The 57,671-nt window shown below is 38.1% G+C and carries 54 protein-coding genes and 1 tRNA gene (2 of these 55 only partly in view); 25 read left to right on the forward strand and 30 right to left on the reverse strand.

All coding sequences use genetic code 11. The features are described from left to right. Positions 1 to 135: the end of a prolipoprotein diacylglyceryl transferase gene (gene lgt / locus AABB81_RS01585; protein ID WP_342158143.1), read on the forward strand. It extends 684 nt beyond the left edge of the window; only the last 135 of its 819 coding nucleotides appear in the window; its start codon lies beyond the left edge, outside the window; the stop codon is at positions 133 to 135. Here lgt and ppk2 (AABB81_RS01590) read toward each other — a convergent pair. From ppk2 (AABB81_RS01590) to AABB81_RS01630, 9 genes are all read right to left on the reverse strand, one after another. After that, positions 132 to 914, reverse strand: coding sequence for a polyphosphate kinase 2 (gene ppk2, locus AABB81_RS01590; protein WP_342158144.1), 783 nt, complete (start codon positions 912 to 914; stop codon positions 132 to 134). The two genes, lgt and ppk2 (AABB81_RS01590), sit on opposite strands and share 4 nt — an antisense overlap. 6 nt (positions 915 to 920) lie before the next feature. Continuing rightward, the gene (ppk2, locus tag AABB81_RS01595; RefSeq protein ID WP_342158145.1) at positions 921 to 1,784 is read right to left on the reverse strand and encodes a polyphosphate kinase 2; all 864 of its coding nucleotides are present in this window, start codon (positions 1,782 to 1,784) and stop codon (positions 921 to 923) included. A gap of 3 nt (positions 1,785 to 1,787) precedes the next feature. Continuing rightward, on the reverse strand, positions 1,788 to 2,522 hold the full coding sequence (locus AABB81_RS01600) for a sulfite exporter TauE/SafE family protein (protein ID WP_342159625.1): 735 nt from the start codon (positions 2,520 to 2,522) through the stop codon (positions 1,788 to 1,790). Then, complete coding sequence (locus AABB81_RS01605; protein ID WP_342158146.1) at positions 2,510 to 2,962, reverse strand: FixH family protein; 453 nt, start codon at positions 2,960 to 2,962, stop codon at positions 2,510 to 2,512. The genes AABB81_RS01600 and AABB81_RS01605 overlap by 13 nt, the downstream gene beginning before the upstream one ends. 25 nt (positions 2,963 to 2,987) lie before the next feature. Then, the gene (ccoG, locus tag AABB81_RS01610) at positions 2,988 to 4,394 is read right to left on the reverse strand and encodes a cytochrome c oxidase accessory protein CcoG (protein ID WP_342158147.1); all 1,407 of its coding nucleotides are present in this window, start codon (positions 4,392 to 4,394) and stop codon (positions 2,988 to 2,990) included. Between the two features lie 118 nt (positions 4,395 to 4,512). Continuing rightward, positions 4,513 to 5,151, reverse strand: a complete 639-nt coding sequence (locus AABB81_RS01615) for a cbb3-type cytochrome c oxidase N-terminal domain-containing protein (protein ID WP_342158148.1) — start codon at positions 5,149 to 5,151, stop codon at positions 4,513 to 4,515. Positions 5,152 to 5,345: 194 nt separating this feature from the next. Further along, positions 5,346 to 7,490, reverse strand: coding sequence for a cytochrome-c oxidase, cbb3-type subunit I (gene ccoN / locus AABB81_RS01620; RefSeq protein WP_342158149.1), 2,145 nt, complete (start codon positions 7,488 to 7,490; stop codon positions 5,346 to 5,348). 20 nt (positions 7,491 to 7,510) lie between these two features. After that, positions 7,511 to 7,702, reverse strand: a complete 192-nt coding sequence (ccoS, locus tag AABB81_RS01625; protein WP_342158151.1) for a cbb3-type cytochrome oxidase assembly protein CcoS — start codon at positions 7,700 to 7,702, stop codon at positions 7,511 to 7,513. 96 nt (positions 7,703 to 7,798) lie between these two features. Continuing rightward, the gene (locus tag AABB81_RS01630; RefSeq protein ID WP_342158153.1) at positions 7,799 to 10,174 is read right to left on the reverse strand and encodes a heavy metal translocating P-type ATPase; all 2,376 of its coding nucleotides are present in this window, start codon (positions 10,172 to 10,174) and stop codon (positions 7,799 to 7,801) included. A gap of 100 nt (positions 10,175 to 10,274) precedes the next feature. Here AABB81_RS01630 and AABB81_RS01635 point away from each other — a divergent pair, with 100 nt between their 5' ends. After that, positions 10,275 to 10,964 (forward strand): Crp/Fnr family transcriptional regulator, encoded by a 690-nt coding sequence (locus tag AABB81_RS01635; protein WP_342158154.1) that lies wholly within the window; start codon positions 10,275 to 10,277, stop codon positions 10,962 to 10,964. Positions 10,965 to 11,056: 92 nt separating this feature from the next. Here the strand turns inward: AABB81_RS01635 and rocD are convergent, their stop codons facing one another. Then, positions 11,057 to 12,337 carry an ornithine--oxo-acid transaminase gene (gene rocD, locus AABB81_RS01640; RefSeq protein ID WP_342158155.1) on the reverse strand — a complete coding sequence of 427 codons (1,281 nt, stop codon included), beginning with the start codon at positions 12,335 to 12,337 and terminating at the stop codon, positions 11,057 to 11,059. 192 nt (positions 12,338 to 12,529) lie between these two features. After that, positions 12,530 to 15,415, reverse strand: a complete 2,886-nt coding sequence (locus AABB81_RS01645; RefSeq protein WP_342158156.1) for a TonB-dependent receptor — start codon at positions 15,413 to 15,415, stop codon at positions 12,530 to 12,532. A gap of 157 nt (positions 15,416 to 15,572) precedes the next feature. On the opposite strand from AABB81_RS01645, the gene AABB81_RS01650 reads away from it, so the two are divergent. The 6 genes from AABB81_RS01650 (at position 15,573) to AABB81_RS01675 (ending at position 20,867) form a co-directional block, all read left to right on the forward strand. Then, a complete protein-coding gene (locus AABB81_RS01650) occupies positions 15,573 to 16,196 on the forward strand; it encodes an acyl carrier protein phosphodiesterase (RefSeq protein ID WP_342158157.1) in 624 nt (207 codons plus the stop codon). Positions 16,197 to 16,213: 17 nt separating this feature from the next. Further along, positions 16,214 to 17,905, forward strand: coding sequence for a gamma-glutamyltransferase (ggt, locus tag AABB81_RS01655; RefSeq protein ID WP_342158158.1), 1,692 nt, complete (start codon positions 16,214 to 16,216; stop codon positions 17,903 to 17,905). Between the two features lie 36 nt (positions 17,906 to 17,941). Then, complete coding sequence (locus AABB81_RS01660; protein ID WP_342158159.1) at positions 17,942 to 19,090, forward strand: trans-sulfuration enzyme family protein; 1,149 nt, start codon at positions 17,942 to 17,944, stop codon at positions 19,088 to 19,090. After that, the gene (gene bshB1, locus AABB81_RS01665) at positions 19,090 to 19,806 is read left to right on the forward strand and encodes a bacillithiol biosynthesis deacetylase BshB1 (RefSeq protein WP_342159627.1); all 717 of its coding nucleotides are present in this window, start codon (positions 19,090 to 19,092) and stop codon (positions 19,804 to 19,806) included. The genes AABB81_RS01660 and bshB1 overlap by 1 nt, the downstream gene beginning before the upstream one ends. A gap of 183 nt (positions 19,807 to 19,989) precedes the next feature. Then, a tRNA-His gene (locus AABB81_RS01670) sits at positions 19,990 to 20,065 on the forward strand. Between the two features lie 124 nt (positions 20,066 to 20,189). Beyond that, positions 20,190 to 20,867: a tetratricopeptide repeat protein gene (locus tag AABB81_RS01675; RefSeq protein WP_342158160.1), complete on the forward strand. Its 678-nt coding sequence runs from the start codon at positions 20,190 to 20,192 to the stop codon at positions 20,865 to 20,867. Positions 20,868 to 20,875: 8 nt separating this feature from the next. On the opposite strand, the gene uvrA is transcribed toward AABB81_RS01675, so the two are convergent. Continuing rightward, on the reverse strand, positions 20,876 to 23,650 hold the full coding sequence (uvrA, locus tag AABB81_RS01680) for an excinuclease ABC subunit UvrA (RefSeq protein WP_342158161.1): 2,775 nt from the start codon (positions 23,648 to 23,650) through the stop codon (positions 20,876 to 20,878). A 282-nt stretch (positions 23,651 to 23,932) separates the two neighbouring features. Here uvrA and AABB81_RS01685 point away from each other — a divergent pair, with 282 nt between their 5' ends. Then, positions 23,933 to 24,517, forward strand: coding sequence for an RNA polymerase sigma factor (locus AABB81_RS01685; protein WP_342158162.1), 585 nt, complete (start codon positions 23,933 to 23,935; stop codon positions 24,515 to 24,517). Positions 24,518 to 24,782: 265 nt separating this feature from the next. Here the strand turns inward: AABB81_RS01685 and AABB81_RS01690 are convergent, their stop codons facing one another. Continuing rightward, positions 24,783 to 25,415, reverse strand: a complete 633-nt coding sequence (locus tag AABB81_RS01690) for an endonuclease III domain-containing protein (protein WP_342158164.1) — start codon at positions 25,413 to 25,415, stop codon at positions 24,783 to 24,785. Positions 25,416 to 25,446: 31 nt separating this feature from the next. On the opposite strand from AABB81_RS01690, the gene bcp reads away from it, so the two are divergent. Then, positions 25,447 to 25,896 carry a thioredoxin-dependent thiol peroxidase gene (bcp, locus tag AABB81_RS01695; protein WP_342158165.1) on the forward strand — a complete coding sequence of 150 codons (450 nt, stop codon included), beginning with the start codon at positions 25,447 to 25,449 and terminating at the stop codon, positions 25,894 to 25,896. Positions 25,897 to 25,941: 45 nt separating this feature from the next. Here the strand turns inward: bcp and AABB81_RS01700 are convergent, their stop codons facing one another. The 4 genes from AABB81_RS01700 to AABB81_RS01715 form a co-directional block, all read right to left on the reverse strand. After that, a complete protein-coding gene (locus AABB81_RS01700) occupies positions 25,942 to 27,402 on the reverse strand; it encodes a TonB-dependent receptor (protein ID WP_342158166.1) in 1,461 nt (486 codons plus the stop codon). Between the two features lie 101 nt (positions 27,403 to 27,503). Next, the gene (locus tag AABB81_RS01705) at positions 27,504 to 28,898 is read right to left on the reverse strand and encodes an NAD(P)(+) transhydrogenase (Re/Si-specific) subunit beta (RefSeq protein ID WP_342158167.1); all 1,395 of its coding nucleotides are present in this window, start codon (positions 28,896 to 28,898) and stop codon (positions 27,504 to 27,506) included. Continuing rightward, positions 28,898 to 29,206 (reverse strand): NAD(P) transhydrogenase subunit alpha part 2, encoded by a 309-nt coding sequence (locus AABB81_RS01710; protein ID WP_342158168.1) that lies wholly within the window; start codon positions 29,204 to 29,206, stop codon positions 28,898 to 28,900. Before AABB81_RS01710 ends, AABB81_RS01705 begins: the two co-directional genes overlap by 1 nt. A 12-nt stretch (positions 29,207 to 29,218) precedes the next feature. Next, positions 29,219 to 30,319, reverse strand: a complete 1,101-nt coding sequence (locus tag AABB81_RS01715; protein ID WP_342158169.1) for a Re/Si-specific NAD(P)(+) transhydrogenase subunit alpha — start codon at positions 30,317 to 30,319, stop codon at positions 29,219 to 29,221. Positions 30,320 to 30,532: 213 nt separating this feature from the next. Between AABB81_RS01715 and AABB81_RS01720 the strand changes: the two genes are divergently transcribed. Then, on the forward strand, positions 30,533 to 31,294 hold the full coding sequence (locus AABB81_RS01720; protein WP_342158170.1) for an MBL fold metallo-hydrolase: 762 nt from the start codon (positions 30,533 to 30,535) through the stop codon (positions 31,292 to 31,294). Positions 31,295 to 31,300: 6 nt separating this feature from the next. On the opposite strand, the gene fdhF is transcribed toward AABB81_RS01720, so the two are convergent. From fdhF to AABB81_RS01755, 7 genes are all read right to left on the reverse strand, one after another. Beyond that, positions 31,301 to 34,012, reverse strand: a complete 2,712-nt coding sequence (gene fdhF, locus AABB81_RS01725) for a formate dehydrogenase subunit alpha (protein WP_342158171.1) — start codon at positions 34,010 to 34,012, stop codon at positions 31,301 to 31,303. Positions 34,013 to 34,022: 10 nt separating this feature from the next. Then, a complete protein-coding gene (locus AABB81_RS01730; RefSeq protein WP_342158173.1) occupies positions 34,023 to 35,654 on the reverse strand; it encodes an NADH-ubiquinone oxidoreductase-F iron-sulfur binding region domain-containing protein in 1,632 nt (543 codons plus the stop codon). 66 nt (positions 35,655 to 35,720) lie between these two features. Then, positions 35,721 to 36,896, reverse strand: coding sequence for a THUMP-like domain-containing protein (locus AABB81_RS01735; protein ID WP_342158174.1), 1,176 nt, complete (start codon positions 36,894 to 36,896; stop codon positions 35,721 to 35,723). Between the two features lies 1 nt (position 36,897). After that, on the reverse strand, positions 36,898 to 37,983 hold the full coding sequence (locus AABB81_RS01740) for an AI-2E family transporter (RefSeq protein WP_342158176.1): 1,086 nt from the start codon (positions 37,981 to 37,983) through the stop codon (positions 36,898 to 36,900). 75 nt (positions 37,984 to 38,058) lie between these two features. After that, positions 38,059 to 38,544 (reverse strand): META domain-containing protein, encoded by a 486-nt coding sequence (locus AABB81_RS01745; protein WP_342158178.1) that lies wholly within the window; start codon positions 38,542 to 38,544, stop codon positions 38,059 to 38,061. 209 nt (positions 38,545 to 38,753) lie between these two features. Next, complete coding sequence (locus AABB81_RS01750) at positions 38,754 to 40,343, reverse strand: peptide chain release factor 3 (RefSeq protein ID WP_342158179.1); 1,590 nt, start codon at positions 40,341 to 40,343, stop codon at positions 38,754 to 38,756. Positions 40,344 to 40,463: 120 nt separating this feature from the next. After that, a complete protein-coding gene (locus tag AABB81_RS01755) occupies positions 40,464 to 41,216 on the reverse strand; it encodes a peptidylprolyl isomerase (RefSeq protein ID WP_342158180.1) in 753 nt (250 codons plus the stop codon). A 148-nt stretch (positions 41,217 to 41,364) separates the two neighbouring features. On the opposite strand from AABB81_RS01755, the gene idi reads away from it, so the two are divergent. From idi to AABB81_RS01770, 3 genes are read left to right on the forward strand one after another with little or no spacing between them, the layout of a single operon-like run. Beyond that, positions 41,365 to 41,880 (forward strand): isopentenyl-diphosphate Delta-isomerase, encoded by a 516-nt coding sequence (gene idi / locus AABB81_RS01760; protein WP_342159629.1) that lies wholly within the window; start codon positions 41,365 to 41,367, stop codon positions 41,878 to 41,880. A 1-nt stretch (position 41,881) separates the two neighbouring features. Further along, positions 41,882 to 42,292 (forward strand): 6-pyruvoyl trahydropterin synthase family protein, encoded by a 411-nt coding sequence (locus tag AABB81_RS01765; protein ID WP_342158181.1) that lies wholly within the window; start codon positions 41,882 to 41,884, stop codon positions 42,290 to 42,292. Continuing rightward, a complete protein-coding gene (locus AABB81_RS01770; protein ID WP_342158182.1) occupies positions 42,292 to 42,837 on the forward strand; it encodes a peroxiredoxin in 546 nt (181 codons plus the stop codon). The genes AABB81_RS01765 and AABB81_RS01770 overlap by 1 nt, the downstream gene beginning before the upstream one ends. A 3-nt stretch (positions 42,838 to 42,840) precedes the next feature. Here AABB81_RS01770 and AABB81_RS01775 read toward each other — a convergent pair whose 3' ends face one another. Next, the gene (locus tag AABB81_RS01775) at positions 42,841 to 43,848 is read right to left on the reverse strand and encodes an adenosine deaminase (RefSeq protein WP_342158183.1); all 1,008 of its coding nucleotides are present in this window, start codon (positions 43,846 to 43,848) and stop codon (positions 42,841 to 42,843) included. A 224-nt stretch (positions 43,849 to 44,072) separates the two neighbouring features. Between AABB81_RS01775 and AABB81_RS01780 the strand changes: the two genes are divergently transcribed. The 5 genes from AABB81_RS01780 to AABB81_RS01800 all read left to right on the forward strand — a co-directional run bounded on the left by AABB81_RS01780 (position 44,073) and on the right by AABB81_RS01800 (position 47,738). Continuing rightward, complete coding sequence (locus tag AABB81_RS01780; protein ID WP_342158184.1) at positions 44,073 to 45,266, forward strand: DegT/DnrJ/EryC1/StrS family aminotransferase; 1,194 nt, start codon at positions 44,073 to 44,075, stop codon at positions 45,264 to 45,266. A 6-nt stretch (positions 45,267 to 45,272) separates the two neighbouring features. Then, positions 45,273 to 46,004 carry a 3-deoxy-manno-octulosonate cytidylyltransferase gene (kdsB, locus tag AABB81_RS01785; protein WP_342158185.1) on the forward strand — a complete coding sequence of 244 codons (732 nt, stop codon included), beginning with the start codon at positions 45,273 to 45,275 and terminating at the stop codon, positions 46,002 to 46,004. 22 nt (positions 46,005 to 46,026) lie between these two features. Next, the gene (locus AABB81_RS01790) at positions 46,027 to 47,109 is read left to right on the forward strand and encodes an iron-containing alcohol dehydrogenase family protein (RefSeq protein WP_342158186.1); all 1,083 of its coding nucleotides are present in this window, start codon (positions 46,027 to 46,029) and stop codon (positions 47,107 to 47,109) included. 56 nt (positions 47,110 to 47,165) lie between these two features. Beyond that, positions 47,166 to 47,438 (forward strand): hypothetical protein, encoded by a 273-nt coding sequence (locus AABB81_RS01795; protein WP_342158187.1) that lies wholly within the window; start codon positions 47,166 to 47,168, stop codon positions 47,436 to 47,438. 102 nt (positions 47,439 to 47,540) lie between these two features. Beyond that, on the forward strand, positions 47,541 to 47,738 hold the full coding sequence (locus AABB81_RS01800) for a hypothetical protein (protein WP_342158188.1): 198 nt from the start codon (positions 47,541 to 47,543) through the stop codon (positions 47,736 to 47,738). Positions 47,739 to 47,747: 9 nt separating this feature from the next. On the opposite strand, the gene AABB81_RS01805 is transcribed toward AABB81_RS01800, so the two are convergent. Next, positions 47,748 to 48,701 carry a LysR family transcriptional regulator gene (locus AABB81_RS01805; RefSeq protein ID WP_342158189.1) on the reverse strand — a complete coding sequence of 318 codons (954 nt, stop codon included), beginning with the start codon at positions 48,699 to 48,701 and terminating at the stop codon, positions 47,748 to 47,750. 103 nt (positions 48,702 to 48,804) lie between these two features. Between AABB81_RS01805 and AABB81_RS01810 the strand changes: the two genes are divergently transcribed. Then, positions 48,805 to 49,275, forward strand: a complete 471-nt coding sequence (locus AABB81_RS01810; RefSeq protein ID WP_342158191.1) for a Dps family protein — start codon at positions 48,805 to 48,807, stop codon at positions 49,273 to 49,275. Positions 49,276 to 49,305: 30 nt separating this feature from the next. Here the strand turns inward: AABB81_RS01810 and AABB81_RS01815 are convergent, their stop codons facing one another. Further along, positions 49,306 to 50,118, reverse strand: coding sequence for a lysophospholipid acyltransferase family protein (locus AABB81_RS01815; protein ID WP_342158192.1), 813 nt, complete (start codon positions 50,116 to 50,118; stop codon positions 49,306 to 49,308). Positions 50,119 to 50,150: 32 nt separating this feature from the next. Then, the gene (locus AABB81_RS01820; RefSeq protein WP_342158193.1) at positions 50,151 to 50,789 is read right to left on the reverse strand and encodes an NUDIX hydrolase; all 639 of its coding nucleotides are present in this window, start codon (positions 50,787 to 50,789) and stop codon (positions 50,151 to 50,153) included. Positions 50,790 to 50,959: 170 nt separating this feature from the next. Here AABB81_RS01820 and bshA point away from each other — a divergent pair, with 170 nt between their 5' ends. Then, the gene (gene bshA, locus AABB81_RS01825; RefSeq protein WP_342158194.1) at positions 50,960 to 52,093 is read left to right on the forward strand and encodes an N-acetyl-alpha-D-glucosaminyl L-malate synthase BshA; all 1,134 of its coding nucleotides are present in this window, start codon (positions 50,960 to 50,962) and stop codon (positions 52,091 to 52,093) included. Between the two features lie 17 nt (positions 52,094 to 52,110). Here the strand turns inward: bshA and aroB are convergent, their stop codons facing one another. Beyond that, entirely contained in the window at positions 52,111 to 53,181 is a 1,071-nt protein-coding gene (gene aroB / locus AABB81_RS01830; RefSeq protein ID WP_342158196.1) for a 3-dehydroquinate synthase, read from the reverse strand. Positions 53,182 to 53,266: 85 nt separating this feature from the next. Between aroB and AABB81_RS01835 the strand changes: the two genes are divergently transcribed. The 3 genes from AABB81_RS01835 to ytxJ are packed head-to-tail and all read left to right on the forward strand — an operon-like array spanning position 53,267 to position 56,069. Continuing rightward, on the forward strand, positions 53,267 to 54,433 hold the full coding sequence (locus tag AABB81_RS01835) for a proline dehydrogenase family protein (RefSeq protein ID WP_342158198.1): 1,167 nt from the start codon (positions 53,267 to 53,269) through the stop codon (positions 54,431 to 54,433). After that, positions 54,434 to 55,708, forward strand: a complete 1,275-nt coding sequence (locus tag AABB81_RS01840) for a metallophosphoesterase (RefSeq protein WP_342158199.1) — start codon at positions 54,434 to 54,436, stop codon at positions 55,706 to 55,708. Next, positions 55,701 to 56,069: a bacillithiol system redox-active protein YtxJ gene (ytxJ, locus tag AABB81_RS01845; protein ID WP_342158200.1), complete on the forward strand. Its 369-nt coding sequence runs from the start codon at positions 55,701 to 55,703 to the stop codon at positions 56,067 to 56,069. The genes AABB81_RS01840 and ytxJ overlap by 8 nt, the downstream gene beginning before the upstream one ends. Here ytxJ and fahA read toward each other — a convergent pair whose 3' ends face one another. Further along, positions 56,070 to 57,368: a fumarylacetoacetase gene (gene fahA, locus AABB81_RS01850; protein WP_342158201.1), complete on the reverse strand. Its 1,299-nt coding sequence runs from the start codon at positions 57,366 to 57,368 to the stop codon at positions 56,070 to 56,072. It abuts the gene before it with no gap. Between the two features lie 140 nt (positions 57,369 to 57,508). Here fahA and glyA point away from each other — a divergent pair, with 140 nt between their 5' ends. Further along, a protein-coding gene (glyA, locus tag AABB81_RS01855; RefSeq protein ID WP_342158202.1) for a serine hydroxymethyltransferase crosses the window boundary here: on the forward strand, positions 57,509 to 57,671 show its 5' end (the start). It continues 1,109 nt past the right edge of the window; 163 of the gene's 1,272 nt are visible here — the first part of the coding sequence; its start codon is at positions 57,509 to 57,511; its stop codon lies off the right edge, out of view.

The raw sequence follows: 57,671 nt of genomic DNA on the forward strand, positions 1-57,671 counted from the left end.
ATTGTTGAATTCTTTAAAGAAGCACAGGTTGATCAAAGAGGCGAATGGGATTTGAACACTGGCCAGATATTGAGTATTCCAATGATATTGGTTGGTTTCTATTTTATGTTCAGAAATAATAAAAAGCAGGTTTAAATCTCTCTGTTCTTGTCGTAAGGAATACTTTCAAGAATATGTTCTACAACCTCTTTTCGCGCATCTGTTTTTCTGTTGGCCTTGATTACTTTGAATGGAATACCGCCATTTTCAGTATTTTCAAACATTTTCTTTTTATAAAAGGTATAAGAATCCCATAACTCCTGGGCTTTTTCATCAACTTTGCTCATTTTCCATTGTTTTAACGGATTGTTTTTTATATCTTCAAAACGTTTGGCTTGTTCCTTTTTAGAAATAGACATATATATTTTTACAAGTAAAATTCCGGATTCTGAAATCATTCGTTCAAAATCATTGACTTGATTCATAAAGAGATTGTATTCTTCATCACTGCAGAATCCATTAACAGGTTCAACAACGGCCCTGTTATACCAGCTTCGGTCAAAAAAGACGATTTCACCGGCCTTTGGAAACTGCTGAATATATCTTTGAAAATACCACTGTGTTTGCTCTACTTCAGTAGGTTTTGGAAGTGCCACAATACGGTAATGACGCGGATTGATCCTTTCTGTGATCCTCCTGATGGCCCCTCCTTTACCGGCTGCATCTCTTCCTTCAAAAATTACGATAACACGCATATTCTTATCCATGATACAGGCCTGCTGCCTGATCAGTTCAGTTTGCAGTATTTTTAATTTTTTTTCATAATCAATATACCTGATTGTTTTAGGTAAATTGATCGTATCGCTGTATAATATCGATAACAATCCCTTTTTGGAATTTAATTTTTTTAAATCTTTTTCTGAAAAATGTTCCATAGGGGTCTAATCGTATTTGTGTAAAGAACGGAAATATCGCATGATCACATTGGGGTCTGGTAATAGCGAGACATTGCTGTCATCTTTATTTTCATAATCGAACAGCGATAATACATATCGCATACATTCCAATCTTGCCGTCTCTTTTTTATTTGTTTTGACAATTACCCAGGGACTAAAAGGAGTATGTGTTTTACTAAACATTCGCTCCTTATATTTAGTGTAATCATCCCAATATTCCTGCCCTTTCTTATCAACAGGGCTGAATTTCCAACGTTTTAACGGATTGTCTTCCCTTGCATTGAATCGCTTGAGTTGTTCTTCTTTGGAGATTGACAACCAGAATTTAACAATGGTGACACCATCCTCATAAAGCATATGCTCGAATTCGGGTAGTTGAACCATGAATTGTTCATATTGATGTGGGTTACAAAATCCCATCACCGGTTCTACAACAGCTCTGTTATACCATGACCTGTCAAAAAAGACCAATTCTCCCGGGTTGGGCAAATGTTGAATATATCTCGTAAAATACCATTGTCCTTTTTCGACATCGGTTGGTTTGTTTAGCGCCACCAATCGCATGGATCTTGGGTTTAAATGTTCTGTAAACCTTCTGATATTACCACCTTTTCCTGCGGCATCACGACCTTCAAAAATGATGGCAACACGTTTGTTGTTCTTTTTTACCCATTGTTGTAATTTAACCAGCTCCACCTGCAACTTTTCTTTCTCTTTTTCATAATGGATTTTGGCCAATACGTCGCTGAAATCAACTTTTTTTTCGTCCAAGATCCTCAAAAGGTCTGCATGGGACGTTATGCTGTTAAATTCAGCTTCAGTAATATATTTATTTGGATTTTTGCTCATAGATCATTCAGTTATACAAGAATTTGGGTCATTGGAAATGATTAATTTGGTGTCTGCAGGCGAAACATATGGAATCCCTAATCCCATTCCTCTTACAATGAACAAGAGCCCAATGATAACTACAAATATAGGAATTGCTTTCTGAATTTTATTCCGTAACGAAACTTTTAAAAAATTCCCTAAAAAAACTGCTCCGCTCATTAACGGAACGGTACCCAGTCCGAACATAGCCATATAGGTGGCTCCCTCGATTAAGCCTCCGGTTGAAACAGCCCCTAAAAGTGCCATATAAACCAGGCCGCAAGGTAAAAAACCATTAAAAAAACCTATAGAAAAAAGGGCTTTCATAGAGCTTTTGTTCAAATAAAGGCCCAACTTTGTCTTAACTTCACTAACGATCCGATATAAGGGCCTGGTAAAATGAAATGCATTTAAAATTCTAACAGGGATAAGCACGATCAAAATCATGGCAATCCCTACCAAAATTGACAAGCGCTGTTGAAAACCAGCCAGGTAGAGTCCTTTTCCAAGCAAACCGAACAATAAACCGATCAGGCTGTAACTCAGAATCCTTCCTGTGTGATATAATCCTGTTCCTAAAAAGGTCTTGAATTTATTGTCTTTATTTACAGGTAACACAAAAGCAATGGGCCCGCACATGCCTATGCAATGGAAGCTTCCTAATAGTCCTAATATGAGTGCAGTGTACAGAATAATATTTTCTTTTAATAAAACCAGGAATCTTTGAAAAGATAAGAGTTCTTTCCTGCCATCCAGTCAATTTTAACGATCCATTTTCCCGAAACAAGTTTGTCAACAGAAATGAGTTGCTCATGATCTGTTAGCTTGATCTCTTCGGTAAAGTCCAGTTTCTCATTTGACAATCTTTGAAAGTAGATCGAGCCACTTATTGATGAGGGATCAATATCTTTTGGGAAACTGATTGTAACTCCATTTTTCGTGTTTCTAAGTTCGATATCCTGATTGAGATGTTTGGCATTATTTAATTTATCGATCTCCTCCTGATAGCGGAGCTCGTCTCCGTAATAATCTTCAGAGACAAGTTCATGCTGGTATTCATCCATGGCGATTGATTTATACACAAATGAGAGTATAAATACCATAAAGCTCAGTATCGCTATAAATATTCCGGTAGGCCAGTTCAATCGTATCTTCATATGCTTTAATTTCTGATAATATAAACTATTTATTCTGTAAAGGAGAGGAAAAGTTCGTGTTTGCTTCATCAATGAGCTCTCCTTTAGCATAGATGCCCAAATCAATTTTTTCTTTGGAAGAAGATAGGTTTTCCTTATTTATTTTAATAAAAACAGTGCCTTCATACATACCTCCTTTTGGTATATTTACCTGACCACCAACCACTTCTACTTTTCCTTCATGCGACATGAGTTGAATGTCCACATTTTCGAAAGGATCGTTTGTTTTGTTTATAATTTTAAACGTATAAACGTTTCTTACTTCTTCCCCTTCGGTTGAATATAACTGACCCGGTAAATGCAAGAAGTTAGCCTGCACGTCATTGCGAAGGAATAAAAGTGTTACAAAAAACGTAAATAATAGGGTTAAAACCACAATATAACTTATAATTCGTGCATTGTAGGAGAATTTCTCACCTTTTTCAATATTGTTTTCCGAGGCATATCTTATAAGGCCTCTGTCAAAACCAATGGTATCCATCATTGAATCACAAGCATCGATGCAGGCAGTACAATTAACACATTCCAATTGGGTTCCATTGCGTATGTCAATACCTGTGGGGCAGACAAGAACACATTGCTTACAGTCTATACAATCGCCGTATTGTTTTTCTTCACGATCTTCATTTTTTCTCAATTTCTGTCGGTTCTCACCCCTTTTATGATCATAGGCCACAACAATTGATTTATTGTCGAGAAGTACGCTTTGTAAGCGACCATAAGGGCAGGCAATGATGCATACCTGTTCTCTGAACCAGGCAAAAACAAAATAGAACACCGAAGTAAAAACCAGAAGTTTTACAAAAGTATCCACATGTGCAATGGGCCCGTCCATTACGTGTTGTATCAGTACATCTCCACCGATAAAATAAGCTAAAAAAGCGTTGGCGATTAAAAATGAAACGACTCCAAATAAAAACCATTTAAGCGTTTTTTTTCTAATTTTCTCAGCATTCCAGGCTTGCTTTTCGAGTTTGATTTGCTTATTTCTATCACCTTCGATCCAGTACTCAATTTTGCGAAATACCATTTCCATAAAAATGGTTTGAGGGCACATCCAGCCGCAAAATATACGACCGAAAATGACGGTAAAAAGAATAATAAAAACTACAGAAACCAATAAGGACAAAACCAGTAAATAAAAATCCTGTGGCCAGAAAGGCTGACCAAAAATGTTGAATTTACGGTCGATGATGTTAAAAAGCAAAAACTGATTCCCATTGACCTTGATAAAAGGAGATGCGAATAATATAAAAAGAAGGAACCAACTTACATAAGTGCGGTAATTGGTATACCTGCCTTTAGGTTTTAAGGGATGGATAAAATTTCTTTTCCCCTCCTTATCAATGGTCGCAATGCTGTCTCTAAAATTTTCCTGTTCGCTGTTGTTCATGTACTTGGGGGTATTTGAAAAGGCTACATTATCTTTAGAAGACAAGCGTAGCCTTTTCTACTACTAACTAAAAAAATCAAAAACACAGCAGCTCACTTAAGCGAGAACTAAATGCGAACTACTGTTTACTCCAAATGATGTCGCCTTCAGCGGCCTTAGGATTGGCAGGTGTAGTTCCATTTAAGGAAATTACATAGCTGGCAAGTTGCTGAAGTTCATCATTATTAAATGTATTTTTCCAGGAAATCATCCCTTTCCCGGCTCTACCACCTTCATTAAGCGTTTTTAGAATGTTTTCCATACCTCCGCCAAGGATCCATTTGTCATCTGTAAGATTCGGGCCAATTCCTCCTCCGCCATCTGCCATATGACAGGCGACACAATAGGTGGCAAAATTCTTTTGACCAGCGGCAAGGCTTTCTTCATCGGTAAGCAGGGTCACATCAAGCTGAAACAATTCTGGATTGGCCGCTTTATAAGCCTCAACTTCTTGTTTTCCCTTTTCTACTGCTGCCTTATATTCCTTTTCCTGACTGTATTTTTCGGGATTTGTAAATACCTGTACATAATAAAAAATCCCAATGGCTATGGTAATATAGAATCCGTATTTCCACCAGGGTGGAAGTACATTATCTAATTCTTTTATACCGTCGTAATCATGGTCTGTCAATATTTCTTCCTCCTTGTCCAATTCATGTGCCTTGGTCATGGACTGAACAAATTTTTTCCATCCACTTGTTTGTTTTTTGTCACTCATGATTGATGTTTTTTAGATCATTATCCAATGGTAAATTGCTTAGTTTTTCAATATTTTTTTTAGGCATCTTCAAAACGATGATTAACATGGTTGTGAAGACTATAAAAAAAAGTAGCAGCGAAATGATGGGATATATTTCAACTCCTGACATCGTATCTAAATGGTGTTTTATAAATTTTAACATAAACTGCTTTTTATTCTGTTGTCTCTACTTTGATGTCTGTTCCTAATCGCTGTAAATAGGCGATTACCGCAACAATCTCTTTAGTCTCAATATGAGCATCCCCGTAATTTTTTACAAATTCCGGATCTTGTCTCAGGTTGTTTTCAATTTCACCAGCCTGATTCTTGAGCAGATATACTGCTTTTTCAAGTTCAAACTGTGTGTAAGGAACACCCAGTGTTACCATGGCATTAATCTTGTCTACTGTTTTCGAGATGTCTAAATCATCTTCGATAAGCCAGGGATACTGAGGCATGATTGATCCTGGAGAAGTAGTTCTGGGGTCCATCATATGATTAAAGTGCCAGTTATCGTTGTATTTACCACCAACCCTATGCACATCCGGGCCCGTTCTTTTCGATCCCCACAGGAATGGGAAATCATACACGAACTCGCCTGCTTTGGAATATTCTCCGTATCGTTCCACTTCCGATCTGAACGGCCTGATCATTTGTGAATGGCAGTTATTACAACCTTCCCTTATATAAATATCCCTGCCTTCTAATTCGAGAGGGGTATAGGGCTTCACTGAGGTGATCTTTGGAATGTTTGAGTCAACGGTCAAAAGAGGGATAATCTCGACGGCACCGCCAATCGCAACAGCTATAACAACCAAGAATGCAAAAAGGATCGTTCTTCTTTCCAGCCAGGAATGAAATCCTTCTCCTGCCATTCTCGATGAAGTGATTTTCTTTAAAGGAGCGGCTTCGGCCAACTCGTCTTCTACAGTTGATCCTGCCTGAGCGGTTTTGATCACATTATAGGCCAGTAAAATAAATCCTGTAAGGTATAAAGTACCTCCAAAGGCCCGCATCATATACATTGGCATGATCTGGGTAACCGTTTCAAGGAAATTCCCATACACTAACGTCCCGTCAGGATTGAACTGCTTCCACATAATCGCTTGTGTAAAACCGGCAACATATAGTGGGAGTGCATAAAATAGAATCCCTAAAGTCCCGAGCCAAAAATGGACATTGGCAAGTTTTGTAGAGTACAGTTCTGTTTTCCATAATTTACCTGCAAGCCAGTAAATAATACCTGCCGCCATAAATCCGTTCCAGGCTAAGGCACCGATATGCACATGACCCACGATCCAGTCGGTATAATGCCCAATGGCATTCAGTGTTTTAAAGGATAGCATTGGCCCCTCAAATGTAGACATACCATAACCGGTTATCGCCACAACAAAGAATTTCAAAACAGGATTTTCTCTTACCTTATCCCAGGCACCTCTTAAAGTCAATAAACCATTTATCATACCCCCCCAAGAAGGGAAAATAAGCATCACTGAAAATACGGTTCCAAGATTTTGAGCCCATTCCGGTAAAGCGGTATATAATAAATGATGGGGTCCGGCCCAGATATAAATAAAGATCAGTGACCAGAAATGAATGATTGATAACCTGTAGGAATAAACGGGTCTGTTAGCTACTTTAGGCACGAAATAATACATCAAACCCAAAACAGGAGTAGTAAGGAAAAAGGCTACGGCATTATGACCATACCACCATTGAACCAGGGCATCCTGAACTCCCGCATAGATGGAATAACTTTTAAAGGCGGAGACCGGTAATTCCAAATTGTTGAAAATATGCAGCACGGCTACAGTTATAAGTGTGGCTAAATAAAACCAAATAGCAACATAAATATGGCGTTGGCGCCTTTTGAGGATAGTCCCTATCATGTTGATCCCCATCACTACCCATATCAGGGTAATGGCTATATCAATGGGCCATTCCAGTTCAGCATATTCTTTGGAGCTGGTTAAACCCAGAGGAAGGGTTATGGCCGCGGCCACAATGATCAATTGCCACCCCCAGAAATGAATTTTGCTGAGAGTGTCGCTGAACATCCTTGTTTTCAACAAACGCTGCATAGAATAATAAATCCCCATAAAAATGCTATTCCCGACAAATGCAAATATCACGGCATTGGTATGCAAAGGTCTTAATCGGCCAAAACTAAGCCAGGAAATACCTTCCATATAATTTGGGAAAATAAACAGAAAAGCTACCAGTAGCCCTACTAACATTCCTACCACACCCCAAAGTATGGTAGCAACAAGAAACATTTTTACTATTTTGTTGTCGTAATAAAATTGTTCTTTTTCCATTTGAAAAATTTAGTTAATAATTAGTTGATTGATTTTTGGCTGCTTTTTTTATCCGATGATTTGTCGTTTACCAATTCATCGTCAAAGAGCATTCTGACTGAAGGCGTGTACACATCGTCATATTGACCGGACTTGACCGATTTAACGAATAAAATAAAAAATAAGATTGCAATAAACAGGCTCGCAATAATAAGCATGAATATGATATTCATTAATGATTTTTTTTAGTTGTACCAAATAAACAAAAAGTTAAAAACCAGAAACATGATAAAAGTCATGTTTTGAAAATAACAGTTGTTTGTGATATGCTAATATAATAATTTTTTCGCTAAAACATTGGTGCTGATGGTTGCGAATAAAACCACTGAAATAGAGCTTATTGGCATTAGTATTGCTGCAACGATCGGAGAGAGATTACCGCTTACAGCGAATAGAAGCCCAATGATATTGTACAAAAATGAGATCACAAAACTCAGCTTGATCACACGCATTGTTTTATGTGTAAGTTTTAGAAAGCGAGGCAATAACTCAAAGCTTTTGGCATCGAGGATTCCGTCACAGGCAGGTGAAAACACGTTGATGTTTTCCGATATGGCTATTCCTACATTGCTTTGAGCAAGTGCTCCGGCATCATTGAGCCCGTCACCCAGCATCATTACATTTTTTCCAAGCTCCTGTTTTGATTTGATATAATTTAGTTTATCCTCAGGTTTTTGATTAAACAGTATATGGCTACCTGCTGGAAGCAAGGCCTTTAAGCTTTCCTTTTCTCCCTCATTATCCCCTGAGAGTATTGAAATTTCATAATTTGATTTTAAGGAACCAATTAAATCATTTAACCCTTTTCTATAGGAATTTTTAAAGACAAACTTTCCCATGATATCTTTCCCCATCCTCACATGGATTGCTGTGTCCAGGCCATTATCTTCATCAATGCCTACAAATGAAGCAGCACCTAATAAGATGTCGGTACCGTCAACTTCTCCTTGAATTCCTTTAGAGGTAAATTCTTTAAAATGCATGACTTCTCCTTGTTCCTTCTCAATGATGTGATCATGGAGCATTCTGCTCAAAGGGTGATTTGATGATCTGAGCAAAGATTTGATCTGTCTGAGTGCATGAGGTTCAAGCTTTTTTCCAAAATAGGAGATGGAGGCCTGTCGATTCGAAGTAATGGTTCCGGTTTTGTCAAAAACCAAATCATTAATTTTAGACATAGACTCAATCACCTGGGTGTTCTTTAGATAAAATTTATGCTTGCCGAAGATCCTGATCATATTGCCCAGGGCAAAGGGCGCTGACAGTGCCAGGGCACAGGGGCAGGCAATGATTAATATGGCTGATACCACCTGAAAGGCCGCATTTTTATCTGTAAAATACCAGTATATACCTGATATTAGGGCAATGGAAAGAATTACAATGGTAAACTGTTTTGAGATAGAGTCAGTGAGCGACTTGATATCTTTGGAATCATTTTTCTTAAAAATATCATTACTCCATAGTTGCGTCAAATAACTCTGTTTTACAGATTGTATGGCTTCCATTTCTATCGCACCACTGGTTTGTTTGCCTCCGGCATACAATTTGTCACCTGATTTTTTTTCTACCGGGAGCGATTCTCCCGTTACAAAGCTATAATCGATCATGGCATTTCCGTTGATCAGGATTCCGTCAACGGGCATAATTTCTCCATTTCTGATCAGTAAACGGTTTCCTTGCTCAATTTCATGAACACTAACGTTTTCTTCTTTTCGGTTAGCACTGATTCTTGTAACGGCTATTGGAAAATAAGACTTATAGTCTCTTTCGAATGACAAGAATCCATAGGTTTTTTGCTGAAAAACCTTTCCGAGGAGTAAAAAAAAGATCAAGCCGGTAAGGCTGTCAAAATAGCCTTGCCCTGTATTCGTGGCAATTTCATAAGTACTTCTGAAAAACAATACAAGAATACCAAGCGAAATGGGAACATCTATATTCAGAATGCCATGTGAAAGTCCTTTATAAGCTGAAATCAAATAGTCTTTACCAGAGTAAAACAGGGCGGGTAAAGACAGCAGGAACATCAAGCCCCTGAAAAAAGGTTTAAACCGGTTGAGCCAGTACTCGTCCATTTGGAAATATTCCGGAAAAGAAAGCATCATGATGTTTCCAAAAGCAAAACCGGCCACTGCAACCTGATAAATGAGTTTTCGATCGATTTTATTCACGTTGGCCTCCACATGATCCAGACTTATATAGGGTTCATAACCGATTGAAGTGATAAGTTCCGCAACATTTTTAAGGGAAATCTCACTTTTTCTAAAGGTAATTCTCACCTCTTTTTTGGGAAAATTCACCAAGGAAACCTTGATTCCTGCATTGAGCTTGTGTAAATTTTCAAGCACCCATATGCAAGAGCTGCAATGAATAGTGGGAACATAAAAATTCACCACAGAGGTTTCAAGATCGTCAAATTCGATCAGTTTTGATGCTATATCAACATTATCCAGATAGTCAAACTTACCCTTAATGTCAGTCGGAATGGTGCCAGGGGCCGATTCAAGATCGTAATAGCAGGATAATTCGTGTTGGTTAAGTATTTCATAAACCGTCTTGCATCCATTACAACAAAATGACTTTTGTTCGAATTCAATTTTATCAGCATTACAGTCAAGACCGCAGTGGTAGCAGTTTTCTTTAGACATAGATCTTTTGGAAAAATGGTAAATTTCTTATAAAAAAATTACATAAAAAAATGAATGCTGTCAGAATTTATATAAATTTGCAAAATGAAAATCCAAGTTTATGAGAGAAGAATGTGAAAAATGTGTTATTAGAGATCTTAATTCGTTGAATTCTGTTTCGGCAGCTGAATTACAAGCCATTGCCAAGAAAAAATCAACGATTCACGTTCAAAAAGGGGAGGTGGTTTTTAGCGAAGGCACTTCGTTAAGAGGTGTTTATTGTTTGAGAAATGGTAAATGTAAACTTACAAAACTGGCGCCTAACGGCAAAGAGCAAATAGTAAGATTTATCAGAAAAGGAGAATTGGTTGGGCACAGATCAGTAATCAGTAATTCAGTGGCACATTTAACGGTCACAGCTCTTGAAGATATGGATGTCTGCTTTATTCCAAAGCATGAAATTATTGAACTATTCAAAAATAATTCTGAATTTTCTATGGAAATCACAAAGTCCCTGGCAGAAGATCTTGATGAGGCAAACTCGTCTATAGCGAATATGGCACAAAAAAATGTTAGAGAGAGATTGGCGGAGTCTCTCTTATTTTTTGAAAGAATTTTTGGGGTTGATAATGATGGCTTTATTTCAGTAACCCTTACCAGGGAAGAAATTGCAAACGCCATAGGAACGGCCACAGAATCTACAATCAGGTTGCTTTCTGAATTTAAAAAAGAAGGTTATATTACTTTATCCGGAAAGAAGATTAAGTTAGAGAACAAAGTTAAATTACAACACCTTACCGAAGGTTATTAAACAGTCAGCCTGATTTAAAATTTAAAACCTGATAATAAAATTATCAGGTTTTTTTTATATCATTTTGACAATGTGATTCAATCAATAACCATTCACGGCTCCATGGATAAAATTGTGTCCTGGATGATCTTTACACATTCCAAAAGCTGGTCTTTGGTGATCACCAGGGGAGGGGCAAATCGAATGATATTGCCATGTGTTGGTTTTGCCAATAAACCATTATCTCGTAATTTTAAGCAAATGTTCCAGGCCATGGAACTGTCTTCTGATTCATTTATCACGATGGCATTTAATAAACCTTTTCCTCTTACCATTGTAACTAAATCGCTTTTTTCTACGAGTTTGTTCATTTCTTTGCGAAATAATTTACCCATTTCATCAGCATTTTCAGCCAGGTTTTCATCTTTTACCACGCGCAATGCCTCCATGGCAACAGCTGAAGCCAACGGATTTCCTCCAAAAGTAGATCCGTGTTGACCAGGCTTGATAACCTCCATGATTTCATTGTTTGTCAACACAGCTGATACAGGATAGACACCACCACTAAGGGCTTTTCCTAAAATTAGAATATCTGGCTTTACCTCAGGAGTGCCGGAGCAGTTTTTGTCAGGACAATCACAATTTCCACAGGTGGCCAGTAAACGACCTGTTCTGGCAATGCCGGTTTGCACTTCATCCGCTATAAAGAGTATGTCATTCTTTTTGCAAATATCAAGGGCTTTTTTAAGATATCCTTCAGATGGCACAAAAACACCTGCTTCACCCTGGATAGGTTCCACCAGAAAACCGGCTATATGATCATTTTCTTTAATGGCTTTCTCAAGGGCCTCGGTATCATTATACGGGATCTTGATAAATCCCGGTGTATAGGGCCCAAAATTCTTTCTTGCTGTTTCATCATTGGAAAAAGAAATGATTGTTGTTGTCCTGCCATGAAAATTATTTTCGCAAACAATAATCTGTGCCTTTTCTTGTGCTATGTTTTTTTTCTCATAGGCATATTTTCTGCAAAGCTTGATAGCCGTTTCGACTGCTTCTGCTCCGGTATTCATAGGCAGTACTTTGTCAAACCCGAAAAATTCAGTGACATACTTTTCATATTCCCCCAACTGATCATTGTAAAATGCCCTTGAGGTAAGGGTCAACCTTTCAGCCTGGTCCTTTAATGAACCAATGATACGGGGATGACAATGTCCTTGATTTACTGCAGAATAAGCCGATAAAAAATCATAATATTTTTTACCTTCAACATCCCATACATAAACACCTTCTCCTTTATTTAAAACAACGGGTAGCGGGTGATAATTATGTGCGCCGTATTTTTCTTCAAGCGTTATTGCTTTGTTTGAAGCATTATTGTCTTTCACTAACATAAGAATAGAATTGAATACCTGATTATATCGTTAAAACCAGATAGAATTATACATGTATAATTCCTTCTTGAGGAGAGAAATCATCCGTAGTGCAAATCTATTAAAATTAATTCTTTCAATTTACCTTATTTCACAATATTGCATAAAAAAAGGCCTCGTATCCCGAGGCCTTTATTTTCAAATTACAATCGTTTATTGTAACGTAAAGGTCATTCTTGCAAACATAAAGCGCCCACCTGCACCAAATTGCTGTGATCTTCTTGAGTATTCAAAACGACCACTGCTGCGGTTGGCTTCAATATTTCTGTCAGGATAGGTATCAAAAATATTACTTGAGCCAATCGTGAGTCGAAGTGATTCAGTGGCCAAAAAGCTTAATGATAAATCATTTACAATTTTCGATCCAAAAACCTGTTGATTGTCAACATTGTTTGTCGCTTCGGTGACCTTACCAAAATAAACGCTTCTGAACATAACATTGAATTTATTGATATTATAATTGAATGTCAAATTCATTTTAGTTCTTGGAACGGCTTTTTCTAAATAAATTCTGCTTGTTTCATCAAAGTAGGTGTCAACCAGTCCTGCCGCTTCCAGTACGGGAGAAGCTTTGATGTCTCCAACCTGTTTGGTTTGCCCGGCAGTTAAAGCAAAATCGGTTCTTAAATTGCTGTTTCTGAAATTGGCATTGTGTGTAATAACAACATCTAAACCGTATGATTCCGTATCAATGGCATTCGCAAAAAACGTTGCTGATCCGGCATTGGCTTGCTCCAAAAGACTTTTTAAAAGCTCATCACCCGGGCTACCGTCATTTGAAGGGGAAAACTGACCCGTGTAAACAACCCTGTCATCAATAGCGATGAAATATCCGTCTACAGTAAAACTTAGGTTCAGATTGGGGAGTTTACCCGTAAAACCGATACTCCCACTCCTTGATTGTTCTTCTTTCAACTGCGGTATCCCGAGAAGTTTTGCTGCCCTGCTGTCATTTGAAAAAGTACCGACATCCGTTGGAACCCCGTCAACAAAAATAGTAGAAGTACTGTTGAAATTCAGCTGATGTAAAGAAGGTGCCCTAAACCCTGTATTGGCAGAAGCTCTTAAGGAAAAATCATCTCCTAATTTGACCCTGGTCGCCAGTTTAAAGTTCATCGTACCGCCAAAATCACTGTAATTTTCATATCGCAGTGCCCCGCTCAGCAGAAAATTATCCGTTATATCAGCTTCCAGATCCAAATAGGCTGCTGCACTGTTTCTCGTTTTGTTCACCTCGTTATCAGGATTAAATCCGGGAAACACTTGAGATCCTCCCGGCCTGGCTCTTCCAAAGAAATCTACCACTTCAATGCTTGTTGGGTCATTAATGTCCCACACATTTCCATCCGTATCGAATTTTGCATATGAACCCAGCTCTCCTGCGAAAATTTCATATCGTTCCATCCTGAATTCACCTCCGAAAGCCACATTGAATCCAGACATGACATCCGGGTAGAATTTGTTCATATCGAAATTCGTAGTATTCTGTGTAAATGCAAATCCACCTGCATTAAATTCAACAGGGGTCGCATATTGCATCGTTGCGTTTGATGTATTTTGTATATTGTAATCAAAACTGTTTTGCCCCCAGGTATTACTGAAATCTACATTCCATTCTCCTATCTTGCTTTTTATTCCTGCCGAAATCGATTTGTCAAGAATTGAAGAATGTATTTCTGGTAAAAAACCATCAATGTATACAGGAGTAAATGCTCTTTCTTGACTTGGCAATCTATAGAATCCAGCCGCATCACCGTTTCTAACACTCATACCTCCAAAAGCATATAGGGTACTTTGCTCGGTTAAAGGAACTTCTCCGTTAAAGAAAAATTTTCCACTGCGCAGGCCAGACTGGCCAACCCTCATGTTATAATCCTTTCTTTCCTGTCCCCTTGCATTTAATTCAGATTCCGTATTATCTGCTGATAAAGCCGCCTGAAGATCAGCAATAGTGGACGCATCATTGACTTCGTTTAAAACGTCACCAGGTAATCCTGCTCCCTGAGCATAGGATTGTATGGCATCAAAATCAGTCTGTAAGGCTAAAAGGTTGAACCCATCGGCATTAGCAACCCTTTCAATCGAATTGTAGGAATTGAATATATTACCTTCCCATTCAATCATTCTATTGGTCGGGTTTCTCGAATCATACATTCCGGTAACGTTAATATATCCTCCCTTGTCGCCAATCGGCACGCCGTAGTTAATAGAAATACCGTTTGTCTCACCATCTGTACCACCTTGTTCATATCCTCCGGATTTGCTAGAAAAATGAGCCCCTGTATTTGCATTGACTGTTAAAGTGGCGCTTTTTCTCATGACAATATTTATCACACCTGCAATCGCATCTGAACCATACTGAGCAGCGGCACCGTCTCGTAACACTTCGACTCTTTCTATAGCCGCCGTTGGAATGGCATTTAAATCCGTACCGACCGAACCTCTTCCGAACGTTCCGTTAACATTGACCAAAGATGAGGTGTGACGTCTTTTTCCATTTACTAAAACCAATACCTGATCTGGCCCTAATCCTCGTAATGAAGCCGGGTCAATATGATCTGTACCATCAGAAATAGTTTGTGTATTTGACGTAAACGAAGGAGCGACATACGTAAGTATTTGATTCAGGCTGGTCTGAGCACCAGTCGTAATAAGCTCTTTTATATCTATTACATCAACAGGTACTGCGGTTTCTGTTGCTGTCCTGTTAGGATTTCTGGAACCTACAACGACAACTTCACTGAGTTCAACCCCTTGAGCCATTGAAACATTAACGGTTGCGCTTCCATCCATTGTGATTTCCTGAGTTTCGAATCCGACGAATGTAAAAAGAAGAATATCGCCGTTAGTTACATCCAGAGAATAGTTTCCTTCAAAATCTGTTGAAGTTCCTGATTCCCCATTTTTTACGGATATTGATACCCCGGGCAGCGCTTGCCCGTCAGAATCCGTTACAATTCCGTTTACCTGATAAGTCTGAGCTAAAGCAGGTATAGAGAAAAGCATAATAATTAAGAAATTGTAAATTTTTGATTTCATTGTTAGAGAGTTAAATTAGACTAATTAATTTTTGAGTAAAAAACTTGAAGTTTATGTACGTATATTTGGATTTTTGATTTAAGAACTCCAGTTTTCTAGGTCGAAATGTTAGTTTTGAATTTCAGAAAGTTACAATAAAATTAATAAAACAGTATTTTTGACTGTTGAACCCGAAGGTTTAATGAACTATTTAGCACATATATATCTCTCGAAAAATGATGAACTCATAAGCATAGGTAATTTTATGGCTGATCACGTCAAAGGAAATAAGTATAAGGCGTTTTCTATTGACCTGCAGAAAGGAATACTGCTTCACAGACAAATTGACTCCTTCACTGATGCCCATGAAATTGTGAGAAACAGCAAAAGAAGGCTTGACGATGATTATGGCTTGTACAGGGGGATCATTGTTGATATTTTTTATGATCATATGTTAGCGAAAAACTGGCATTTGTATTCAGAAAAACCGCTTGGTGATTATACCCAGGCATTTTATGGGAAACTTAAACGGCATTATGAAGTCTTGCCCGAAAAGATCAAGTATATGACTAAATATCTGATCAAGGAAGACTGGTTGCTCAGTTATGCGGAGATAGGGGGTATTCAAAAAGTACTCGAGGGAATGAATCGCAGAACCGGAGGCTTATCAAACATGAATCTGGCCATAAAGGATCTTGAAGAGAATTACAAGGAATTTGAAAATGATTTTACCTTGTTTTTTGACGAATTGCAGGAGTTTAGCCATCAGAAATTATTAGATATTGATCAATTATTTATATAAAAACCAAATCCATATCAATGAAAAAATTAAGTTTTTTATTTTTCTTTCTACTGATTTTAGCAAACTGTAAAAAGCCGGACATATCAGTAGAACCTGTAAAGGGCTTGATTGCGGATAGCGCTATGGTAGTGAGTGCCAGAGCCGAAGCTTCAGTCATAGGGACATCTATTCTTAAAAACGGTGGAAATGCATTCGATGCGATGATTGCCACCGATCTTGCATTGGTAGTTGCTTACCCATTTTCAGGAAATATCGGTGGCGGAGGATTTACTGTATTCAGAACCTCAAACGGGACAACAGGATCCTTGGACTACAGGGAAAAGGCACCTCTTGCAGCTCACAGAGACATGTATCTGGATGAAAAGGGTGAAATTATACCTGAAAAAAGCACGCTGGGCGCTATGGCGGTAGGTGTACCGGGAACAATTGCCGGCCTTTTTGAATTGCATCAGAAATTTGGATCTAAACCGTTTTCTGAATTGATACAACCTGCAATAGATCTTGCTAAAAGAGGTGTTGTTGTTACACAAAAGCAGGCAGAAAGCTTAAATAATTACAGAAAGTATTTTAAAAAAGCGAATCAGCGAACCATTTTTCTGGATAAGGACTGGACAGCGGGTGATACTATTAAATATCCTGCATTGGCGAAAACCTTTGAAAGAATTCGAGACAACGGAAGGGCCGAATTTTACGAAGGAAAAACGGCAGATTTACTTGTGGATTATTTGAGTGAATTAGGGGGTATCATTACAAAGGAAGACCTAAAAAAATACAAGGCAGTTTGGCGTGAACCTATTATATTTGATTATAAAGGCTATAAGGTTATTTCGATGCCTCCTCCATCCAGCGGAGGCATATGCATTGGCCAAATCTTAAAAAGTATAGAGCCTTATGATATTGGTCAGTATAAACACAACAGTGATAAATATATTCAGTTGCTGAGTGAAGCAGAACGCAGGGTCTATGCTGACAGGTCTTTTTTCCTGGGCGATCCGGATTTCAATATAATTCCATTGGATACCTTATTGTCAAGCCGTTATAACAATGGAAGAATGGAGGATTTTTCATGGGAGAAGGCGACTCCTTCGTCTGAAGTAAGTCATGGAAATATCGATATTATCGAGAGCAATGAAACGACCCACTATTCGATTGTTGACGCTTTTGGTAACGCTGTTTCGGTAACAAATACACTCAACGGAGCTTATGGATCAAAGGTGTATGTGGAAGAGGGTGGATTTTTTTTAAATAATCAGATGGATGACCTGAGTTCAAAACCCAATTCACCCAACATGTTTGGTTTAATAGGAGGTGAGGCCAATTCAATAGAACCAGAGAAACGCATGCTGAGTTCAATGACGCCAACAATTGTTGAAAAGGATGGAAAGTTGTTTATGGTTGTAGGCTCTCCCGGGGGGTCGACAATTATTACTTCTGTATTGCAGAATATTCTCAATATCATTGAATTTGACATGGGAATGCAGGAGTCTGTAGCTGCGCCAAGATTTCATCATCAATGGCTTCCCGACGTTATCCTGTTTGAAAACTCATTTGATACCATTCATTTTGAATCCCTGAAACAAAAGGGATATCAAATAAGCCAGGGGAAGTCAAGGATCCTTGGAAAAGTAGACGCCATTTTGGTTTTGCCTGATGGTCGATTGGAAGGAGGGGCAGACCCCAGGGGTGATGATACTGCAGTCGGCTTCTAAAGGGTTATTGATCAAAAATGACAAAACATTTAAATTATGACAATAAAAAAAGGAAAACACACAACCTGTATTCATCAGGGCCAAATAACAGACGAACAATTTGGTGGAGCCTTATCCCCTTTGTATATGGCTACTTCGTATCCTTTTCTCGATGTTGAAGACAAGCGCTATCCAAGATATTTTAATACCCCTAACCAGGAGGTTATTTCAAATAAAGTTGCTGCGCTTGAAAACGCAGAATGGGCTTTGCCATTTTCAAGCGGTATGGCAGCCATCAGTACGAGTTTATTTGCTTTTCTTAAAAAGGGCGATCACGTGGTTTTTCAAAATGAACTCTATGGAGGAAGTTATCATTTGGTACAGGAAGAATTCGAGAATTACGGTATTGAATACTCATTTTCGAAAGGATTGGAGATCAGTGATTTTGAAAATGAAATCAAGGAAAACACAAAGGTTATTTATATAGAAACTCCTTCGAATCCGCTACTGAGTTTAACTGATATTGAAGCCATTGCCAATCTGGCCAAAAAACACGATTTAGTGAGCATGATTGATAACACCTTTGCTTCACCTATAAACCAAACACCTTTGGATTTTGGCATAGACCTGTCTATTCACAGTGCCACCAAGTATTTAAGCGGGCACAGTGATATCAGTGCAGGGGTTGTTGCCGGCAAAAAGGAACTTGTAGATAAGGTTATGTATAAGGGTAGGAATTTTGGCGGTAATTTGAGTGATTTTATGTGTTTTTTGTTAGAGAGAAGTATAAAAACTCTTGCTTTAAGGATTGAAAAGCACAACGAGAATGCCCATTTTGTTGCACAGGAACTTTCATCAAACCCTATGGTGAAAAAGGTATATTATCCGGGTCTTGTCAGCCATAAAAACCATGAATTGGCTAAACGTCAAATGAATGGATTTGGAGGAATGTTGTCTTTCGACCTTGATGAGACCTTGAATGCAAAGATATTTCAGAAGAAATTGCAAATGATTAAACCTTCCATGAGTTTGGCAGGGGTGGAAAGCACGATCATCCAGCCCAGTTTGACTTCTCACGCCTTACTGTCGCCTGAAGAAAGAATTTCACAGGGTATTTCAGATAATTTATTGCGTTTTTCAGTAGGTTTGGAAAATAAGGAAGATATTATGGCTGATATAGAACAAGCTTTAAAGAATATAGCATGATTAAATTAGATATTTTAGCGTTTGGAGCACATCCTGACGATGTGGAATTAGGCTGTGCAGCAACGCTTGCCAAAGAAATTTCCAGGGGTAAAAAGGTAGGGATAGTAGATCTGACCCGTGGGGAATTAGGTACACGTGGGTCAGCTGAAATAAGGGATACCGAAGCGGCAAAGGCTGCTGAGGTTCTTGGAGTGTCAATTCGTGAAAACCTGGCATTCAGGGACGGGTTTTTTATGAATGATGAAAGTCATCAGGTTGAAGTGATCAGGATGATTCGTAAATACCGTCCCGAGATTGTCATTTGTAATGCGGTGCAAGACAGGCATATTGATCATAGCAAGGGAAGCGATTTGGTGTCCAACGCCTGCTTTTTATCAGGCTTAAGAAAGGTAGAGACGAATCTTGAAGGAATGGATCAGGAAGCATGGAGGCCAAAACAGGTCTATCATTATATACAATGGGAAAATCTGGATCCCGACTTTGTCGTTGACGTTACAGGGTTTATCGATATCAAGATGCAGGCAGTCATGGCCTATGCCTCACAATTTTATGATCCCGATTCATCAGAACCTGTTTCGCCCATCGCCACTAAAAATTTTCTTGAAAGCATTAACTACAGAGCCCGGGATCTTGGCAGGCTTATTGGAAAGGATTATGCAGAGGGGTTTACAGTAGAAAGATTTGTAGCTGTAGATCATCTTGATCATTTGATATAACAGTAGTTGATATCACTATTGAACATCGATAGATTTGGCTTATATGATGGGTTGTCCTGAATTGTTAAACCCTGATTATTTGAGTGTAAAAATAATCAATAAAAATTTATTTTTTATTTGAAGAAGTGATGAAATAGATTATATTTGCTCCCGAATTTAACATGTGTAAATTCAAAGTATCACGGTGGTTGTAGCTCAGTTGGTTAGAGCATCGGTTTGTGGTACCGAGGGTCGCCGGTTCGAGTCCGGTCTTCCACCCACTTTTAAAGAAACGCTCAAAGTTATTGAGCGTTTTTTTTATTCATAATGGTTTGTTAATCTTTTCAATAAGGTTCGGTATTTCCAATAAATTGAATATTTTTGGGCAAAATTAAAAATTAGATATGAAAAAGTTGTACGTATCATTTGTTATCGGTTTGTTTGGGCTTACTGTTGTTGCTCAGTCAGGAAATGACGAGGCTATTGCGCTTGAGAAGGAAGTTATTCGAACAGCAAAAACCATGGGAGATCCTAATGTGGCAACTTACAGTATGTATAAATTGATTGCCCTTGAAGGTACAAACAGTACATATAAGGATAGTCTTGCTTTTGTATATTTCTCTTCAAGAAAATATGCCTCTTGTTTTTTAATGGCCGATGAGGTGTTGAAAAGAAATCCTAAAGACCAGGCCATGCTCGAACTAAAAGCTGTTTCACTGGAATCATTGGGGGCCCTGGACAAGAGCATGGATGCCTTTAAAGAATTGTTTGCCTTAAGCAACAATAATTATCACGGTTACACCCTTGCAAAGCTTCAATTAGCCATGAAAAAATACGATGATGCCTATGCTACGATCAAAAAAGTAGAAGGACTTAATGACCCGGGAAATATCAAAGTTACTTTTTCAATTAATCAGAACCATACACAACAAATTGAATTACTTGCGGCAATTCCTTATGTAAAGGGACTCATCGAAGAAGAACTCAAAAAGAATCCCGAAGCAAAGTTAAGTTTTGAAAAAGCACTGAGAATTCAACCTGAATTCGTTCTTGCCAAGGAAAAACTTGATAAACTTAATTAAGGTAGCTGTCAACCCAAAAGCTTTTCTTTTAGATATTTTGCTGTATAGGAACGGTCGTTTTTGATCAATTCTTCAGGTATTCCGCATGCAACTACATGACCTCCTTGTTTTCCTCCTTCAGGGCCGAGATCAACGATGTAGTCTGCGCATTTGATAAGATCAAGGTTGTGCTCGATCACGATGATGGAGTGCCCTTTATCTATAAGTGCATTAAACGATTTAAGCAACTTTTTTATATCGTGAAAATGCAAGCCCGTTGATGGTTCATCAAAAATAAAAAGTGTATTTTCTCTGTTACCGCCTTTTACCAGAAATGAGGCAAGTTTGATCCTTTGAGCCTCTCCACCGGATAGGGTAGAAGAGGCCTGCCCAAGCTGAACGTAGCCTAATCCAACATCCTGCAGAGGTTTGAGTTTGGCAACGATTTTTTTCTGCTGATGTTCGCTAAAGAAAAGAATAGCTTCGTCGACCGTGGTTTCAAGGACGTCATTAATATTCTTTCCTTCATAAGTGATCTCTAAAACTTCTTTTTTGAAACGTTTACCCTTGCAGGTTTCACATTCCAGGTGCACATCTGCCATGAATTGCATCTCGATAGTTACTTCACCTTCACCCTTACAAGTGTCACAGCGCCCGCCGTCGACATTAAAAGAAAAGAATTTGGCTTTATACCCTCTTAATTTAGAAAGTTTTTGATCTGTAAAGAGACCTCTTATGTCGTCATAGGCCTTGATATAAGTAACAGGGTTAGAACGGCTGGATCTTCCGATTGGGTTCTGATCGATAAATTCAATATGCTGCAAGCTGTTGATGTCTCCCTTTAATTCAGTAAACTGTCCCGGCTTTTCCCCGTATTTTTGAATGGTCTTTTGAAGTGCCGGATATAGGATGTTTCTTATAAGGGTACTTTTTCCACTACCTGAAACACCAGTAATCATGGTAAGGGAGTTAAGCGGCAACCTGACGTCTATGTTTTTTAAGTTATTTGCCCTTGCTCCGATAATCTCAATGTGTTTTTTTGGGATACGTCTTTGATCGGGGATTTCTATTTTGAGTTTACCATTTAAATAATTTGAAGTCAGGGTGTCGGCTTTTAGAATATTTTTAAAATTTCCTTCAGCCACCAATTCTCCTCCAAAACTTCCGGCTTCAGGACCAATATCTATGATATGGTCAGCGACCCTCATAATATCTTCATCGTGTTCTACAACAATTACGGTGTTGCCCAGATCCCTTAGTTTGAAAAGCACTTTTATCAGCCTTTCGGTATCCCTTGAATGCAGTCCTATACTTGGTTCATCTAAAATATACATAGAACCTACCAAACTGCTTCCCAGTGAAGTCGCCAGGTTGATACGCTGACTTTCACCTCCTGAGAGTGTATTTGAGTTCCTGTTAAGACTGAGATAACTGAGGCCCACATCGTTCAGAAATTCAAGCCTGTTTTTGATTTCGATCAATAATCGCTTGGCAATGGCATGATCCGATTCATTTAGTTGAAGTTTATTGAAAAACGTTAATAGTTCATCAACCGGAAGGTCAACTAGTTCAGTAATGTCTTTACCCCCTATTTTCACATAGGTTGTTTCGGCTCGGAGCCTTTTTCCGTGGCAGGTCGTACATTTTGTTTTACCCCTGTATCGGGAAAGCATCACCCTGTATTGAATTTTATAACTTTTTTCTTCGAGGTAACTGAAAAAATCATTCAACCCATTAAAATAATCATTTCCATTCCATAACAATTCATATTGTTCTTCGGTTAATTCAAATATGGGCTTGTGAATGGGGAAATCAAATTTGTAGGCATTGAAGATCAAATCGTCTTTATAGGCTTTAAAGGAGTCAGACTTCCATGGAACGATGGCATTATCATAAATCGAAAGTGAAGTATTGGGAATCACAAGGTCGTCGTCTATACCTATAACATTGCCATAACCCTCGCATTCTTCGCAAGCTCCATAAGGATTGTTAAAACTAAAAAAGTGAACATTGGGTTCCATAAAAGTGATGCCGTCCTTCTCAAATTTATTACTAAACCCGAGTCGATCACCTGTACTCACCATTTCAAGAACACATTCTCCCTTTCCTTCGTAAAAGGCTGTTTGAACTGAATCGGCGACTCGGTTGAGAAAATCTTCGTCGTGCTGCACAACGATCCTGTCAACAATCAGCCAGATCTCTTGCCCAGGAGTTTCTTCAAATTTATCTATACGAATGGTTTCATTATTGACCATCAGCCTTGAAAACCCTTGTTGTTTTAAAATACTTATTACGGTTGTGATATTTTTTTTAGGATCAATATGAACCGGGGCTAGCAAGAGTACCTTCGTATCGGTTTCCAATTTTTTGATATGCCTGAGAACGTCAGAAACGGAGTCTTTTTTAACTTCTTCTCCCGAAATCGGAGAATAGGTCTTACCGATTCTGGCATATAAAAGTTTTAAATAATCGTAAATTTCGGTAGTTGTCCCTACTGTCGACCTGGGATTTGTACTGTTTACTTTCTGTTCTATGGCAATTGCTGGAGAAATTCCTTTAATAGATATCACCTTTGGTTTGTTCAATTTCCCTAAAAATTGCCTGGCATATGATGATAAACTTTCTACATATCTGCGCTGACCTTCGGCATATAAGGTGTCAAAAGCAAGGCTGGATTTACCGGATCCTGACAATCCTGTGAGTACAACAAGCTTATTTCTTGGAATTTTTACATCTAAATTTTTTAAATTATGCAAAGAGGCACCCTTAATAGTGATGAAATCTTTAAAATCGTTGTTTTTCAAGGGCTTAAAGGAGTTTTATTGTGAATATTTTACAAATATACTAAGGTTTTTTTGTTAAAAAAAAGGTATGAATTGTTAAAAGAAATAAAATATTTTGCAAAAAAATTTGTTTATAAGAAATAAATGTGTTTATATTTGTCGAGAGACTTATTGAAATTTAGACTAGTCTCCCCTAACGATTTATTAATTTAAAAATTTTTGCATATAGTATAGTTCTACTTTTCATAACAATAATAATTGTAAGCCGAATAGTATTAAGGCTTCACTTAAAAAAGGGGAATTATGCACACACAAAAATTAGACGACAGTGTCTTAGTTAGTAACTACATTGCAGGGAACGAAAGATGTTTAGAAATCTTAATCCTGCGTCACAAACAAAGAATTTTCAGTTTTATTTATTCAAAAGTACAGGACAGGGATGTTGCAGACGACATTTTTCAGGATACTTTTATCAAAGTGATCAATACTTTGAAAATGGGTAAATACAATGAAGAAGGTAAGTTTTTACCTTGGACGATGCGAATCGCACATAACCTTATTATTGATTTCTTCAGAAAAGGGAACAGAATGCCCACTTTTCAGAATACCGATGAATTTGATATTTTTTCAGTATTGAGTGATAATACACTAAGTGCAGAAAACAGGCTTATTAAGGATCAAATCCATGAAGATGTAAAGAAATTAGTAGAGGAATTGCCAGAAGATCAAAGAGAGGTTTTGATGATGAGAATTTTTAAAGACATGAGCTTTAAAGAGATTTCTGAGCAAACGAACGTGAGTATTAATACGGCTTTAGGTAGAATGAGGTATGCCTTGATCAACTTAAGGAAAATGATCGACAACAATAATATTATTTTAACAAATTAGTCTAAATTTTAATTTTTTTTTATTTTTTTACAATAATTTTTATTTTTGTTCGTTATCTTATTAATCCCTAAAACATTATAAGATTTATGGCAAAACTTTACACTGAAAGATTTTTCAAAGAAAAACTTGATCCGAAAACAGAAACGATTTCATTTTTACTAAATTATTCGAAATCAGTTCAACCGATCAAGACGAAAAAAGAAAGCTTAATGTTTCATTTGAATTAATCGGAAAAAGCTCTTAATTTTAATATTAGGAGCTTTTTTTATTTTAGATTTTTTCTTCCTATCTTATTATAGATCACATCTTTTTCCCGATTCCATCCTCTGGCAGGAGAGTGTTCTCGTCCGTAATAAATAATCTGTAAATGAAGTTTGTTCCAAAGTTCTTTTGGAAACAATCGTTTTGCATCCTTTTCGGTTTGTACTACGTTTTTGCCCGAACTTAAATTCCAACGATACATCAATCTGTGTATATGCGTGTCTACAGGAAAGCTTGGGATACCAAAAGCCTGGCTCATTACAACTGAAGCTGTTTTATGACCAACTGAAGGTAATTCTTCCAGTAATTCGATTTGTGCAGGCACCTCACCATTGTATTTGTCAATAAGTATTTTAGAAAGACCATAAATTCCTTTGGATTTCATAGGAGATAAGCCCACGGGTTTTATGATTTCTCTGATTTCTTCAATGCTTAATTTGACCATGTCATAAGGATTATCGGCTTGTTCAAAAAGAACGGGCGTGATTAAGTTGACCCTGGCGTCTGTGCTTTGAGCAGATAACAAGACGGCAATTAGCAAAGTATAAGGATCCTTGTGTTTAAGTGGAATAGGAGGTAAGGGGTATAGTGCTTCCAAAGTATCAATAACGAGCTGTACCTTTTCCTTTTTAGTCATTTTTTCAGTATTTTTGACAAAAATACAAATAATGACAACACTAAAAGTAGGGGATAAGGCCCCGGGATTTTCAGCAAAGGACCAATATGGAAAAACGATAGAACTCGATAATTTTAAAGGTAAAAAAGTTGTGCTTTTCTTTTACCCAAAGGCCAGTACACCGGGATGTACGGCAGAAGCCTGTAATTTAAGGGACAATTATGAAACTTTTAAAAGTAAGGGGTATGAAGTGATTGGTGTAAGCGCCGATTCTGAAAATAGACAGCTAAATTTTAGCAACAAACAGAAATTGCCCTATAGTTTACTGGCAGATGAAGATAAGAAAGTGATTATGGCTTATGGGGTATGGGGCCCGAAAAAGTTTATGGGCAAGGAATATGACGGCATCCACCGAACCACATTTGTAATTGATGAAGATGGTAAGATTGAAGACGTAATTTCAAAAGTGAAAACCAAGGAGCACGCTTCTCAAATTTTGTAATTACTAATTTTAAGATAAAAAAAGGACGGTTTAACCGTCCTTTTTTTATTTAGCTTTCTTTCTTGTTTCGTGTTTTCTTTTGCTGTAACCAAATAATCGCTTATCCTTTATAATATTGGCAACGCCTTCAGGCAGCATTTCTTCCCAGCCGTTTTGACCACTGACGATCATTTTGAAGGCCTTCCTTGAGAAGATCTCTAAAATGTCCGGATCATATTTAGTGATATCGACAATTCTTCCGTTGAATTTAAAATATTTGTACAATTCTTTCATTCGCGGATGCACCTTAAGATTGGCGCTTGTAATAATTTCTCCGGATTCAAGATCCTTCAATGGATATAAATAAATTTTAAGATCCTTATAGAAGAGTTTTCCAAAAGCCTCAAGAACCCCACCGCTCAGATCACGGTAGTATTTCTCATCAAAAATCTGGATCAGATTGTAAACACCCATGGCCAAGCCCATACGGGCTTTGGTAAATTCAGAGAAATAATCGACCAGTTTATAATACTCCTGGAAGTTTGTGATCATCACCGTTTGACCCAGGGAGCACAATAATTCGGCCCTGTCTAAAAAATCTCTTTCGTTTATTTTTCCCTCTGATCTTAAATTGGCCAGTGTTATTTCAAAAATTACATTCGTATTTTTTTCTGTAACCCTTTTGTCTAAAAAGAACATTCTTTTCGACTCTTCATACATTTCCATATTGACACGAGTTACAGGTCGAAAACTACCTCTCAATGCCAAAATATTTTTTTTGTATAATTGTTGAGCGGGCAAAAGGTTGTTTCCATCCGGGCCAAACATAACGGCATTGGTCATACCATTTTTTAGCAAATGCAAACTCATGAGGCGATTGTCTACATACATAAACCTCGGTCCGGAAAAGTCGACCATATCAATTTCAATGGTATCATTCTCAATATTGTCAGTAAAAGATTTTAATAAATCTTTTGGGCTGTCATTCAAATAGAATGCCCCATAGATAAGATTGGCTCCTAAAATACCGAGCGTTTCCTGTTGTAATTTGGAATCGGTTTGTTTAAAGCGAACATGAAGAACGATTTCATTATAATCTTCCAAGGCGTCCATCTGAAAACGTATTCCAACCCAACCGTGTCCTTTAAAATTCTTTGCAAAATCTATGGTAGTCACCGTATTGGCATATGAAAAGAAAATCTTGTTAGGATGTTTATCCCTGCTGAGACGGTCCTCGATCAACTCGACCTCATGCCTCAGCATTTTTCTCAGTCGTGATTCAGTAACATAGCGTCTGTCTGTTTCTATGCCATAAATGGCATCCGAGAAATCTTTATCATAGGCTGACATGGCCTTAGCGATGGTCCCCGAGGCACCACCTGCTCTAAAGAAATGACGAACTGTTTCCTGCCCCGCGCCAATTTCGGCGAAGGTACCGTAAATGTGTTCATTCAAATTAACCCTTAGTGACTTGTGTCTTATAGAAAGAACATGTTCCAGTTCTCTATCACCTTTGATCCGTTTCATTGATTAATCTTTTGAGCAAATATACTCAAGATTTGAACAGTAAAAAGAGTTTGATTAAAAAAATCAAAGGAGTATCCCGATGAACAAAGCCAATAGATGCTTTACATACCTTTTAATTCATGTACCAGTTTAGTTAATACGTCTTTTGCGTCGCCAAAAAGCATGGATGTTTTTTGGTTAAAAAATAATTCATTTTCAATTCCGGCATAACCCGGGTTCATACTCCGCTTATTGATGATGATACTTTTGGCTTTTTCAACATCCAGAATGGGCATACCATAAATTGGGCTTCCCGGATCATTGTAGGCGGCCGGATTTACCACATCGTTGGCTCCTACCACCAACACGGCATCCGTATTTTGGAACTCTGAATTAATATCTTCCATCTCCACTAATTTGTCGTAATCGACGTTGGTTTCTGCAAGAAGTACATTCATATGTCCAGGCATGCGGCCGGCTACAGGATGAATGGCATATTTGACTTCAACCCCCTTTTTTTCGAGCAATAGTTCAAGTTCATGAATCACATGCTGGGCCTGTGCAACAGCCAGGCCATAACCGGGAACAATAATGACCTTATTGGCATAATTCATCAATATTGCGGCATCACTTGGTGTTGTTTTTTTAATGCTTCCTCCATGTGGGGATTTTTGCGAAGCCTCAGAACCTGCCGTTCCTTCGCCAAAGGCTCCAAATATAACACTTGCCAAGGGCCTGTTCATGGCATCACACATGGCAAAAGTAAGTATCGTCCCTGCAGATCCTACCAAGATCCCACCTGTAAGCATTACCATGTTTCCATAAAGGAACCCGGCAAAAGCGGCTGCCAATCCTGTGAAGGAGTTCAGCAATGAAATAACAACGGGCATATCTGCACCGCCAATGGGCATCACAAATAAGACGCCGTAAGCCAATGCGGCGAAGAATATAAGATACAGGTACAATTGGCTGTCTGAACCACTCATCGTGATATACACACCAAAGGCCAGTATGACTATTAATATAATATTGTTAACAATGTTGTAGGAAGGAAAACGAATCGGTTTTTTCAAGGTTCCGTTCAGTTTTGCCCAGGCAATCATACTTCCAGAGAATGAAATACTACCAATGATGAGCCCGGCAATGATCGTTGCGATTGACAATTGGTCACCCACATAATGACTGAATTCGATCAAGCCAATGATGGCTGCACTTGCCCCGCCCATCCCATTGAACAAAGAAACCAGCTCCGGCATTTTGGTCATACCTACTTTTTTTGCTATTCCCCAACCAATAATGGTACCTATTAGAATGGCGGCGCCAATTAATGAATAGATAAGGGGTTGTACTTTGCCCTGGTACAAGAAGATGGTGCCAAAAATAGCGAGGGTCATACCGAAGGCAGCAATCAGGTTTCCTTTGCGCGCCGTTTCAGGATGTCCCAGCATTTTCAATCCCAATATAAAGGTTACCGATGCTATCAGATAGATAAGCTCAAGACTAAATATATATTCCATTATTTTTTCTTTTTAAACATTTCTAACATTCTGTCTGTAACAACGAACCCGCCTACCACGTTTAGAGTACCAAGCAAAACGGCGACAAAACCAAGTGACAAGGCTAAAATATCGTCGGGTGATGCGCTAAGCATGACCAGGATGGCCCCGATGATCACAACGCCGTGAATTGCATTTGCTCCAGACATTAATGGGGTATGTAAAACAGCAGGTACATGCCCTATTACTTCAACACCAACAAAAATCATCAGAATGACGATATAGATCATTTGCAGGTGATTGCTAATAAATTCAATCAATACATCCATAGTTTATTTATTTTAAGTTTTTCTGATAACACCGTCCTTTACGATAAGCGTTTCGTCTGTAATTTGGTCTTCCAGGTTCCATTTAAATTCATTGTTCTCGGTCAGGTAATTAATGAAATTGAACATGTTTTTGCCATACAGATCACTGGCATTTGTCGAAACGCTTTCTGGGGAAATTGTCGTTCCAATGATTTTGACTCCATTTTTTATTACCGTTTTATTCATTTTGCTCAGTTCACAATTTCCTCCCTGAGCTGCAGCAAGGTCAATGATCACCGCGCCATTTTTCATTTGTTTTACTTGCTCCTCGGTAATAAGTATCGGTGATTTTCGTCCGGGAACCATAGCTGTGGTAATCACAAGGTCGGCCTTGAACAAGGAGTTATTTACTGCCTCTTTTTGCCTGCGCGCATAATCTTCGGAAGCTGCCTTTGCATAACCATTCTCAGATGCCTCGCCATTGGGATCAACTGTGATGAATTTAGCACCCAGAGACTCGGCTTGCTCTTTTGTTTCCAAACGTATATCGGTAGCTTCAACAACAGCACCAAGTCTTTTTGCCGTGGCGATGGCTTGCAGACCTGCAACACCAACACCATATATTAAAACCCTTGAAGGTGTTATGGTTCCGGCTGCAGTCATCATTAGCGGAAATATTTTTGTCATTTCATAGGCGCCCTTTATCACTGCTTTATAACCTGCAAGATTACTTTGCGAACTTAAAACATCCATGTCCTGGGCCCTTGAAATCCTGGGCAATGCGTCCATTGAAAACACAGTGGCGCCTTTTTCAGCAATTTGCTTTACAATTTCAGGGTTTGATTTATGAAATAACTGGCAAATGAGAATATGATGATCATCAATCAATTTCAATCCGTCTTCGTCGAAAGGGTTGATTTTTACAAGTATATCACATTCTTTATATACTGCACCTCTTTTTTCCACCTGGACACCAACTTCCTCATAATCACTGTTCTTGTATTTGGAAGAACTTCCGGCATCATCCTCAACCACAACTTCAAATCCTTTTTCAATAAGCTGCTTGGCAATTTTCGGTGAAATAGAAACACGTTTTTCATTTTTTTCTATCTCTTTCAGTATACCTATTTTCATGTTGAAATTTTTGTAATTCGATGCTAAATGTAAAATTAAATCATAGTAAATATAATGATTTAAATCACTTTCCTAAACTAATTTTACTTAGGTCTGAAACCGTGTTTATGTGATTTAGAAAAGTAGTGACCCGAGACTCATAAAATATGTTTTGTCCTTAGGCTTAAAAGAACTTTTGTTATTTAATATTACATTTGTTGAAAATTGTTTTTGATGAAAATTACTTTTTTAGGTACTGGCACCAGTCAAGGGATACCAGTCATTGGGTCTCGTGATGAAGTCTGTTTATCATCAGACGAAAGGGATACACGTTTTCGTTCGTCTATTTTGATGGAATGGGACGAAGCGGCATATGTAATTGATTGCGGACCCGATTTTCGCCAGCAAATGCTAAGGGCCAATTCGAGCCGGTTAGATGGCATTTTGTTTACGCATTATCACGCAGACCATACTGCCGGTTTGGATGATGTTCGTCCCTTTTCACATAGACAGGGAGAAGTAGCAATGTTTATGGATGATTCAGTAGCCGAAAATCTAAAGGAAAGGTTTGGTTATATTTTTACTACTGTGAACAGATACGCAGGGGCTCCTAAAGTTTCAATCAACCGAATTGAAAACAAAGTTTTTGAATTGTCAGGAAAGTGGGTGTTGCCAATTGAGGTGATGCATGGTAACCTGAAAATATTTGGTTTTAGAATTGATAAGATGGCTTATATCACAGATGCTAAATCAGTCGCTCAGGATGAAAGGAAAAAATTAAAAGATCTGGACCTGCTTGTTGTCAATGCCCTAAGGATTGAACCACATCCCACGCATTTCAATTTAGAGGAAGCCCTGGCATTTATAAAAGACATAAACCCCCGTAGGGCATATTTAACCCACATCAGTCACAGATTGGGCTTTCATCAGGAGGTTTCAAAAAAGTTGCCTCCCAATGTATTTTTGGCCTATGATGGTTTGGTCATTGAATTGTAGGCCCTGTTAAATTTTCTCAAAATCAACGGCAACCACTTTGTATTCAGGTGTTAACGTGAATTCGTCACCAACATTTCCCGTGAGCATATTGATGAAAATTTCTGGTTGATGAAAAGTTGTCCTCACTACCCCGGGTTTTACAAGATAAGTTAGTTTTACAGGAATGATGACGCTTCCACGATCTGAAAATATTTTCACCTTATCATCAGCTCCTATATCTTTTTCAGCAGCATCCAAAGGGTTCACTTCCAGATAATCCATAGGCGACAGCTCTTGATTATCGGTTCTTCGTGTCATGGTACCTGCATTGTAATGTTCTAATTGCCTGGCAGTTGTAAGTATAAAAGGGTATTTATTTCTGTGTTCCACAAGCTCCGGAGTTTCTTCGAAGTCAAAATGATGAAATTTACCTTTTCCTCTCCTGAAATTACCGTCTCTATGTATGATTTGAGTATCTGTACCATCTTCCAGTACGGGCCATTGTAATCCGTTAGTGCCTAGCCTCTCCCAGTTAATCCCTTTCATAAAAGGAATTACATCTGCTATTTCATCTAAAATTTTTGCGGCATCATATTCGCGACCGGTTGGCTGTTCATATCCTAGTTTGAACATCATGTCAATAATCATCTGTCCGTCAGGTTTCGTGTTGCCGATCGGATCGATGACCTTATTGACCCTTTGCACCCGTCTTTCCCCGTTGGTAAATGTCCCGTTCTTTTCAAAATAGGAACTTGCAGGCAAAACCACATCTGCCATTTCGGCTGTAGCCGACATAAATAATTCCTGAACGATTAGGATATCAAGCTGTTCCATTGCCTTTCGGATATGCATGGTATTCGGATCAGTCATGAGCGTATCTTCTCCCATGATCCAAAGGGCTTTAAATTTTCCGTTTATTGCGGCATCAAGCATTTCCGGAATCTTTAGGCCCTCTCTTTCGGGCATTTCCGGAATTTGATATTTTTGGGCGTAATAGTTTTGAATTTCGGGATCATTTACATCCATATAACCTGCTCCCTGATGCGGTTGTACCCCCATATCTGCTGCACCCTGAACATTATTTTGTCCTCTCAACGGATTTAACCCCACACCCGGACGACCTATATTGCCTGTCATCATGGCCAAATTAGATAACAACATCACAGTCTTGCTTCCCTGAAAATGCTCGGTAACACCAAGGCCGTGAAATTCCATGGCATTATTTGAAGAAGCATAGGCAATGGCCGCTCTTTTAACAAGGTCTTTTGAGACACCTGTAATATACTCGAGTTCATTCATGTCAAGGGAAATAACATGTTGGTAAAACTCGTTGTATTGCTCTGTAAATTTTTGAATAAATTCATTTTTAACCAAACCTTCCTTTACGATATAATGCCCGATCATGTTGAGAATGGCCACGTTTGTACCCGGCCTGAGTTGAAGGTGATAGGTTGCCAGTTTTGCCAGACTTGTTTTAACCGGATCAACAACAATACTTGTGATACCCTGCATAAACAACTGTTTGATCCGAGCCCCAGTAACTGGATGTGCTTCTGTCGGGTTTGCCCCAAACAGTAAAATACAATCTGTCATACCAAGGTCTTTAATAGAATTGGTCGCTGCTCCTGTTCCAAAGGCCTTTTGCATTCCATATGCGGTTGGGGCATGACATACTCTTGCACAGCCATCTATATTATTGGTGTTCAGCGCCACTCTAGTCATTTTCTGCATCAGGTAATTTTCCTCATTGGTCGCTCGTGAGGAAGAAATGCATCCAATGGAATCCGCACCGTATGCCTCTTTTACTGCTGTTAATTTTTTAGCCATAAAGTCATAAGCGTCTTCCCAGGAGACCACTTCAAACTTACCGTCTCTTTTGATTAAAGGATCCGTCAGCCGATCCGGATGGTTGTAAAACTGAAAGGCAAAACGGCCTTTCAAACACGTATGTCCTTCATTTACTTCTGCTGTTTCCGGGGCTTGAATCCCACGAATTTCACCGTCGATAACAGATACGTCCAATTGGCACCCAACCCCGCAATATGTGCAGGTGGTTCTTATTGTTTCATCAGGAATTAAGGTTTTGGTAGTGAATTTATCATACAGAGCCTCTGTAGGACAGGTTTGCACACATGCGCCGCAAGATACACAGGCAGAAAGATCGAAATTACTGTCAAAGCCCTTGATGATCTGGGTCGCAAAACCACGTCCGCTCATTCCCAGAACCATTTCGCCCTGAATTTCTTCGCATGCTCTTACGCAGCGATAACAATTGATGCACTGCGACAGATCAGACTTGATATAGGGATGTGAATTGTCTTTTTGGAGTCCAAAGTTCGATTTTCCCTGAGGATAACGTACATTGGGGATTCCTATATCGGCAATCGCCTTTTGGAATTCAGTAGGTTTTTTCCCCTTATCCGGAAATACCTTGTCAGATGGGTAATCGGTGAGTACCAATTCCAAAATATTCTTTCTTAATCTTTTGATTTTTTCTGTGTTATGATAAATATAGGCACCTTCGAAAATCGGGGTATGGCAGGATGCAACGGTTTTTGTCAATCCTCCTTTTTCTCGTGCGACTTCCACCGAACAAACACGGCACGAGCCAAAATTGTCAAGTCGATCGTCTTGACACATGGTAGGAATGGCATCCCTGTTTTCATTTCTTCGAACGAATTCCAGTATCGTCTCATTTTCTCTGCCCTGAAAGGCTATGTCGTTCAAATATACATTCATGTTTAATAGCTTAAGATTGAAAATATGACTTTAATTCAGGTTCAAAATACTTCAGGGTATTTTTGATCGGCAAGGGAACACCGCCCCCTAAAGCACATAAGGAACCAATTTCAAGGGTTTCAATAAGGTCGTCAAACAATTGTCTGTCAATTTTATAGTTTTCATTTTGAGCTTTTTCAAGCATTTCGTATCCTCTAAAAGATCCGATCCGGCAAGGATAACATTTCCCACAACTCTCCTCGGCAGTGAATTCGAGCAGGTGTTTTATAAATTGTATCATAGGAAAATTCTCTGGAATTGAAACCACGCTGGCATGTCCAAGCAGAAATCCGGCATTGTTCAGAGATTCAAAATCGAGAAACAGGTCTTTAATATTTTGAAGGGGAATGATACCGCCAAGGGGCCCTCCGATTTGAAAAGCCTTCACGGGAGCATTAAGCCCTTTGCCATATTCGTCAAAAACCACAGATAAGGGGGTTCCCATTTCAATTTCATAAATACCGGGTCGGTTAAAATAGCTATCCAGCGATACGAGTTTGGTTCCGGTAGACTGCTGGGTGCCAAGGGATGAAAATGCTTTTCCTCCATGATCAAGTATCCAGTGCACATTGGCAAAAGTTTCTACGTTGCTCAAAACAGTAGGTTTGCCAAATAGCCCGTATTGAGCAGGATAAGGAGGCCTTACCCGTACTTCTGGCCTAAGTCCTTCAATAGAATTCAATAAGGCTGTTTCCTCTCCGCAAACGTAGCTGCCCTGACCTTTGATGATCTTAAATTTAAAATCGGATAATAGTTGAAGTTCATTCAAGTGGCTTATGGCTTGTTCCATAACGCGAACAGATTGGGGATATTCTCCCCTTATATACACAACCCCTGTATCGGCCCCAACGGATATTCCTGACAGATACATGCCAAATAAAACCTTGTACGGTTGATGTTCCATAAGGTACATATCGCTATAAGCACCGGGATCTCCTTCATCAGCGTTGCAAACAATGTATTTTTGCTCATTGATTTCTTTTGACACGGCGTCAAGCTTAAACCAAAACGGGAAACCTGCTCCACCTCGACCTCTTAAATTTGAAGTTTTAAGTTCTTCAATAATAGCGGGCCTCTGCAGTCTATATTTCTGTGCTAAACTGAAAAAGTCTTTAAGATCGCCAATAGCACCTGTAAGTACAGCAGTTGTATTGGTTCCTATATGGTAGGTATTTTCGAATTCCTCCTTGTCATTTTCAGGAGAGAGGATTTTTTCGAGATACTCCTTAGAATTTATGGAATACGTATGGTTTTTATAAAGAACGGCGCCATTGGAATGACAATGTCCAACGCAAGCCACATGCCCTATATCTTTCGAGTCAAAATGCCCTGATAACATCGATTGTACTTTTTCCTGAGACCCGGCAACCATACAGGCCGTTCCGTTGCAAACCCGAATTTGTTTTTTTCTTTCATCAGGTTTTATAAAGTCATAGAAAGATGCGGTACCAAAAACGACGGAATCATCAATAAAAAATTGCTTCGACAACTGATGAAAATCAGATTGGCTCGCTTCTTTTTCAGAGAGTTCAGCTATTTTTTCAAACAGATTGTTTTCCAACCCCTTTCTGGAAGAAAGAGATCTTATGTTTTTATTGGCCATGGTATCGCTTTGAAATATTTTGTACTAAATTTAATAAATATATTGAGTCAGCACCCTGAGTGACTGTTAAACTTTTTTACAATGAATAACGACAGCCTTGTCTTGTAAGTCGGTGGTAAAGAAAAGGTAATCGTCACCTCCTTCTTTTAAACCTGTTTTTTTTCTGATCCCAGCCACAGATTCATGAAAATTTCTTGTGGTAATATTTGCCTTTGAAAAGCCAAAGGCTTTTTTAATCAGTTTTTTGTTATATCTGGTTACAGATTGAATCATAAAACTTCTTCCAGGGAAATTTTTCATTTCATTTGAAGTATACAAATGACTGTTTACATGTAGTTTATCAATTCCTAATTGATAAGATACTTCATTAAATAGGCCGGATTTAAGTATAGCTGAATTCGGCTCGTAAAGATATTTTTTAGGTAAGGAGTAAGTGGCTTCCCGATGGGAGGGAAAACTTCCTTCAAAAGCCTCAGTCGATTGATTGATCATATGGACAGCTCTGAGATTGATGGGTCCTTTATATCCTTTTTCGATAAGAAATATTAACTCCTTAACCTCGTTTTTTACAGCGATAATATGAACCTCTTTTACAAATTTAAGGCTATTGATCGTTGATGTTATATCGAGGAAAGGCGATAATTTGATCATGATATGTGAAGATCTCTTAAAAAACACATCAAGATGAAGCGTAACATCCGGAAGGCAGTCTTCAAGTTTAAACACCTTTGCCTGATTGCTGCTTCTGCGTGATGGATCGACATAAATCCAGTCATAGTCATTGTTGGCATTTGTCAAAAAATCTATACCATCTTTATGTTTACAATCGATATTAAATGCTCCGAGAACCTTGAAATTATAAGCTGCTATATCAGAAAGATCTTTGTCTTTTTCACAATGAACAACCTTGTCGATCTTTTTTGAGAAATAATAGCTGTCAACGCCAAACCCTCCGGTCAGATCTATTAATGAGTCTCCATCAACCAATGCTGATTTATACTCAGCAGTAATTTCGGAAGAGGTTTGTTCAATACTTACAGGTTTCGGATAATAAATTCCTCTTGTTTGAAACCAGGTGGGAAGTTTGCGCTGACATTTTGATTTACTGAGAATCTGCCCGGCCAATTCCTGAATGCTTATTTCTTTAAACGGGGAACCTTTCAATATCAGTGAAGGTAAGTCCTTTTGTAAATTATCCTGAATAAATTGCTGTACTTCGGTATGTAGCAGTTTGGTATTCAATTTAATCCAGGCCTTTGGTCAGCGATTTTACAATGGGGTTGTCTGAGAGAAATTCTTTTAAAATTACTTTGATGACCGTATAAGTCGGAACTGCAAAGATCATTCCTGTAATGCCAAACAATAAACCTCCGATCACTATGATCAAAAATATTTCCAAAGGGTGCGACTTTACACTTTTTGAAAAGATAATGGGTTGACTAAAAAAGTTATCGATAAGCTGAGCAACGATATAGCCCAGTATTACGTAACTCGTAACAGGTATGATATGCGTTTGAAAATCATATTCCAAACTGCTCGTCATAGTCAGCAGGACCATTAAGACTCCCCCAATAAGGGGTCCAATGTAGGGGATCAAATTTAAAAGTGCGCAAAGGAATGCAATTACTACGGAACTTTTTATATTGAAGATCAGCAATGTAACAGAATAAATCGCAAATAAAATTGAAATCTGAATAATTAAACCTATAAAATACCTCGATAAAAGATCATTGATTTTTTTGAGGGAACTTAAAATTTTGTCTTCATTCCGATCGGGAGTAATAAAAACAAATGCATTATGTAAGATCCTATTGTCTTTTAAAAAGAAAAAAGTTATAAAAAGCACTGAAAACAAACCCATACTAAAGGTTCCGACAACACCCATAAGCGAATTCAACAAGCTGGGAATGGAAGCAATATTCGAGGTCAGGTCAATGTTTTTTAATTCGCGGAATATATTGATTCTCCTGGCCGAAAAGAACACATCAATCTCGTGAAACAGGTTAAACATTCTTCTTCTTAATTCTTCTGTATTTAGCAAAGAAATATTGTGCCCCTGCTCTTTAATCAAAGGAACAAACATGGAAATTATCCCAAAAATCACCATTAAAAAAAAGGCCATGGTAATCACGACGGCAAAAACATTAGGGAATTTGAGCCTTTTTTTTAAAAAACTGAGTATGGGTTTTGCTACCAGAGACAAAACCGCAGCAATGACCAAATAAATGATCACGCTCTGAATTTTATATAAAAAAAACAGAAAAAGAAGAATCCCGACAATAATGGCAAGGGCCCTTAAAATTCCGTTGGCAATAACTCTAGCATCCATGTGTTAATTTGGTATGAGATGACTCCGGTGGTAAATATAGAAATAAAAGTAGAAAGAATCCAAAGCTGATAAAGATTATTCTTTGCGTTTCAGTACCATGACCTGTTGATCTCCATCGAAAAAAATCAGTAGCTCTTTTACCTCAAAAGTAAGTTCTTTTTCGTTAAAGGAATCTAATATTTTATCACTCATTTCCATATGGTTACAAGCCATAATAGTCCCTGCTGTCGGACCAAATACTATTTTATCGTTCTTGAATGTCACCTTCCCATGAAATGAATTGCAGCCATCACTTCCAGAGATAATCCCTTTAGATAGGTCAATGATCATTGTGGGCTGTTTGCCATCAAACTGTACCGAGTCAATCGGCATATCATAAACTTGTTTGATCAGCCATTTCCCATCCAGTTTTTGCTGTTGCTCTTGATATAATTCACTGTGCATTTCCTGATGCATCACGACATGAGGATCTTGAAACTTGTCTCTTGATGAATTTGAAGATGTTCCACATGAAAAAAAACATATAGATAAAATCAGGTTGAATAGAAAATAATGTTTCATCTCTTATTTTTAAGATTTCGATTCATTCATGATTTCAACAAAATTATTACAAATCAGAGAAAATAGAGTGTGCTAAAGACAAAAAAACAATATAATTTATGAAACTTCTAAAAGTTACACAGAAAAACCATACACCCTTTAATGACAGTCTTTTTAAACCGTATTATTATGAATTTTCTGATCTAATTACCTTAATATAAGTAAGCATTCTATTTGTATTCACTTACAAAATGTAGTTTTACCGTTGGGTATTTTTGCTGTGTCATCTGCACGGTAAATGCTGAATCAGCAAGAAAAACCAACTGTCCTTTTTTATCTTTTGCTAGGTAACGCTGTTTTACCCTTTTGAATTCTTTGAATTCCTCATTGTACTCATCCTCAGGGTCAACCCAACAGGCTTTGTGTATATTGACATTTTCATAAGAACATTTGGCTCCGTATTCGTGTTCCAACCTGTACTGAATCACTTCAAACTGAAGGGCACCGACTGTTCCTATCACTTTCCTGCCATTGAGGTCGAGTGTGAATAATTGCGCAACGCCTTCATCCATCAATTGATCAAGTCCTTTAGACAATTGTTTGGATTTCATGGGATCAGCATTGTTGACATACCTAAAGTGTTCAGGTGAAAAACTAGGAACCCCTTTGAATTCGAGTATTTCTCCTTCGGTAAGCGTATCACCAATCTTAAAGTTCCCTGTATCATGCAATCCGACAATATCTCCTGGAAATGATTCTTCCACAATTTCTTTTTTTTCGGCAAAAAAAGCATTCGGACTGGAGAATTTTAGTTTCTTGCCCAATTTCACATGCAAATAGTTGGTGTTCCTTTTAAAAACCCCTGAAACAATCTTGACAAATGCGAGTCGGTCACGGTGTTTTGGATCCATATTCGCATGAATCTTAAACACAAAACCGGTAAAGTTTTTTTCTTTAGAATCAACGAGTCTTTTGTCAGACATTTTGGGTTGTGGAGTAGGGGCGATTTCAATAAAGCAATCCAATAACTCCTTTACCCCGAAATTGTTAAGTGCTGATCCGAAAAAAACAGGTTGTAAGTCACCTTTTAAATAGGCTTCTTTATCAAAATCAGGATAAACTTCACGAACCAGTTCGAGTTCTTCCCTTAATCTTTCTGCAGCCTCTTTGCCAATAACGTCTTCAAGTGCCGGGTCATCTATATCTGTAAATTCAATGCCAGCTGAAACTTTTTGTTTGCTATCCGGAGAAAACAGGTTCAATTTTTTGCCCCAGATATTGTAAATTCCTTTAAAATCATATCCCATCCCAATAGGAAAACTAAGAGGTACTACCCTTAGCCCTAATTTCTGTTCTACTTCATCCAGCAGGTCAAATGCATCTTTACCTTCACGGTCGAGTTTGTTGATAAAGACTATCATTGGTATTTTTCTCATTCGACAAACTTCAACAAGTTTTTCAGTTTGCTCCTCCACACCCTTGGCGACATCTATCACAACAATTACGCTGTCAACGGCCGTAAGCGTCCTAAATGTATCTTCGGCAAAGTCTTTGTGTCCGGGGGTATCAAGAATATTGATTTTTTTATCTTTATAATTAAATGCCAAAACTGAAGTTGCTACCGAAATTCCACGCTGACGCTCAATTTCCATAAAATCTGAAGTAGCACCTTTTTTGATCTTATTACTTTTAACAGCTCCGGCTTCCTGAATAGCACCCCCAAATAATAAGAGCTTTTCAGTTAATGTAGTTTTACCGGCATCGGGGTGAGAAATAATACCAAAAGTGCGTCTTCTTTTTATTTCCTGCAGTAGATTCATGAATGAAAATTAGGCTGCAAATATAAGTGAACTGCTTAAACTAACAATTAGGAATTCCAATTTTTGAATTTTGTCCTTACCGCAATGAGCAGATCTTCTTATAAGCTTATTAATTTTGGATTAGTTGAGAACTTCAATTTTCATAAATACATCATTCAGTGGCCATTCATCGCTTCCCGCTTCGAGGTTTACGATTTTATCAATGGTGTTAAAACCCGAGATGACTTCTCCAAATACAGTATGCTCACCATCAAGGTGATGTGCACCTTTTCTGCTTTGAACGATGTAAAACTCAAAAGCAGTCGAATATTTTCTTGGATTATTTACCCAGTCTCTGGCTGAGGCAACTGCTCCGTATTTATGGCGTCTCTTCTCATTGAATTCCGGAGGAATCTTGTATCGTTCGTATCGTGCCTTGTAGGCCTGGGTGTCCAGGCGTTCAGATTCGCCCCCTTGAATGATAAAGTCAGGAACTACACGATAGAAACAAGTTGTATCAAAGTATCCCATTTTGGCAAGAAAGATAAAACTGGCGCGATGTAAAGGTGTGTCTTCATACAACCGGATTGTTATGTTGCCAAGCCTTGTCTTGATCAATACGGTATTCTCGGCATTTTCTTTCCCGTAAAGGGTTAAAAAGCTGACTGCATTCTCATTATTAATTGAATCTTTCGGCCTTGCTTCAAGTACGTTTTTTTTTGCCTCTTTTACCTTATTTTTGTCTAAAACAGATGTATCCGGGTGCGTGGAATTTTCTTTTTTACAAGATAATACCCAGAAAAGAATCAGAATCGCTAAAAGTTGAAAAATGATTTTCATAGAATCAAAAGAGTCGTCTTGCCTGCAAATATAAAGTATTGTCTCAAATAACATGGCATATCATATGGTAAAGCCGACTGCCAGGGGTTCAAAAAATCTTCATGTTTTCAGGGTGCATTGAGTTACCACAACTGAGTTTCACAACATTCAGGGGAAGACTTTTATTAGACGATCTAAATAATTAACTTTGTCAAAAATCAAAATTTTGGAGGAAAAAGTAATATTAGTGACCAAAAACGATGATCAGCGCGGTCTCATGGGTAAATTGGAAGCACATCAAAAAGGTGAACTTCACAGAGCCTTTTCCGTATTCGTTTTCAATAAAAAAGGGGAGTTGCTTTTACAGCAGAGATCCCTTGATAAATATCACTCACCTGGATTATGGACCAATACCTGTTGCAGCCATCAAAGAGAAGGTGAAACAAATGTTGAAGCAGGTAAGAGAAGGTTACAGGAAGAGATGGGTTTTAGTTGCGAGCTTGAAGAAATGTTTTGGTTTCTCTATAAGGCAGCGTTTGATAATGGACTGACAGAGCATGAACTTGATCATGTGATGACAGGTTATTTTGACAGGGATCCCGTTATTAACCCTGAGGAGGTAGCATCTTTTAAATGGATGCTTCTCGAAGATGTCAAAAATGATATAGCTACGCATCCTGAACGCTATACTGAATGGTTCAAGATAATTTTTAAAGAATACGATCAAAGACTCATCTAATATGAAAGTAACTGTAAGTAGAAAGGCGCATTTCAATGCGGCCCATAGATTGTATAATACCGAATGGACAGATGCACGAAATGCCCTTGTTTTTGGCAAATGTGCGAATCCTAATTATCACGGACACAATTATGAATTAATCGTTTCGGTTAAAGGGGAAATACATCCTGAAACCGGATTTGTGATGGATATGAAGGTATTAAAAGATCTTATTCGAACTGAAATCGAGGATCAATTTGATCATAAAAATTTAAACGAAGAAGTTCCTGAATTCAAGACTTTAAACCCTACTGCAGAGAATATTTCGGTAGTGATTTGGAATAAATTACGTCCGAAAATCGAGAAAGATCTCGATGTAAGCATCACGCTTTATGAGACGCCCCGGAATTTTGTAACCTATAACGGCGAGTAATGTTCAAGAAAGGCTTATATATTGTTGGAGCAATCGTCATGTGTATGATTCTCTTTTCTGTCTACAGAGCTAAGGCGCAGTCGGCATTGGCTGTTGGAGATCAGCTGCCTTCGTTTTCATTGAAGGATCAATCGGGCAATACATTTAACGTGGATCAATTTTTGGGAAAAACCGCGATGGTGATTTATTTTTATCCAAAAGACGATACTCCGGGCTGTACAAAAGAAGCATGCAGCTTTAGAGATTCCTATGAAGAATTTACCGATAAAAATATAAAAGTGATAGGCATCAGCGCGGATGATGTGGAGAGTCATCGAAATTTTGCTGAGAAGTACAACCTACCGTTTACGCTGTTGGCAGACACCGACAATAAAGTTAGAAATCTGTTCGGAGTAAAAGCCAATATGTTTGGGTTGATACCCGGAAGAGTTACCTATGTCGTCGACAAAAAAGGAGAGATTATCTTTATGTATGAGAGTCAATTCAAGGCCTCAAGCCATATTGAGGAATCTATTAAAGCGATCGAGGCTTCCCTTGAAAATTAAATATTACTTGTTCTTTTTGTAGAAACCTTCTAGTTCCGTGAGATATTTTCTCTTGGTATCCTCTTCTAATAATGCGTATTCGAAAGAATTCCTTGCAAGCTCATAAATATCCTGTTTAGAAAGATGCAGGGCTTTTTGAATTTCAAGATAATTTTGATTGACCTGACCTCCAAAATATGCCGGATCGTCAGAATTCACGGTTACCTTTAAGCCTTTGTTCATCATTTTTTTTAAGGGATGGTTCTGGAGATCAGGTACAACCTGAAGTGCCTTGTTAGACAGGGGGCAAACCGTAAGCGCTATGTTTCTCCTGATAATTTCCTCAACCAGTTTCTCGTCTTGCATAGCTTTGTTGCCGTGGTCAATTCTCTTAATTTTCAATATATCGAGTGCTTCCCAAACATAATCCGCATCGCCCTCTTCACCGGCATGGGCCAGAGGAATGTAGCCTTCTTTTACAGATGCTTCAAAAACATGTTTAAATTTTGATGGCGGATTTCCTTTTTCAGAAGAATCCAATCCCACAGCCTTGATGTGCTTTTTAAAAGGAAGAGACTCTTCCAATGTTATAAAAGCTTCTTTTTCAGTTAAATGTCTAAGGAAGCTCATGATAAGCAGGGAAGTAATACCGAGCCTTTTTTCCGCATCGGAACAGGCCTTAAGAATCCCGCTGATAACCGTTTTAAATTCAACGTTTCTTTCTGTATGGGTTTGAGGATCAAACATGATCTCTGTGTGCCTGACGTTTTGCTCAGCACATTTTTCCAGATAGCTGTACGTCAGGTCATAAAAATCCTGCTCCGTCAGCAAAACTCGCGCACCCTGATAATAGATGTCCAAAAAGTCCTGAAGGCAATCAAACTGATAAGCCTTTTCAATTTCTTCAACAGAATCAAATGGAATCGATATTCCATTTCTTTTTGCAATTTCAAACATCAGCTTAGGTTCAAAAGTCCCTTCGATGTGAAGGTGCAATTCTGCTTTCGGTATTCCTTTAATAAATGCTTCCATGAGACAAAAATAGCAATTAATCGTCACGAATACTTCAAATTTAATCAACTGATATTCTTTTTTTGATATATTTTGTCTCACCATTCCTGGCTTTGAATCGGGAAAAGGGAGCTTTCTCAATTAATTTTAAAATATGACCTTGAATAAGGTGGAAACCTCTTTAATTCATTTGAAATAATTATCTTTGCTTCCTTTGAAACAACCAATTTTAAAACAATTAAAATATGCCTGGATTTGAGTTATTTGGAGCTGAAGAAAGAAAGGAATTAAATGATGTCCTGGAGAATGGAGTGTTAATGCGCTACGGTTTTGACGGGATGAGAAATGGGCACTGGAAAGCCAAAGAATTAGAACAGGAATTACAAAAACGTTTTGATGTAAAACACGCACAGCTTACAAGTAGCGGAACTACAGCTCTCAATGTGGCTTTGGCCGTGATGGGAATAGGTGCAGGAGATGAGGTCATCATGCCCTGCTTTACCTTTGTGGCAAGCTTTGAATCTATACTTGCTTCGGGTGCAACACCGGTTTTGGTGGAAATAGATGATACTTTAACCTTGGATCCCGAAGCCGTTGAAGCCGCCATAACATCGAAAACAAAAGCTGTAATGCCCGTGCATATGTGTGGTTCTATGGCAGAACTCGATGCTTTACAATCAATCTGCAAAAAGCATGACCTGTTTCTCCTGGAGGACGCTTGTCAGGCATTTGGAGGTTCTTACAAAGGAAAGATGCTGGGGACTATTGGAGATGCAGGAACTTTTTCATTTGACTTTGTTAAGACGATTACGTGTGGAGAGGGTGGAGTAGTATTAACGAATAATAGCGAATATGCCCGCCTTGCTGATCAATATTCTGATCACGGCCATGATCATATGGGCAGCGACAGGGGAGCTGAAACCCATCCATACCTGGGGTATAATTTTCGAATATCCGAGTTGCACGCCGCCGTTGGTCTTGGACAAATAAAAAAAATGGATGATTTTATCAGCATTCAAAGAAGAAATCATGCAATTCTTAAAGAGGCACTAAGTGCGATTCCTGAAGTTACTTTTAGAAGGATACCTGATCCGGAAGGAGATAGTTGCGGCTTTTTGAATTTTTTCATGCCAACAGCTGAGCTTTCCAATAAAGTAGTTGAAGCTTTTGCTAAGTTTGGGATTGACGCCTATTGGAATTATTATAACAATAACTGGCACTATATTAGGAAATGGGACCATTTTAAGGAAATGAAAAGTTTATTTCCACTTTCAGATCAGATAAAAAAAGGGATGGAAAGACTAAAGGATCAATCATTCCCGCAGTCGGACGACTTTATCTCAAGAAATATTTCATGTTTGATCAAATTGTCCTGGACCGAGGAAGAAGTTAAAGAAAGGGCCACAAAAATGGCAGCAGCTATACATTCAATACTTTAGATACTAATGAAGATCATCGCGATGATACCCGCTCGTTATGGAGCGACAAGATTTCCAGGTAAATTAATGGCAGATCTTGCCGGAAAACCTGTTATTGTCAGAACATATTTGGCAACTCAGGCTACCAGGCTTTTTGACGAGGTATATGTTGTTACCGACAGCGAAATCATTAAGGAGGTGATTGAGAAAGAAGGTGGTAAAGCCATATTAAGTCAGAAGGAGCACGAGTGTGGATCTGACAGGATAGCTGAAGCCGTTGAAAATCTGGAAGTTGACATTGTGGTTAACGTTCAAGGCGATGAGCCCTTTGTTAAAAAAGAACCTTTAGAGGCGGTAATTAATGTTTTTAAAGGCTCAGATGCTGAAAAGATAGATCTGGCCTCTTTGATGCAGGAAATTTCTGATTGGAAAGATATTACAGATCCTAATTATGTAAAAGTTATTGTAGATAAAGATGACTTTGCTTTGTATTTTTCAAGGTCGCCTATACCATATCCAAGGGATAAAGATGCAGGAGCGCGTTATTTTGAGCACATTGGGGTGTACGCATTCAGAAAGCAAGCCATCATGGATTTTTACCATTTACCGATGAGGGCACTCGAAGCGACAGAAAAAGTTGAATGCATCCGTTATCTTGAATACGGGAAAAAGATAAAAATGGTAGAAACCAGTTATATGGGTATTGAAATTGATACTCCTGAGGATCTGTTGAAAGCAGCCAAATTTATTAAAGAGTAACACAGTATAAAATAGTTAGATTATGAGTTTTAGAAACTTTCCGATGGTTCCAAGAGTGGTTTTTGGAAGAGGCAGTTTTAATCAGCTTGGCGAAATTTTAGAGCCAAAAAGGCAAGGAAACAAGGCACCTTTTATTTTTTTAGTGGATGATGTGTTCCGAGGGAAGGTAGATCTGATATCCAGAATTCCCTTAAAACATAATGATAAAATTATTTACGTTAGTGCCGAGGAAGAACCCAAGACCATTTATGTTGATGATATCAGAGATGATATCAAGAAGGAATTTAAGGAAACTCCTTCAGGCATTATTGGGATTGGTGGAGGAACTCTTCTGGACTATGCCAAGGCGGTGGCATTAATGCTAACCAATCCAGGCTCATCTGCCGATTATCAGGGCTGGGACCTTGTTAAACATCAGGGTGTTTATCATGTAGGTATTCCTACTATCTCAGGTACCGGGGCTGAAGTTTCAAGAACTACCGTGCTGACCGGTCCTGAAAGGAAATTGGGAATGAATTCGGATTATACTCCTTTTGACCAGGTAGTGCTAGACCCTTCGCTTTTAAATGGTATTCCAAAAAACCAGTGGTTTTATACCGGAATGGATTGTTATATCCATTGTATTGAATCATTAACAGGTACTTATTTGAATGCTTTTAGCCAGAGTTATGGTGAAAAATCATTGGATCTGTGCAGGGAGGTATATCTTGAAAAAGAGAGTATTGACGAAGATTCCCAAGACAAATTGATGATGGCTTCATGGCATGGAGGAATGAGTATAGCCTATTCGCAAGTGGGAGTTGCGCATGCCATGAGTTATGGACTTTCGTACTTATTGGGAACAAAGCACGGTGTAGGCAACTGTATCGTTTTTGATCAATTGGGAGAATTTTACCCTGAAGGTGTAAAGGAATTTAAACAAATGGTCACGAAGCATGGAATCGATATTCCAAAGGGGCTGTGTAAAGACCTTACTGATGATCAGTTTGATACCATGATAGATGTTGCCTTGAGTTTGGTGCCTCTTTGGGAAAATGCCCTTGGTAAAGACTGGCAAAAAACAATCACTAGAAAGAAATTAAGATCTATGTATGAATTAATGTAGACTGAAAGGTTTGACATTTGTATTAATTTCATTTATATTTATCAAAAAACGAAACTATGGCAAGCATTAGAAAATTAAAAAAAGAGATGAATACGGTTTTATCCGAAATTATAGAAGAATGTTACGTTTGTCAATTGAACGGCGATGACAAAACTTCTGCAAAAGCCGAAAAAATTATTGATGAAGCCATTGCGACCTTTGATGATTTGATTGTGAATTTGCATCAAAAAGATGTAAAGGATCAAAAATCTCATTTTAAAAGTTTAAGAGCCACATTAAACGAAAAATCTGTAGCATTATCTGAAAAGATTAAAAAAATAAGTAATTAATAATCAATGAGATAAAAAATAATTTCATTTTATTCATTTTTTTTACTTATTTTGTACTAAGTGTTCCTAAGAATGCGTTCTTTATTTTATAAAACGATATTTATGGCAAGAGCAATATTGGATTACACCAAAACCGTCCTGAAAAAAGTTAGTTTTGATGTCGAATTGTTTAGCAAGGAATTAAAAAAAGCTGTGAAAAGGTTATTACCTTTTGAAATTGAAGAATTGAGAATCTGGCTGTTGCAGTTTACTGTAGACAGGCCGGAATTATATCCAAGTCTGGCATTGATAAGAAGATAAGCTTACATTCTAGATTTCAACAGGTTTCTTATGTAAAGGGCTGATGATTTTCACATCGTGAAAATTAATGGCACCTTTTATAACCCCGTCAATTGTAGTTTTCAGAGCCTCTATAAGTTGCATTTTAAGTTGTGATTTATGGTATATGACGCTTACTTCCCTGGCGGGAACTGTATTAGAGAATTGTTTCAAATACTGCTTGTCGGTTTCAGGTAGGTCAAGGCTATGAAGATAAGGCACCAACGTCATGCCCAATCCTTCTTTACTCAGTTTGATCAGGGTATCGATGCTGCCGCTTTCCAATTGGAACTGGTGATGATCCGTAGTGTTTTTGTTTTTGCAGATGTTGATGACACTATTGGTAAAACAATGTCCCTCTTCAAGCAATAAAACATCATCCAGATCAAGATCATCTTCAGTGATATTTGGCTTGTTGAACAGCCTGTGATCCGCTGAAACAAAACCTACAAAAGGCTCATAATAAATGGGCCGTTCCTTTATCGCTTCGTTTTCTAAAGGAGTAGCTGCTATGCCAACATCGAGATGGCCTTCAGACAATTTTTTAATAATTTCCTCAGTGGTTAATTCTTCAATTATCAGCTTTACTTTAGGATATTTTTTAAGGAAATTTTTAAGAAAAATCGGTAATAAAGAAGGCATTATTGTAGGAATGATACCTAATTTAAATTCTCCGCCGATAAATCCTTTTTGCTGATCAACGATATCACTGATTCTAACACTTTCATCCACAATCAGCTTGGCTTGCTGTATTATTTTTTCACCTATGGAAGTAAGTTCTATAGGTTTCTTTTTTCTATTAAAAATCATTACATCTAACTCCTCTTCCAGCTTTTGGATTTGCATGGATAAAGTAGGTTGGGTAACAAAACTATGTTCAGCAGCTACAGTAAAATTTTTGTACTCGGCTACTGCTAGTACATATTTCAACTGGGTGATTGTCATGTGTATAAATATTTTTGATAAATATATATAAAGTATCGATGAAATTGATCAAATTTTATGGCAATTTTATATGAAATTTGTATAAACTTTAAATGAATATGAGATGAATACTACAGTATTAGGATTGAACAGGGAAAAAGTAAAGGATTTAACTTCAAGTCTGAATGAATTACTGGCTAATTTTCAGGTGTACTATCAAAATTTAAGAGGATTGCATTGGAATATCAAAGGAAAATCATTTTTTGAGTTACACCTAAAGTTTGAAGAATTATATACAGATTCACAGGAGAAAATTGACCTTTTAGCAGAGCGGATTCTGACGCTTGAAGGAGTACCTTTGCATACTTTTCAGGATTACACTGATTTGGCCAAGGTTCCGGTTGGAAAGAATATATCTAATGATACCGAATCTGTACATCTTATTGTCTCCTCACTTACTAAATTACTGGAGATTGAAAGAGAGATCTTAAATCAGTCTGACCAAGCAGATGACGAAGGAACGAATTCCATGATGAGCGATTTTATTTCTGAACAGGAAAAAACAGTGTGGATGCTTAAAGCCTGGTTGTCATAAAAAAGTATTCGTCAAAGGGCGGATATTATATTAGTACATATCCCAAAATTCTCTTTTTTTATTGAGTTCTTTTTCGCTTTTGAAATAATCGTCCTCCTTAGTGACTTTGAGAAAAGAAGGGTGTTGTTCTATGGCAAATTGCAATTTTTCAACTATTTGTTCAATGGTGTCGTTTTCATAGTCGATGTCCATGGGTTTTTTGATGACCATTGATTGAAGAATACCTCGTTTTTTTATCAGGAGTCCTTTTTTATCAAAAGAACGCCTGAATCCGTCAATCACAATGGGAATCACAATAGGCTTATTCTGTCTAATGATATGGGCAGTTCCTCTTCTTATGGGTTTGAACGGGGTAGTAGTGCCTTGGGGAAACGTGATTACCCATCCGTCTTTTAACGCGGTCGTAATGTTAGAAACATCCGATAATTTTACTTTCTTATTGACATCTTTGCCTTTTTCCCTCCAGGTTCTTTCAATAGAAATAGAACCTCCATAGGCCATGATTTTTGGCAAGAGCCCGGCCCTCATTGTTTCCTTGGCGGCAACAAAATAGATATTTAATTTTGGTTGCCAAAGATAGCCCACATCTTTAATATTGTCAACCCTTCCGCTTAAGGCCGCATTAAACACGTGAAGCATGGCTGCCACATCGGCAAAATAAGTTTGGTGATTTGCAACAAAAAGGACGTTGTTATCCGGAAGGTCCCGAATTATTTCAGAGCCTTCAATTTGTAATTCATTGAATCCACGGTATCTTCTATGGGAAAACAATCCCAAAACGCGAATCAACATTTTCTTTAAAAAAAGGTTATTCCCAAAAACATCTTTCTTAAATAATCCCATTCTTAACTATTTGTGCAACAAACTTAAAAAAATTAATGAAGATTTGCTTTGATTAGGTCTTTAATTTCACTTAACATCATTGCAGTCGCCCCCCAAACTGTTCTGTCATTCAGAATAAAACATGGTACTTGAATATTTTTCATATAGCTGGTTGTAAGGTTTTTTGAACTAACCGAAGCATCATTCAAAAGGTCCTTCAAATTTACTTCAATGATATCTTCTACTTCATGATTTGTTTTAAATAAAGGTGTTTTATCCGTAAACCCGATATACGGACTTACAAGAAAATTACTTGGAGGAATAAAAGTATCGGTTAGTTTTTTACGAATTCGTATTTGGTCCATCTCAATGCCAACTTCTTCGGAGGTCTCTCTCAGTGCTGTTGTTTCCAGATTTCCATCCGGAGTCTCAAATTTTCCTCCGGGAAACCCAATTTGAGAAGCATGTGTCCCGTCGTAATGGGCTCTCAGTATGAGTAAAAATTTCGTCAACTTGTTGTGATCAGGGTAAAACAAAGCCAAAACCGCCGCTTTTTTTGGAGCTGCGGCTTCAACATCATTTACGTTAATCATTTTGCGCTCCCTGGGAATCATTTTGGCATGTGAAGCAAATCCACCCAAATTCACATTTTCTATCCCAGAAATCAATGATAAAAAATAGTCAAATTCCATTTAAAAGCAATATTTTTACAAATACAAATTTACAATTATTATACCAAAACTATAGGTGTCAAATTACCTCATGATTTGAATCTTCCTGGTACAAAAAGAAATAGCATACAAGTTGACACAAGTAAGGTGCTAAAAATCTTACGTCTTCTTAAAACCATAAAAATCAGTATATGAATATAGGAATCGTTTGTTATCCTACTTATGGAGGTAGTGGAGTAGTAGCAACAGAGTTAGGGATGGCACTGGCCCAGAAAGGACATCAGGTGCATTTTGTAACCTCTCACCAGCCTGTCAAATTAAATTTCCTGAATCATAATCTTCATTTTCATGAAGTTTTTGTAGAAAACTATCCATTGTTTCATTACCAGCCTTATAACCTGGCATTGTCGAGTAAACTTGTTGAATCGGTTCAAAAATACAAATTGGATGTGCTGCATGTGCATTATGCAATTCCGCATGCTTATGCCGCCTATATGGCCAAGCAGATGCTGAAGGATTTTGGAATAGACATTCCTATCGTTACCACCCTCCACGGAACAGACATTACCCTGGTGGGCAGTCATCCGGTTTATAAACCTGCAGTTGAATTCAGCATCAATCATTCGGATGCAGTCACAACAGTCTCAAAAAGCTTAAGGGATGATACCTTAAGGTTGTTCAATATTAAGAAGAATGTTGAGGTGATTTACAATTTTATTGATTTTGAACAACAAGAGGACTGGAGTAAGGAAGATTGCGTTAGAGACACACTTGCTGAGCCGGGCGAAAAAATACTGACCCATGTGAGCAATCTTAGACCGGTAAAACGGGTGACTGATGTGATTAGGATCTTTCACCTGGTGCAACAAAAAATTCCTTCAAAATTGATTTTGGTAGGAGATGGCCCTGAAAAGGAAAAAGCCGACCTGTTGGCAAATGAATTGGGTGTAAAGGAAAAGATTTTATTCCTTGGCAAGAGCGATGAGATTCGAAAAATAATGTGTTTATCTGATTTGTTCCTATTGCCTTCTGAAACAGAGAGCTTTGGTCTGGCAGCTTTAGAAGCCATGGCTGGAAAAACACCCGTTATTTCGAGCAATACAGGAGGATTGCCTGAAGTTAATATTCACGGGGTTACAGGGTTTTTAAGTAATGTTGGAGATGTAGAGGATATGGCCAAAAATGCTATTTACCTGTTACAAGACGATAAAAGGCTTCAAACTTTTAAGCGACAGGCTTTTGAATCGGCGCATCAATTCTCGATTGAAAAAATCCTGCCCAAATACGAGAAGATGTACAAAAGAGTGATTAAGAATGGATTTTAGCGTATAAGAAAAGACTTTTAGTTCTTGATATAATAGTGAATACCCTCCTGAATCAATTCAGGACTTAGTTGTACGTCAAGCTTGCAGTTTTCGAGTTTTTCAACCAGCACAAAATTGATCCTGCCGCTGACGTTCTTTTTGTCATATTTCATGAGATCCGTTATTTTGGCTATATCTTTTTCCTCGATCCTTACTTCGCCGTAATACGACTTTACAAATGCCTTTAAATCATCTGTTAATTCCATTGGAAAACCAAATGTTTTATAAGAAAAGTACAGTTCTATAACCATTCCTATTGCTATGGCCTCACCATGGGTAAGGCTCTCCTTGTCAGGAGATTCAAGAAAGTATGATTCAATGGCATGACCTATGGTATGGCCAAAATTCAAAGATTTTCTAACACTGTTTTCCATGAGATCCTGAAGCACAACTTCGTTTTTAATCGCAACAGATTTGTAAACCAAGTTGACGACATCTTTCATGTCAACTGAAGTAAAATCTTTGATCGTATACCATAAGGAGCGGTCAAAAGTAAAACCGTATTTGATGATCTCTGCAAGGCCTGATCGCATTTCTCTCTGTGTTACCGTTTTGAGAAAGTCCATGTCAATAAGAACCATTTCAGGATTACTAAACAATCCAATCTGATTTTTTAGAACACCAAGATCAACCCCGGTTTTACCGCCCACTGAAGCGTCAACCATACTGAGAAGCGTCGTAGGGATATTGATGAATTTCATACCTCTTTTAAAGGTAGAGGCAACAAACCCTCCCATATCTGTTATAACTCCGCCGCCGAGGTTGACCATAAGAGATTTCCTGTCAGCACCCTGTTCAGACAATTTGTTCCACAAATGGCTGCAAGTATCTATGTTTTTATATACTTCACCAGCCTCAACCTCAATAATTTCAACATCTAACGAAAATGCTGCCTTTTTTAAAAACAAAGGCAAACAGAATTTTTTTGTATTCGTATCTACCAGGATAAAAACTTTGGAATGGAAGTTTTCCTTTAAATAAGTATCTAAATTTTGGTAGGCATTTCCCTGAAAATGCACATAATAATTTGTAGACAGGATTGACTTCATAAAAATGAATTTTATGTTGCAAATAACGGTCAAATATTTTAAAAAAATAAATCAGTCTCAGTATCTTTGCGAAAAATAAAACAGCATGGAAAAACTTTTTGATAATACAGAAGTGGCTTTTAGTTTAAAATCGGATTCCGAATTGGAACGCGCCTATTTTTTATTTAAACTAATCAAAAGTGAACCTCTGGTTAAAATAGGTACAGCGGTAACTAAATTTGCTCTAAAATCATCACTTCCGGTGGAAGGTTTGATTAGATCAACCGTTTTTGATCATTTCTGTGGGGGTGTTAATGAACAAGACTGTATGCCAATTATTAAAAAGATGTATACGAAAAAGGTTCATTCTGTTTTAGATTATTCTGTTGAAGGCAAGGAGGAAGAAGCCCAATTTGACAGTGTACTTGAAAAAACCCTGTCGATTATCAATTTTGTGGGTGAGAAGAATGCAATGCCTTTTGCGGTATTTAAACCCACAGGGTTTGGAAGATTTGAATTGTACCGGAAAAAAAGTGAGCAGAGTGAACTCACTGAGGAAGAAACCAAAGAATGGGCACGTGTGGTCGACAGATATGAAAAAGTAGCCAAAGCCTGTTATGATAAGGATGAATGCTTACTTGTGGATGCAGAAGAAAGCTGGATGCAAAAAGCGGCGGATGATCTTTTGGAATCTTTAATGGAAAAATACAATAAGAATAAAGTGATCATATTCAGTACACTTCAGTTATACAGGCATGATCGACTTGATTATTTAAAAGGATTACATAAAAGAGCAAAAGAAAAGGGGTTCAAAATTGGTATGAAACTTGTAAGAGGTGCCTATATGGAAAAGGAGCGGGAGCGTGCACAACAGAAAAAATACAAAGATCCGATCTGTGCTTCAAAGGCAGAGACAGATAAAAATTTCAATGATGTGCTTCGCTATATGTTTGATAATATTGAGGATATGTCGATTTTCTGCGGAACCCATAATGAAGAAAGTTCTTATTTGTTAATGGATCTTATCGATCATTCAGATTATGAGAAAAAAGACAGCCGATTATGGTTTGGTCAGCTCTATGGAATGAGTGATAATATTTCTTACAATCTTGCAGATAGTGGATTTAATGTGGCAAAATACCTGCCCTTTGGTCCTGTTAAAGACGTGATGCCATATTTAATCAGAAGAGCGGAGGAAAACACTTCGGTTGCAGGTCAGACCAACAGGGAACTTGACCTGATTTCAACTGAAAGGAAGAGAAGAAAGATTTAAATGTCGACAAGAAATATTTCAATTAATATTATCTGGACACTTATCGTATTGCTGGTCATGGATATGTATATCTATTTCGCGGTTCGAAAAAGTATACAGGATCACAAGTGGAAACTAGTTTTCAATGCAGTTTATTTGGGAACTGTCGTTCTGGGTTATATTGGATTTTTTTATTTATACTCCTATTTTACATACAAACCGCTTCATGTGGCATTGGCTCCCAATTTATCCATTGGCTTCTTTTTTTCGATCATGATCGTTAAAATAGTAATGATCTTCTTTTTCTTGTTTGAAGATATTTTCAGATTCATTGAGCTTATGGTGGCTACCTTTAAAAATATCATAAGTTCAAAAAAGGTAAAGATAAGCGGACCAGGCAGGAGAAGTTTTGTCAGAAATACAGGATTGATTGTTGCTGCCATTCCTTTTTCGTCAATGCTATATGGCATTACCAAAGGGAAATATGATTTTAGGGTGAATAAGGTAAAACTTTCTTTTAAGAACCTTCCAAAAGCCTTTGAAGGTTTTAAAATAGTACAAATTTCGGATATCCATTCGGGTAGTTTTGACAGCAGGGAGGCTATAATTAAAGGCATCGAACTTGTCAATAGCCAAGGCGCCGATCTGGTCCTTTTTACCGGTGATCTTGTCAATAACGATTCTCGAGAAATATTACCTTTTTTAGAAGATTTCAAAGAGCTTAGCGCACCATATGGTATTTATTCTGTCTTAGGAAATCACGATTATGGCGATTATAAACAATGGGGTTCCCCTGCTGAAAAAGAGCAAAACATGGAATTGCTTTATCAGTTTCAGGAAAGGATGGGATTCAAATTGTTGAATAACGAAAACGCGATGATTTCCAAAGAAGGCGAAACGATTGGAATTTTTGGTGTTGAAAACTGGGGTAAACCCCCATTTCCCCAGAGAGGAGATCTCGACAAAGCTTTGGCTGGGGGTGAAGAGGTGGGTTTTAAAATTTTAATGAGCCATGATCCAACCCATTGGAATAAAAAAGTGATAGATCATCCGGTACATTTTGACCTCACCTTGTCTGGTCATACCCATGGGATGCAATTCGGTGTGGAGATACCAGGATTTAGCTGGAGCCCTATCGAATATATTTATCCACAATGGGCAGGGCTGTACAAAAAGAAAAATCAACTTTTATATGTCAACAGGGGTTTCGGATTTCTTGGGTTTCCTGGCAGAGTAGGCATATGGCCAGAGATCACTTTGATAGAATTAACAAGTAAAACGCAAAAGAATGTTTGAGTTCCTCAGGAATAGCAATAAAAAAGACAGTACCGGAAACCAGTTGAGAGTCAATGTTGAGTCATCGGAACAACTGGATGATATTCTTGCATTATCCCAGGAGAACAATGTGTATATTTTCAAGCACAGCAGCAGGTGCGGAATCAGTTCAGTGGTGCTCAACCGTTTTGAAAAACAGGTTAAAGAAAAGAATGAAACTTATTTCCATGTACATATACAGGGCAATAGATCTTTGTCGAACAGGATTGCCGAAGAACTTCAGATCAGGCATGAATCACCCCAATTGATCGTTTTAAAGAATGCCAGGGTACTGGCCCATGGTTCTCACTATGACATACTGGAGATAGTGCCTTCCCTTTAACTATACATCCTTGTCGAAGTTAAGTTTTCTGGCTTTTTTAATCTTTCCAATACATTCTCCAAAACCTATTCTGATCTGGTCTTTTTCACAGTAGCCTCTCATGATCACACTATCTCCGTCGTTGATGAACTTTCTTTCTGTACCATCAGACATGACAAGTGGCTGGGTTCCTTTCCAGGTCAGTTCCAGCATGGAACCATAGCTATTTTTTTCTTTCCCCGAAATGGTTCCACTACCATAGAGATCACCCGATCTTACGTTACATCCATTCACTGTCTGATGAGCCAGTTGTTGTGAAATGCTCCAATACAAATTTTTAAAATTCGTGTGACTAACCAGTTTTTCTTCTTCTTTTTTAGGCTTGATGAATGTTTCAAGGTGAATGTCGAAACTATTTAATCCATCTTCCTTCAAATAGGGGAGCGGCTCAGGAACTTGTTCGACTCCGGCTACTTTAAAAGGTTCCAGGGCATCTAATGTAACGACCCAGGCTGAAATTGTTGTTGCGAAATTTTTTGCCAGAAAAGGGCCGAGCGGAACATATTCCCATTTTTGAATATCTCTGGCAGACCAGTCATTGAGAATGACCATTCCAAAGATATAACTCCTGGCTTCCTCGATAGGAATGACCTTTCCCAAATCATTTGCGTCTGTGGTGATAAAACCCATTTCGACTTCAAAATCCAAAAGTTTAGTCGGACCAAACACTGGTGTTTCAGCTCCCTGAGGCATGGTTTGCCCCCAAGGCCGGCGTATTTTCGTTCCGGAGACAACAACAGAGGAAGACCTTCCGTGATAACCAACGGGGATATGCAACCAATTCGGAAGTAAAGCGTTCTCGGGATCCCTAAACATGGTGCCCACGTTGGTGGCATGGTCTTTACTTGAATAAAAATCTGTATAATCTCCAATGGATACCGGGAGAAGCATTTCAATCTCATCTACTGTGAAAATCACAATTTCCTTATGTGCTTCGTTATCTTTCAACTTATTGTTTTCTGCGTCAAAAATCTCAGCGATCCGATTTCTAACCAGTCGCCATGTTGTTCGACCATCTGCAATGAAATCATTCAAGGTATCTTGCATAAAAATGTCTTCGGTCAATGGAATTCCCTCAAAATAGCCCAATTGCTGCAGTGCTGCCAGGTCTATGACATAGTTTCCTATTCTGGTACCAATTGTAGTTATATCGTCCTTGGTAAGAAATACGCCAAAAGGAATATTCTGTATCGGAAAATCGGAATCCTTTTCAACGTGTAACCAGGATTTTCTATTTGGATTGTTGGCAGTTATCTTCATGATTTTTGAGAATTTAATAAAAAAATATCCATTATTTGAGAAAAAATTTATTTCATTTCAAATATAGAAGTTTCTCCAATTATGAAAGATGAATTTACTACTTTTGTGATGATTTTATCCATATAATTAAAACTAAATTCATGAGCCGAGATCAAATAATTTTTGACCTGATATCAGAAGAAAAAGAAAGACAAACAAATGGTCTGGAGCTGATTGCTTCAGAAAACTTTGCCAGTGAACAGGTGATGGAAGCTGCGGGCTCCATTTTGACCAATAAATATGCAGAAGGATATCCGGGTAAAA

This window comes from Lutimonas vermicola (assembly GCF_038433205.1).
GTDB lineage: Bacteria > Bacteroidota > Bacteroidia > Flavobacteriales > Flavobacteriaceae > Lutimonas > Lutimonas vermicola.

Bases quoted from the DNA above. Each gene is read 5' to 3' on its own strand.
- AABB81_RS01795 (WP_342158187.1), top strand. From the start codon at position 47,166: ATGGCAAGCATTAGAAAATTAAAAAAAGAGATGAATACGGTTTTATCC.
- AABB81_RS01815 (WP_342158192.1), bottom strand. From the start codon at position 50,118: ATGGGATTATTTAAGAAAGATGTTTTTGGGAATAACCTTTTTTTAAAG.
- bcp (WP_342158165.1), top strand. From the start codon at position 25,447: ATGACAACACTAAAAGTAGGGGATAAGGCCCCGGGATTTTCAGCAAAG.
- ggt (WP_342158158.1), top strand. From the start codon at position 16,214: ATGAAAAAATTAAGTTTTTTATTTTTCTTTCTACTGATTTTAGCAAAC.
- AABB81_RS01635 (WP_342158154.1), top strand. From the start codon at position 10,275: ATGAGAGAAGAATGTGAAAAATGTGTTATTAGAGATCTTAATTCGTTG.
- ytxJ (WP_342158200.1), top strand. From the start codon at position 55,701: ATGTTTGAGTTCCTCAGGAATAGCAATAAAAAAGACAGTACCGGAAAC.
- AABB81_RS01750 (WP_342158179.1), bottom strand. From the start codon at position 40,343: ATGAATCTACTGCAGGAAATAAAAAGAAGACGCACTTTTGGTATTATT.
- AABB81_RS01685 (WP_342158162.1), top strand. From the start codon at position 23,933: ATGCACACACAAAAATTAGACGACAGTGTCTTAGTTAGTAACTACATT.
- AABB81_RS01765 (WP_342158181.1), top strand. From the start codon at position 41,882: ATGAAAGTAACTGTAAGTAGAAAGGCGCATTTCAATGCGGCCCATAGA.
- AABB81_RS01675 (WP_342158160.1), top strand. From the start codon at position 20,190: ATGAAAAAGTTGTACGTATCATTTGTTATCGGTTTGTTTGGGCTTACT.
- AABB81_RS01840 (WP_342158199.1), top strand. From the start codon at position 54,434: ATGTCGACAAGAAATATTTCAATTAATATTATCTGGACACTTATCGTA.
- ccoN (WP_342158149.1), bottom strand. From the start codon at position 7,490: ATGGAAAAAGAACAATTTTATTACGACAACAAAATAGTAAAAATGTTT.
- AABB81_RS01720 (WP_342158170.1), top strand. From the start codon at position 30,533: ATGAAAATTACTTTTTTAGGTACTGGCACCAGTCAAGGGATACCAGTC.
- AABB81_RS01615 (WP_342158148.1), bottom strand. From the start codon at position 5,151: ATGAGTGACAAAAAACAAACAAGTGGATGGAAAAAATTTGTTCAGTCC.
- AABB81_RS01790 (WP_342158186.1), top strand. From the start codon at position 46,027: ATGAGTTTTAGAAACTTTCCGATGGTTCCAAGAGTGGTTTTTGGAAGA.
- fahA (WP_342158201.1), bottom strand. From the start codon at position 57,368: ATGAAGATAACTGCCAACAATCCAAATAGAAAATCCTGGTTACACGTT.
- AABB81_RS01740 (WP_342158176.1), bottom strand. From the start codon at position 37,983: ATGGATGCTAGAGTTATTGCCAACGGAATTTTAAGGGCCCTTGCCATT.
- AABB81_RS01810 (WP_342158191.1), top strand. From the start codon at position 48,805: ATGAATACTACAGTATTAGGATTGAACAGGGAAAAAGTAAAGGATTTA.
- AABB81_RS01820 (WP_342158193.1), bottom strand. From the start codon at position 50,789: ATGGAATTTGACTATTTTTTATCATTGATTTCTGGGATAGAAAATGTG.
- rocD (WP_342158155.1), bottom strand. From the start codon at position 12,337: ATGTTAGTGAAAGACAATAATGCTTCAAACAAAGCAATAACGCTTGAA.
- ccoS (WP_342158151.1), bottom strand. From the start codon at position 7,702: ATGAATATCATATTCATGCTTATTATTGCGAGCCTGTTTATTGCAATC.
- ppk2 (WP_342158145.1), bottom strand. From the start codon at position 1,784: ATGAGCAAAAATCCAAATAAATATATTACTGAAGCTGAATTTAACAGC.
- AABB81_RS01805 (WP_342158189.1), bottom strand. From the start codon at position 48,701: ATGACAATCACCCAGTTGAAATATGTACTAGCAGTAGCCGAGTACAAA.
- AABB81_RS01775 (WP_342158183.1), bottom strand. From the start codon at position 43,848: ATGGAAGCATTTATTAAAGGAATACCGAAAGCAGAATTGCACCTTCAC.
- AABB81_RS01755 (WP_342158180.1), bottom strand. From the start codon at position 41,216: ATGTTATTTGAGACAATACTTTATATTTGCAGGCAAGACGACTCTTTT.
- AABB81_RS01660 (WP_342158159.1), top strand. From the start codon at position 17,942: ATGACAATAAAAAAAGGAAAACACACAACCTGTATTCATCAGGGCCAA.
- AABB81_RS01700 (WP_342158166.1), bottom strand. From the start codon at position 27,402: ATGAAACGGATCAAAGGTGATAGAGAACTGGAACATGTTCTTTCTATA.
- AABB81_RS01835 (WP_342158198.1), top strand. From the start codon at position 53,267: ATGGAAAAACTTTTTGATAATACAGAAGTGGCTTTTAGTTTAAAATCG.
- AABB81_RS01745 (WP_342158178.1), bottom strand. From the start codon at position 38,544: ATGAAACATTATTTTCTATTCAACCTGATTTTATCTATATGTTTTTTT.
- AABB81_RS01645 (WP_342158156.1), bottom strand. From the start codon at position 15,415: ATGAAATCAAAAATTTACAATTTCTTAATTATTATGCTTTTCTCTATA.
- bshA (WP_342158194.1), top strand. From the start codon at position 50,960: ATGAATATAGGAATCGTTTGTTATCCTACTTATGGAGGTAGTGGAGTA.
- AABB81_RS01800 (WP_342158188.1), top strand. From the start codon at position 47,541: ATGGCAAGAGCAATATTGGATTACACCAAAACCGTCCTGAAAAAAGTT.
- fdhF (WP_342158171.1), bottom strand. From the start codon at position 34,012: ATGAATGTATATTTGAACGACATAGCCTTTCAGGGCAGAGAAAATGAG.
- AABB81_RS01715 (WP_342158169.1), bottom strand. From the start codon at position 30,319: ATGAAAATAGGTATACTGAAAGAGATAGAAAAAAATGAAAAACGTGTT.
- ppk2 (WP_342158144.1), bottom strand. From the start codon at position 914: ATGGAACATTTTTCAGAAAAAGATTTAAAAAAATTAAATTCCAAAAAG.
- AABB81_RS01770 (WP_342158182.1), top strand. From the start codon at position 42,292: ATGTTCAAGAAAGGCTTATATATTGTTGGAGCAATCGTCATGTGTATG.
- AABB81_RS01630 (WP_342158153.1), bottom strand. From the start codon at position 10,174: ATGTCTAAAGAAAACTGCTACCACTGCGGTCTTGACTGTAATGCTGAT.
- aroB (WP_342158196.1), bottom strand. From the start codon at position 53,181: ATGAAGTCAATCCTGTCTACAAATTATTATGTGCATTTTCAGGGAAAT.
- AABB81_RS01690 (WP_342158164.1), bottom strand. From the start codon at position 25,415: ATGACTAAAAAGGAAAAGGTACAGCTCGTTATTGATACTTTGGAAGCA.
- AABB81_RS01780 (WP_342158184.1), top strand. From the start codon at position 44,073: ATGCCTGGATTTGAGTTATTTGGAGCTGAAGAAAGAAAGGAATTAAAT.
- AABB81_RS01710 (WP_342158168.1), bottom strand. From the start codon at position 29,206: ATGGATGTATTGATTGAATTTATTAGCAATCACCTGCAAATGATCTAT.
- ccoG (WP_342158147.1), bottom strand. From the start codon at position 4,394: ATGAACAACAGCGAACAGGAAAATTTTAGAGACAGCATTGCGACCATT.
- AABB81_RS01605 (WP_342158146.1), bottom strand. From the start codon at position 2,962: ATGAAGATACGATTGAACTGGCCTACCGGAATATTTATAGCGATACTG.
- AABB81_RS01705 (WP_342158167.1), bottom strand. From the start codon at position 28,898: ATGGAATATATATTTAGTCTTGAGCTTATCTATCTGATAGCATCGGTA.
- AABB81_RS01730 (WP_342158173.1), bottom strand. From the start codon at position 35,654: ATGGCCAATAAAAACATAAGATCTCTTTCTTCCAGAAAGGGGTTGGAA.
- kdsB (WP_342158185.1), top strand. From the start codon at position 45,273: ATGAAGATCATCGCGATGATACCCGCTCGTTATGGAGCGACAAGATTT.